Origin of the sequence: Anaerovirgula multivorans (assembly GCF_900188145.1) — a bacterium.
Taxonomy (GTDB): Bacteria; Bacillota; Clostridia; order Peptostreptococcales; family Natronincolaceae; genus Anaerovirgula; species Anaerovirgula multivorans.
This window is the reverse complement of sequence record NZ_FZOJ01000034.1, coordinates 1-49,664: the sequence shown is the minus strand read 5'-3', so window position 1 is coordinate 49,664 and position 49,664 is coordinate 1. Positions and strand designations below refer to the sequence as shown.

Annotated in this window: 59 protein-coding genes and 1 pseudogene; 16 read left to right on the top strand and 44 right to left on the bottom strand. The window is 33.4% G+C overall.

Annotation, left to right across the window (positions count from 1 at the left end; genetic code table 11):
- Positions 1–106: 106 nt before the first annotated feature.
- The 4 genes from CHB72_RS21565 to CHB72_RS21550 form a co-directional block, all read right to left on the bottom strand.
- The gene (locus CHB72_RS21565) at positions 107–286 is read right to left on the bottom strand and encodes a MarR family transcriptional regulator (RefSeq protein WP_089284949.1); all 180 of its coding nucleotides are present in this window, start codon (positions 284–286) and stop codon (positions 107–109) included.
- 90 nt (positions 287–376) lie between these two features.
- Positions 377–1,138, bottom strand: a complete 762-nt coding sequence (locus tag CHB72_RS21560) for an acyl-CoA dehydratase activase (protein WP_089284948.1) — start codon at positions 1,136–1,138, stop codon at positions 377–379.
- 113 nt (positions 1,139–1,251) lie between these two features.
- Positions 1,252–2,409 (bottom strand): double-cubane-cluster-containing anaerobic reductase, encoded by a 1,158-nt coding sequence (locus CHB72_RS21555; RefSeq protein ID WP_089284947.1) that lies wholly within the window; start codon positions 2,407–2,409, stop codon positions 1,252–1,254.
- 163 nt (positions 2,410–2,572) lie between these two features.
- Positions 2,573–3,952, bottom strand: coding sequence for an aminotransferase-like domain-containing protein (locus CHB72_RS21550; RefSeq protein ID WP_089284946.1), 1,380 nt, complete (start codon positions 3,950–3,952; stop codon positions 2,573–2,575).
- A gap of 126 nt (positions 3,953–4,078) precedes the next feature.
- On the opposite strand from CHB72_RS21550, the gene CHB72_RS21545 reads away from it, so the two are divergent.
- Entirely contained in the window at positions 4,079–4,489 is a 411-nt protein-coding gene (locus CHB72_RS21545) for a cupin domain-containing protein (RefSeq protein WP_089284945.1), read from the top strand.
- 23 nt (positions 4,490–4,512) lie between these two features.
- The gene (locus CHB72_RS21540) at positions 4,513–5,409 is read left to right on the top strand and encodes a PhzF family phenazine biosynthesis protein (RefSeq protein ID WP_089284944.1); all 897 of its coding nucleotides are present in this window, start codon (positions 4,513–4,515) and stop codon (positions 5,407–5,409) included.
- 184 nt (positions 5,410–5,593) lie between these two features.
- Here the strand turns inward: CHB72_RS21540 and CHB72_RS21535 are convergent, their stop codons facing one another.
- Together CHB72_RS21535 and CHB72_RS21530 are read right to left on the bottom strand one after the other, a co-directional pair.
- Positions 5,594–5,800, bottom strand: coding sequence for an SDR family oxidoreductase (locus CHB72_RS21535; RefSeq protein WP_089284943.1), 207 nt, complete (start codon positions 5,798–5,800; stop codon positions 5,594–5,596).
- A gap of 63 nt (positions 5,801–5,863) precedes the next feature.
- Positions 5,864–6,085, bottom strand: a complete 222-nt coding sequence (locus tag CHB72_RS21530; RefSeq protein WP_089284942.1) for a YdbC family protein — start codon at positions 6,083–6,085, stop codon at positions 5,864–5,866.
- A gap of 223 nt (positions 6,086–6,308) precedes the next feature.
- Between CHB72_RS21530 and CHB72_RS21525 the strand changes: the two genes are divergently transcribed.
- The 4 genes from CHB72_RS21525 to CHB72_RS21510 are packed head-to-tail and all read left to right on the top strand — an operon-like array spanning position 6,309 to position 8,904.
- Positions 6,309–6,689 carry a GntR family transcriptional regulator gene (locus CHB72_RS21525; RefSeq protein WP_089284941.1) on the top strand — a complete coding sequence of 127 codons (381 nt, stop codon included), beginning with the start codon at positions 6,309–6,311 and terminating at the stop codon, positions 6,687–6,689.
- 18 nt (positions 6,690–6,707) lie between these two features.
- Positions 6,708–7,565 carry an ABC transporter ATP-binding protein gene (locus CHB72_RS21520; RefSeq protein ID WP_089284940.1) on the top strand — a complete coding sequence of 286 codons (858 nt, stop codon included), beginning with the start codon at positions 6,708–6,710 and terminating at the stop codon, positions 7,563–7,565.
- Between the two features lie 2 nt (positions 7,566–7,567).
- Entirely contained in the window at positions 7,568–8,209 is a 642-nt protein-coding gene (locus CHB72_RS21515; protein WP_089284939.1) for an ABC-2 transporter permease, read from the top strand.
- Between the two features lie 35 nt (positions 8,210–8,244).
- The gene (locus tag CHB72_RS21510) at positions 8,245–8,904 is read left to right on the top strand and encodes an ABC-2 transporter permease (protein WP_089284938.1); all 660 of its coding nucleotides are present in this window, start codon (positions 8,245–8,247) and stop codon (positions 8,902–8,904) included.
- Positions 8,905–9,017: 113 nt separating this feature from the next.
- Here CHB72_RS21510 and aroF read toward each other — a convergent pair whose 3' ends face one another.
- The 13 genes from aroF to CHB72_RS21445 form a co-directional block, all read right to left on the bottom strand.
- Positions 9,018–9,794: a 3-deoxy-7-phosphoheptulonate synthase gene (gene aroF, locus CHB72_RS21505; RefSeq protein ID WP_089284937.1), complete on the bottom strand. Its 777-nt coding sequence runs from the start codon at positions 9,792–9,794 to the stop codon at positions 9,018–9,020.
- Positions 9,784–10,269 carry a 2-amino-4-hydroxy-6-hydroxymethyldihydropteridine diphosphokinase gene (gene folK, locus CHB72_RS21500; protein WP_089284936.1) on the bottom strand — a complete coding sequence of 162 codons (486 nt, stop codon included), beginning with the start codon at positions 10,267–10,269 and terminating at the stop codon, positions 9,784–9,786. The genes aroF and folK overlap by 11 nt, the downstream gene beginning before the upstream one ends.
- Entirely contained in the window at positions 10,262–10,627 is a 366-nt protein-coding gene (gene folB, locus CHB72_RS21495) for a dihydroneopterin aldolase (protein ID WP_089284935.1), read from the bottom strand. The genes folK and folB overlap by 8 nt, the downstream gene beginning before the upstream one ends.
- Complete coding sequence (gene folP / locus CHB72_RS21490; protein ID WP_089284934.1) at positions 10,620–11,477, bottom strand: dihydropteroate synthase; 858 nt, start codon at positions 11,475–11,477, stop codon at positions 10,620–10,622. Before folP ends, folB begins: the two co-directional genes overlap by 8 nt.
- A 15-nt stretch (positions 11,478–11,492) precedes the next feature.
- Positions 11,493–12,059, bottom strand: a complete 567-nt coding sequence (folE, locus tag CHB72_RS21485; protein ID WP_089284933.1) for a GTP cyclohydrolase I FolE — start codon at positions 12,057–12,059, stop codon at positions 11,493–11,495.
- Between the two features lie 21 nt (positions 12,060–12,080).
- A complete protein-coding gene (locus tag CHB72_RS21480) occupies positions 12,081–12,893 on the bottom strand; it encodes an aminotransferase class IV (RefSeq protein WP_089284932.1) in 813 nt (270 codons plus the stop codon).
- Between the two features lie 21 nt (positions 12,894–12,914).
- The gene (gene pabB / locus CHB72_RS21475; RefSeq protein WP_089284931.1) at positions 12,915–14,285 is read right to left on the bottom strand and encodes an aminodeoxychorismate synthase component I; all 1,371 of its coding nucleotides are present in this window, start codon (positions 14,283–14,285) and stop codon (positions 12,915–12,917) included.
- A gap of 17 nt (positions 14,286–14,302) precedes the next feature.
- Positions 14,303–14,875: an anthranilate synthase component II gene (locus tag CHB72_RS21470; RefSeq protein ID WP_176431528.1), complete on the bottom strand. Its 573-nt coding sequence runs from the start codon at positions 14,873–14,875 to the stop codon at positions 14,303–14,305.
- A 296-nt stretch (positions 14,876–15,171) separates the two neighbouring features.
- Positions 15,172–15,651, bottom strand: a complete 480-nt coding sequence (locus CHB72_RS21465; RefSeq protein WP_089284930.1) for an HD domain-containing protein — start codon at positions 15,649–15,651, stop codon at positions 15,172–15,174.
- A gap of 209 nt (positions 15,652–15,860) precedes the next feature.
- Positions 15,861–16,670 carry an adenosylmethionine decarboxylase gene (speD, locus tag CHB72_RS21460; protein ID WP_089284929.1) on the bottom strand — a complete coding sequence of 270 codons (810 nt, stop codon included), beginning with the start codon at positions 16,668–16,670 and terminating at the stop codon, positions 15,861–15,863.
- Between the two features lie 612 nt (positions 16,671–17,282).
- Entirely contained in the window at positions 17,283–17,387 is a 105-nt protein-coding gene (locus CHB72_RS28360) for a RidA family protein (RefSeq protein WP_408606584.1), read from the bottom strand.
- A gap of 4 nt (positions 17,388–17,391) precedes the next feature.
- Positions 17,392–17,928, bottom strand: coding sequence for a GNAT family N-acetyltransferase (locus tag CHB72_RS21450; RefSeq protein WP_089284928.1), 537 nt, complete (start codon positions 17,926–17,928; stop codon positions 17,392–17,394).
- 309 nt (positions 17,929–18,237) lie between these two features.
- Positions 18,238–18,480 (bottom strand): hypothetical protein, encoded by a 243-nt coding sequence (locus CHB72_RS21445; protein WP_089284927.1) that lies wholly within the window; start codon positions 18,478–18,480, stop codon positions 18,238–18,240.
- A 390-nt stretch (positions 18,481–18,870) separates the two neighbouring features.
- Here CHB72_RS21445 and CHB72_RS21440 point away from each other — a divergent pair, with 390 nt between their 5' ends.
- The 3 genes from CHB72_RS21440 to CHB72_RS21430 all read left to right on the top strand — a co-directional run bounded on the left by CHB72_RS21440 (position 18,871) and on the right by CHB72_RS21430 (position 20,063).
- A complete protein-coding gene (locus tag CHB72_RS21440; RefSeq protein ID WP_089284926.1) occupies positions 18,871–19,110 on the top strand; it encodes an HPr family phosphocarrier protein in 240 nt (79 codons plus the stop codon).
- A 149-nt stretch (positions 19,111–19,259) separates the two neighbouring features.
- Entirely contained in the window at positions 19,260–19,472 is a 213-nt protein-coding gene (locus CHB72_RS21435) for a hypothetical protein (protein ID WP_089284925.1), read from the top strand.
- Between the two features lie 210 nt (positions 19,473–19,682).
- Positions 19,683–20,063 (top strand): DUF4183 domain-containing protein, encoded by a 381-nt coding sequence (locus CHB72_RS21430; protein WP_089284924.1) that lies wholly within the window; start codon positions 19,683–19,685, stop codon positions 20,061–20,063.
- A 79-nt stretch (positions 20,064–20,142) separates the two neighbouring features.
- Here CHB72_RS21430 and CHB72_RS21425 read toward each other — a convergent pair whose 3' ends face one another.
- The 11 genes from CHB72_RS21425 to neuC all read right to left on the bottom strand — a co-directional run bounded on the left by CHB72_RS21425 (position 20,143) and on the right by neuC (position 31,151).
- Positions 20,143–22,680: a glycosyltransferase gene (locus tag CHB72_RS21425; protein ID WP_089284923.1), complete on the bottom strand. Its 2,538-nt coding sequence runs from the start codon at positions 22,678–22,680 to the stop codon at positions 20,143–20,145.
- A 19-nt stretch (positions 22,681–22,699) separates the two neighbouring features.
- Complete coding sequence (locus tag CHB72_RS21420) at positions 22,700–23,050, bottom strand: tetratricopeptide repeat protein (protein ID WP_242975227.1); 351 nt, start codon at positions 23,048–23,050, stop codon at positions 22,700–22,702.
- A gap of 10 nt (positions 23,051–23,060) precedes the next feature.
- Complete coding sequence (locus CHB72_RS21415; protein WP_089284921.1) at positions 23,061–24,995, bottom strand: motility associated factor glycosyltransferase family protein; 1,935 nt, start codon at positions 24,993–24,995, stop codon at positions 23,061–23,063.
- On the bottom strand, positions 24,992–25,309 hold the full coding sequence (locus tag CHB72_RS21410; protein ID WP_089284920.1) for a hypothetical protein: 318 nt from the start codon (positions 25,307–25,309) through the stop codon (positions 24,992–24,994). Before CHB72_RS21410 ends, CHB72_RS21415 begins: the two co-directional genes overlap by 4 nt.
- A complete protein-coding gene (locus tag CHB72_RS21405; protein ID WP_089284919.1) occupies positions 25,287–25,616 on the bottom strand; it encodes a hypothetical protein in 330 nt (109 codons plus the stop codon). The genes CHB72_RS21410 and CHB72_RS21405 overlap by 23 nt, the downstream gene beginning before the upstream one ends.
- Positions 25,617–25,633: 17 nt before the next feature.
- Positions 25,634–26,461 (bottom strand): SDR family oxidoreductase, encoded by an 828-nt coding sequence (locus CHB72_RS21400; protein ID WP_089284918.1) that lies wholly within the window; start codon positions 26,459–26,461, stop codon positions 25,634–25,636.
- Entirely contained in the window at positions 26,442–27,161 is a 720-nt protein-coding gene (locus tag CHB72_RS21395; protein WP_089284917.1) for an acylneuraminate cytidylyltransferase family protein, read from the bottom strand. Before CHB72_RS21395 ends, CHB72_RS21400 begins: the two co-directional genes overlap by 20 nt.
- Positions 27,158–28,069, bottom strand: a complete 912-nt coding sequence (locus tag CHB72_RS21390; RefSeq protein ID WP_089284916.1) for a Gfo/Idh/MocA family protein — start codon at positions 28,067–28,069, stop codon at positions 27,158–27,160. The genes CHB72_RS21395 and CHB72_RS21390 overlap by 4 nt, the downstream gene beginning before the upstream one ends.
- A gap of 50 nt (positions 28,070–28,119) precedes the next feature.
- The gene (locus CHB72_RS21385; protein ID WP_089284915.1) at positions 28,120–28,743 is read right to left on the bottom strand and encodes a PglD-related sugar-binding protein; all 624 of its coding nucleotides are present in this window, start codon (positions 28,741–28,743) and stop codon (positions 28,120–28,122) included.
- Entirely contained in the window at positions 28,740–29,825 is a 1,086-nt protein-coding gene (gene neuB / locus CHB72_RS21380; RefSeq protein WP_089284914.1) for an N-acetylneuraminate synthase, read from the bottom strand. Before neuB ends, CHB72_RS21385 begins: the two co-directional genes overlap by 4 nt.
- A gap of 177 nt (positions 29,826–30,002) precedes the next feature.
- Positions 30,003–31,151 (bottom strand): UDP-N-acetylglucosamine 2-epimerase, encoded by a 1,149-nt coding sequence (neuC, locus tag CHB72_RS21375; RefSeq protein ID WP_089284913.1) that lies wholly within the window; start codon positions 31,149–31,151, stop codon positions 30,003–30,005.
- Between the two features lie 231 nt (positions 31,152–31,382).
- On the opposite strand from neuC, the gene CHB72_RS21370 reads away from it, so the two are divergent.
- Entirely contained in the window at positions 31,383–33,710 is a 2,328-nt protein-coding gene (locus CHB72_RS21370) for a DUF4183 domain-containing protein (protein ID WP_089284912.1), read from the top strand.
- A gap of 326 nt (positions 33,711–34,036) precedes the next feature.
- Here the strand turns inward: CHB72_RS21370 and yeiL are convergent, their stop codons facing one another.
- Positions 34,037–34,732 (bottom strand): transcriptional regulator YeiL, encoded by a 696-nt coding sequence (gene yeiL, locus CHB72_RS21365; RefSeq protein ID WP_089284951.1) that lies wholly within the window; start codon positions 34,730–34,732, stop codon positions 34,037–34,039.
- A 129-nt stretch (positions 34,733–34,861) separates the two neighbouring features.
- On the opposite strand from yeiL, the gene CHB72_RS21360 reads away from it, so the two are divergent.
- Together CHB72_RS21360 and CHB72_RS21355 are read left to right on the top strand one after the other, a co-directional pair.
- The gene (locus tag CHB72_RS21360; RefSeq protein ID WP_089284911.1) at positions 34,862–35,284 is read left to right on the top strand and encodes a DMT family transporter; all 423 of its coding nucleotides are present in this window, start codon (positions 34,862–34,864) and stop codon (positions 35,282–35,284) included.
- Positions 35,285–35,295: 11 nt separating this feature from the next.
- The gene (locus CHB72_RS21355) at positions 35,296–35,754 is read left to right on the top strand and encodes a DMT family transporter (RefSeq protein WP_089284910.1); all 459 of its coding nucleotides are present in this window, start codon (positions 35,296–35,298) and stop codon (positions 35,752–35,754) included.
- 87 nt (positions 35,755–35,841) lie between these two features.
- On the opposite strand, the gene CHB72_RS21350 is transcribed toward CHB72_RS21355, so the two are convergent.
- The 3 genes from CHB72_RS21350 to CHB72_RS21340 form a co-directional block, all read right to left on the bottom strand.
- Positions 35,842–36,381, bottom strand: a complete 540-nt coding sequence (locus tag CHB72_RS21350; protein ID WP_089284909.1) for a DUF5698 domain-containing protein — start codon at positions 36,379–36,381, stop codon at positions 35,842–35,844.
- Positions 36,382–36,977: 596 nt separating this feature from the next.
- On the bottom strand, positions 36,978–37,169 hold the full coding sequence (locus CHB72_RS21345) for a YwbE family protein (protein ID WP_089284908.1): 192 nt from the start codon (positions 37,167–37,169) through the stop codon (positions 36,978–36,980).
- A 68-nt stretch (positions 37,170–37,237) separates the two neighbouring features.
- On the bottom strand, positions 37,238–37,627 hold the full coding sequence (locus CHB72_RS21340; RefSeq protein WP_089284907.1) for a hypothetical protein: 390 nt from the start codon (positions 37,625–37,627) through the stop codon (positions 37,238–37,240).
- 555 nt (positions 37,628–38,182) lie between these two features.
- Here CHB72_RS21340 and CHB72_RS21335 point away from each other — a divergent pair.
- From CHB72_RS21335 to CHB72_RS21325, 3 genes are all read left to right on the top strand, one after another.
- Positions 38,183–38,998: a MerR family transcriptional regulator gene (locus CHB72_RS21335; protein WP_089284906.1), complete on the top strand. Its 816-nt coding sequence runs from the start codon at positions 38,183–38,185 to the stop codon at positions 38,996–38,998.
- Positions 38,999–39,164: 166 nt separating this feature from the next.
- On the top strand, positions 39,165–39,347 hold the full coding sequence (locus tag CHB72_RS21330; RefSeq protein WP_089284905.1) for a hypothetical protein: 183 nt from the start codon (positions 39,165–39,167) through the stop codon (positions 39,345–39,347).
- Positions 39,348–39,470: 123 nt separating this feature from the next.
- Positions 39,471–40,172: a B3/B4 domain-containing protein gene (locus CHB72_RS21325; RefSeq protein ID WP_089284904.1), complete on the top strand. Its 702-nt coding sequence runs from the start codon at positions 39,471–39,473 to the stop codon at positions 40,170–40,172.
- Between the two features lie 141 nt (positions 40,173–40,313).
- Here CHB72_RS21325 and CHB72_RS21320 read toward each other — a convergent pair whose 3' ends face one another.
- The 10 genes and pseudogenes from CHB72_RS21320 to CHB72_RS21280 form a co-directional block, all read right to left on the bottom strand.
- Positions 40,314–42,233, bottom strand: a complete 1,920-nt coding sequence (locus tag CHB72_RS21320; RefSeq protein ID WP_089284903.1) for a sensor domain-containing diguanylate cyclase — start codon at positions 42,231–42,233, stop codon at positions 40,314–40,316.
- A gap of 481 nt (positions 42,234–42,714) precedes the next feature.
- Complete coding sequence (locus CHB72_RS26820) at positions 42,715–42,888, bottom strand: hypothetical protein (protein WP_176431526.1); 174 nt, start codon at positions 42,886–42,888, stop codon at positions 42,715–42,717.
- A 98-nt stretch (positions 42,889–42,986) separates the two neighbouring features.
- Complete coding sequence (locus CHB72_RS26815; protein WP_278277883.1) at positions 42,987–43,232, bottom strand: IS3 family transposase; 246 nt, start codon at positions 43,230–43,232, stop codon at positions 42,987–42,989.
- 52 nt (positions 43,233–43,284) lie between these two features.
- Positions 43,285–43,785: pseudogene (locus CHB72_RS21310) on the bottom strand (IS3 family transposase); the annotation flags it as partial.
- A 158-nt stretch (positions 43,786–43,943) separates the two neighbouring features.
- On the bottom strand, positions 43,944–44,819 hold the full coding sequence (locus CHB72_RS21305) for a formate/nitrite transporter family protein (protein WP_089284901.1): 876 nt from the start codon (positions 44,817–44,819) through the stop codon (positions 43,944–43,946).
- Positions 44,819–44,989, bottom strand: coding sequence for a BlaI/MecI/CopY family transcriptional regulator (locus CHB72_RS21300; protein WP_242975226.1), 171 nt, complete (start codon positions 44,987–44,989; stop codon positions 44,819–44,821). The genes CHB72_RS21305 and CHB72_RS21300 overlap by 1 nt, the downstream gene beginning before the upstream one ends.
- 222 nt (positions 44,990–45,211) lie before the next feature.
- Entirely contained in the window at positions 45,212–45,889 is a 678-nt protein-coding gene (locus CHB72_RS21295) for a DUF6033 family protein (protein WP_089284899.1), read from the bottom strand.
- A 103-nt stretch (positions 45,890–45,992) separates the two neighbouring features.
- Entirely contained in the window at positions 45,993–46,661 is a 669-nt protein-coding gene (locus CHB72_RS21290; RefSeq protein ID WP_089284898.1) for an SAM-dependent methyltransferase, read from the bottom strand.
- A 119-nt stretch (positions 46,662–46,780) separates the two neighbouring features.
- The gene (locus CHB72_RS21285) at positions 46,781–47,059 is read right to left on the bottom strand and encodes a CD3324 family protein (protein ID WP_089284897.1); all 279 of its coding nucleotides are present in this window, start codon (positions 47,057–47,059) and stop codon (positions 46,781–46,783) included.
- A 271-nt stretch (positions 47,060–47,330) separates the two neighbouring features.
- Positions 47,331–48,164 carry a class I SAM-dependent methyltransferase gene (locus tag CHB72_RS21280; protein WP_089284896.1) on the bottom strand — a complete coding sequence of 278 codons (834 nt, stop codon included), beginning with the start codon at positions 48,162–48,164 and terminating at the stop codon, positions 47,331–47,333.
- 544 nt (positions 48,165–48,708) lie between these two features.
- On the opposite strand from CHB72_RS21280, the gene CHB72_RS21275 reads away from it, so the two are divergent.
- Positions 48,709–49,664, top strand: a 956-nt coding sequence (locus CHB72_RS21275; RefSeq protein ID WP_207652621.1) for an IS1634 family transposase, incomplete at its 3' end; no start/stop codon positions are given.

Below are 49,664 nucleotides of genomic sequence, written 5' to 3'. Positions count from 1 at the left end.
TATTTTTAAAAAAATTTACAAGACAAAGTCGGTACAACTCTCATGAGTCATACCGACTTATTTTATTGGCTATCTATTTCCCGATATCCCCTTTTAAATTTTGATTCTATTTATTTATAGCATAAAAGCATCTTTTGGGCGATATGATCTTCTCTTCTTTTTTCAATTCTTTTATAGCCTTCTCAACATCTTTTTTGTCTACACCTGCAAGTTCTGCAATTTCTCCTGGCCTCAAAGGTTGATCTGTACCTGCCAAGGTTTTTAATACTATTTCATTTGCATTCATTTTAACGCCTCCTTCGTATCTTCTTTTTTTATAGTTAATAAATCACAATAAATATATACCACCATTTGCGATGTTAAAACAGTTGATTTGCTATTTATATCCGATAACAGCTGCTCCTATTGCACCAATAAACTGTGCTGCATCAGAAGAATTGATTTCTATCCCTAACCTTTTACCTAGATATTCCTTTAATAAGGAATTTTTAGACACTCCTCCAGAAAAGAAAACCTTGTTTTCCACCCCTACTTTACTTGCTAGTGAATAGGTTTTGTTGGCTACTGATTGTAATAATCCTGCTGCTATACTTTCCTTCGAGGCCCCTTCTGCCATCAGACTCACTACCTCTGATTCAGCAAAAACCGTACACATACTATTTATGTTTTCAGGAATAGCACCTTGTGCCACCTCTGATAACTCACTGATATCTATCTCTAGAGCATGAGCCATTACCTGTAAAAACCGCCCAGTTCCAGCAGCACATTTATCATTCATCAAAAAATCAATAACATTGCCTTTGTCATCTAGTTTAATTACTTTGCTATCCTGTCCACCTATGTCAATAACCGTTCTAACCTCGGAGTCTAAAAAATGTGCTCCTACGCCATGACAAGTAATTTCTGTAACCTTTTTATCAATAAAAGATAGGGCTACACGTCCATAGCCTGTTCCTATGATAGCTTTTACCTGATTTCTCTCAACTTTCTCTTCTTTTAGCAAATGTTCTAATATTTTTTCCCCTGTTTCCTTAGGACTCCATCCAGTAGGTAGTATGACTTTAGCAGTCACCTTCTTCCCATTAAAGACTACCGCCTTGCTGGCTACCGAACCAATGTCAATGCCTATACTATACATTCTCTCACTTCCTTGTTGGTATAATAAGTAAATGATTTTTAGCATAACAAATATCGCCTTGTTATGCTAGAAAAAAGAGCTTCTGCAATAGAAACTCTTTCAACGTATATCTGTTATTTTGCTATTTCAAGGAAAGATTCTAAGAAAGCTTCTACTCTAACCTTGATTTGCCCTACATCTGAATCAGAATAATCAGTTTCTATTTGTAAGAAAGGTAGATTTAATTGATCTTTTACAAAGTTTTTTACTGTAAAGGATTCAATGTTATAAGTATGACAGGCTTGCCATGTTAAATCTACTACTGCATCCACTTGGTATTCCTTTACTAATCTCTCAATCAAATCTAATCTTCTGGTATTATTGCTCATACAAGAACATGGAGTTGACAGGTATTTTTCTGCTATAGCTAAAATTGGCTCTTTTTCCTCATTCGCCATTACATCTAATCCCTTATACCCAGTACAGTTTTCTAGAGCTACTACACTAGCTCCCGCTTCTTCTAATATCTTCAACACCTTCTCAGAACCACTTCCGATAGGCACCCCAGTCAATAGTATTCTAGGAGCATTTTCATCAAAAGCAAATTTTCCTTCTGCCATTTGCTTTTCTATTTCAACAATTAAATCTTCAATCAACTGAATACCTGCCTCTTTATCTACATTAAATCCTTTTAACCATTGAGCCAACATCATATCCATTCCAGTAAGCGGCGCTGGTTTATGGGCATTTAATTGATGTAATTTTTTTAATGCTCTTCTTTCTCTATTAGCAAGCTTAACAGCATCTCTTAACTTTTCTTCTGTAATTTCAACACCAAATTTTTCTTCAAGAAAGCTTTTAAAACGTACCACTTCATTTTTCCAATAGGCTAAGGCTTCCTCTCCATCAGCTGTTTGAGGAAGATTCATTACATGCATCGGCTTAATTTTGCTCATTAATTCATACATTTTTTTCTTACCATCACATGTAGTTTCTGCCAATAGTACGTCAGAGAAATAGAAATATGGGCATTTATCAGTGATAGCAAAACCATAGCTGGATTTGATCAGGGGACATAGGTTTCTTGGTAATTCCTTTTCTGCATCCTCTATTGGTTCTTGCTTGGTACCACACAGGGTTACAGGAATAGCTCCAGCTGCTAATGCTATTTCCTGTGGTGAAAAGACACAATACATTCCCACTACCTTTTGTCCAGCTTCGCTAGCTTCTTTGATTTTAACAGCATTTAATCCCCTAAGCTCCTCTACTTTTTCCATAAGTGCTGGTCTCACATAAATTCCCCCTTATATTTATTAATTTAGTTATGTACGTTTGTCTACTAAGGCCCATTCATCTTCGAGTGTACCATACAATTTTTTAGGCTACCAATTGGATTTTTCTATTATATTTCTTATCATAATAAAAAAAGCTAATAAGAAAGTCTTCCTTCCTTCTCTATAAAATCGGGTCTAAAGTAATATATTCATTGGATAAAATCCTCTCAAGGATGTCTAATCCTTTGCTGAGCTCTTCAATCGTTTCTGTCCCCGATAAAGATATTCTAATGGCTGAAGGAGCAACTTCACCTCCTACAGCGAACTTATCTGCACTGAAGATATTTATTCCTCTCTCTCGTGCAGCAAGTTCAATCTCTTTACCTGACCAATAGTTTGGAAGCTTCAGCCAAATATAAAAATTATTGTTATTACCTGAAAAACAATAGTTTGACAGCTTTTCTTTAGCAACTTCAAACCGTTTTGATATTTCTTCTAACTTCCATGATATGATCTTGTCTGCAGTACCATCTCTTATACACTCCGATACAATAGCAGCATTTAGCGTTGGAGCCATCCAAATCGTATTTACTACAGCTTGGGCGACTTTATAACGAAACCTCTTTGGCACAACAACATAGGCTATTCTTAATCCTGCATAAAATGCCTTTGAAACGCCTGCTATATAGATACTATTTTCTGGTATCAAGGATGCTATCGCCTGCATGCTGCTTTGATTTGTAAAGCTATAGATGTCATCCTCCAAAAGCGTTAAGTTGTAACCTTCTACTATATTAGCAATTTCTTTTTTTCTTTTCATTGACATACTTGAGGTTGTAGGATTCTGCATGTTTGGCATTAAATAGAGTCCTTTTATTGGATTTCTATGACATGCAGCCTCAAGGCTTTCAGGAATCATACCTTCTTCATCCATTTGTATAGGCTCAAGCTTCATCCCAAGAGTTTTGGCAACAGTCTTTATGCCTGGATAAGTTAAAGAATCTGTTGCGATTCTATCTCCCACTTCAAAAATCGAGCTTAAGCAACAGGTTAACGCATGTTGAGCACCTGCACATATGACTATATTCTCCCATGAAACCTTAATATCAAAGCGTTTAACCCAATATGCACCAGTTTCTCGGTGGTCGGGTAATCCTAAAGGATCCGTATATCTTAAAAACCTGTCCATTTGATTACTTTTTAAAACATTCTCAATAACCCTAGATATATCTGGTTCTTTGCTATACAGCGGCAAAACCAGTCCCATTTCAATCATTTTGGAGACTTTTTCTTCTATTTTCATCATGGAAGAATCCATGCCTAAATCAGCCGTTACATAAGTGCCTCTCCCTACAATTCCAGATATCAAACCTCTTCGCTCAGCCTCCTTGTAGGCTCGAGACGCAGTAGTAACATTTACTCCAATAATATCAGCCAATTCACGATGTGTAGGCATTCGATAACCTGGTTTTAAGATGCCATTTCGTATGTCTCTCTCTAATGCCTCTGCAATTGCTATGTAAAGTGACTTATCAGTATCAATTGTTTTAGGATTCCACATATTGCATGCACCCCTCCATCATTGTATTACATACAATTTTAGTATTGACTGCATACAATGTCAAGTGTATAATGAATTTAATCCATTTTTAGCCATTTTTGTGGAATATATTGTAGGAGGGTTAGTATGAATTTAGAAAAAAGAGTTACCAATCTATATGACGCATTAACCTCTGCAGAGCTTGATCAAAAGGTAGGCATAAGGGTTACTCACTTAACAGGTACCGACAATTATTCATTCTTTGTAGCAGAAATAGCTCCTCATAAGAAAATACCAGCCCATTACCATAAAGCAGGAGTGGAAATATACCAGATTGTTGAGGGCAATGGTGTAATGTATACAGGAAATCGAAATCTCGATGAAAGTATTTCCTGGAATCCTCCATTACAATTACAGCAAGGTGATTGCTTTACTGTTCATGAAGGTGAAGTTCATCAATTCTTCAATGATTCTGGTAATAAGATCATTGTCATCTTTGGATGTTCAAAAAGCCATTTATCAAAGGATAGATTTTTTGTAGAAGGATTTTATAATTAAAGTATGAGGAGGTCAGAAAAGCCATGAAAGTATTTAAATTTAAAAAAATAGATGCTTTTGCTGTTGAAAACTCATCAGGAAACCCAGCTGGAGCAATCTATCTAAATTCTTTAGAAGATATTACTATTTCAGAAATGCAAAGAATTGCTAAGGAATTAAAAGGATTTGTTAATGAAGTTGGCTACCTTTGTCAGTTAGATAAAGATTTCTTCAATTTGAAATATTATTCTTCTGAAAGAGAAGTAGATTTCTGTGGTCATGCAACGATTGCTATAATGTATGACTTAATTAAAAATAGAGATGATTTGTTTTTAAAGGATGTTATTTATATTAACACAAGCAAAGGCAAACTTTCTGTTTTAAACAGAATAGATAGTGAAGATGCGGTTTTTATATCGGCACCAAAACCAATCTTTACAGATAAGATTATTCCAACCCTAGAAATCGCAAAAGCTCTTCATATTGATTGTAAAATTATTAATGAGAATAATCCGATTTCTATTGTGAATGCAGGCTTAGAAACATTAATACTTCCCATAAAAGGATTAGATGATCTACTCTCAATTGCTCCTGATTTAGAGACCTTAAAAGAATTTTGTATGAATCATTCTATCGATATTATAGAAGTCTACACAGAAGAAACCTCCAACGAAAAATCCTCTTTTAGAACGAGAGTCTTTGCCCCAACCTTTGGTTATTTAGAAGATCCTGCTACTGGTTCAGGAAACGCTGCCTTTGGTTATTACCTATATAAAAAAATGAACTATAAGGGCGCCACCATCACAATTGAACAAAACAGTTTTCTACATAATGCAAATATCGTAAAACTTGAATTCACCAAGGATAAAAATAATGAGATACATGTTTTATTTGGAGGAAGTGGAATTGTTCGAATAAATGGGGAGTATTATTTAAAATAGTAACCAGGTATTTGGATTAACTCGTCTTTTGTCTTTAACATAATAATCCCTCACTTTTCTTCAGTTTTTATGTAATCGATTAATAAGATATTGTTCAGCAAACGGTTTTTAGTAGTATATAGGACATGATATTCTTTTCTTTTACTGAAAAGCTAAGCATCTACTTTTTGTAGATGCTTAGCTTTTATTCTTCATAAATCATTTTTTTCGTCATGCCACCATCTATGATAATGTTTTCTCCATTGATAAAATCATTTTCTGCTCCTGTTAAAAACAAGCAGGCTCTAGCGACATTCTCTGGTTTTTCAACCCTTTGAAAGGGATGCTGTTGATGATCAATATCTCTTAAATTCTTATAATTTTTATATAGCAATTGTCCTTCCAATTCCATTGGCAGCTCCAGTTACTAATACTACTTTATCTTTGAAGGCCATGTTCCCATTCCTCCTATATTTTATAAATCCATATTATTTAGTATATCTCTCAATCCTTTTAACTCTTCCTTACTTAAAGTAATACCTTTCCCCATCTTTTCATGTGCTAAAGACCAGTCCCTAAGATCATACTTTGGTTCTCTATTATTCCAGCTAATATAGTTTAGTTCCTTTTTCCAACCCTTACTCGATTCTGATAGGGTACCTATCGTTTCAATGATTTCATATTTAATATCTGCCATCTTTTATTTCCTCCTTTATTATTTAGTAATCAATTTTTAAATTTTTTATAACTACCAATATTATACCATTTTAATTCTATTGATAGAAACTAGAATGAATATAAGTATACGCCCTTACATTTTAATTTTATTATTGACATTCTATTTCCATCAATATATACTGTATATACAATGTATATACAGTATGTGTAATAAGTACAGTTGCTGCAAAGGAGCATTTGCCATGAAAATTTTAATTTCAAACGCCTCGGAACAACCTATATATGAGCAGATCGTTGACCAAATAAAGGCTTTGATCCTTAGAAATGAGCTTCCAGAGGGAGAATCTTTACCCTCTATTCGCAAGCTTGCCCAAGAGCTCCAAATCAGTGTTATTACAACAAAACGGGCTTATGAGGAGCTGGAAAGAGAAGGCTTTATTGAAACAGTGAGAGGAAAAGGATCCTTTATTGCACCACAAAATAGAGAACTTCTGAAAGAGAAGAAACTCAAAATCATTGAAGAAAAACTCATAGAAGTTGTAGAGGAAAGTCGATTATTAGACTTAACCTTTGAAGAAATATTAGAAATGTTAAAAATTTTATATGATGAAGGTCATTTTTAGATGGGGAGGTTTATCAAAATGAATAATATATTAGAGGTTAGTAATCTTTCAAAGGAATATAAGGATTTCAAGCTAAAAAACATAAATTTTTCTTTAGAAAAAGGTTATATTATGGGGTTCATAGGTCCAAATGGTGCTGGCAAAAGTACAACAATAAAGCTTATGATGAACTTAGTCAATAAAGATGCGGGAGAAATCAAAGTTTTTGGCTTAGATTATCTGCAAGATGAGAAGAAAATTAAAAGCAGAATTGGATTTGTCTATGATGAAAGTCATTATTATGAGGAATTAACTGTAGAAAAAAACAAGAAAATCATTGCCCCTTTTTATAGGCATTGGGACGAAAATACTTTTCAAGAATATCTCAACCGATTTGATATCGATCCTAAAAAGAAGGTGAAACAGCTTTCTAAAGGAACAAAAATGAAATTTTCTCTTGCAGTGGCTCTCTCCCATAAGGCTGATCTCATTATCATGGATGAGCCTACATCAGGATTAGACCCAATATTTCGAAGAGAAATATTAGATATCCTTTATTCTATTATACAGGATGAAACCAAAAGTATTTTTTTCTCTACTCACATCACAACCGATTTGGATAAAGTAGCAGATTATATTACCTTCATTGACAATGGTTCTATTGTTTTTTCTAAATCGAAGGATGAGATTCTTGATAACTACGGCCTTGTAAAAGGTGGTTTAGATTTACTTAACGATAAAACTAAAGATTTTTTCCTAGGATTAAGGAAAAATGCCTTTGGATTTGAAGGCCTTGCAGGTAATATACATGAAGTACGGAAGGCTTTTAATAACAACATTATTATTGAAAAGCCGACATTAGAAGATATTATGGTCTATACAGTGAGGGGGCGATAGTGATGCTGCAGCTTATTCGCAAGGATCTAATGGTTTTATTCAATCGATGGAATGTAATTTTCCTTTTGTTATCTTCATCTTTTATGGTATTTGTCTCCAATACTACGATCCCTCAAGGACAATATCTTTTTATTGCATCTACCATCGCTTTTTTTGTGTCAACTTCGTCATTCGCTTATGACGAGCTTAGTCAGAGTGAATTTATTATTCAATCTCTTCCGGTAACAAGAAAAGAAATTGTGTTTGCAAAATATGTTGGGATCATCATAAATAATCTCATTGGAATTTTTTATACAACTTTAGTTTTTCTATCCTTAAGTCTATTGGGTTTAAGAGAAAAAGACTTTTTGCAAATGGATATTATTATATCAACTGTTTTTATTGTCATATTTATGACATCTATTTGCTTTCCTCTATATTTTAAGATCGGCTATAGAAAAGCAAAAATTGTTAATATCCTTGTTTTTATGTCATTTTTCATGGTCATGAATGCGCTTATTGATGATTTAGACAAAACAAAATCAATGTTGCTACTTTTATTTGAAATACCCTATTTGCATATCATTATACCATTAGCTATTCTTACCATGGCTATGCTATCCATGGTCCTATCCTTAAAGCTTTATACAAAGAAAGATTTATAACTTTCTTCTATTTTTAGAAAGGTTCGGTGAATAATATGTTTTATTTAGTATGGAAGGATTTATTGCTTACAAAAAAAATAAATGTTCTTCTCTTAGTGCTATATGCTCTGTTTATTTCCTTTGTTGCGGCTAAAATGCCCATTCTCCCAGAGATTCTCTATGGATTTTGCATTCTTATGTTTGTTTATATAACTACAATTTATTCTAATACTTATGATGAAAAAGGCAACAGTGAAATTGTGTTAAACAGCCTACCTATTAAAAGAAAAGAAATTGTTAAAGGAAAATATATCAGTGTTGTTATTAGTAATTTAATTAGTGGGTTTATTATTATAGCATCAACAAATATTTTTGCCTATGGGGGATTAGACTTTACAGTCAGGACTGCAGGATTTATAGATATCATTCTAAGCTTTAACCTTGTATCGATTATTTTTTCCCTCTATTACCCTATCTATTTTAAGCTTGGAGGAAGTAAAGCTAGACTATTGAATATGCTTTTATATTTCTTAGTATTTTTTACCCCTTCAGTCCTATCAAGATTTAGTGAAAAAATTGTAGCATTTATTCCTAGAGATGGATTATTTTTCTTAGGAAATCAGCTACTGCTATTGTTTCTATTTCTCCTATGTATGGTAATCTATTGCCTTTCCTACCATATATCAAAAGGTTTTTATCAGCAACGAGATTTCTAATTGTATTTATAAACACTTATCTATATGCAGAATAAAATAAAAGCCGTGTGTAGACTATAATCTCACATGGCTTTGTCTATGGTCAATATTGATGTTATAATTCTTTATCAGTATTATAATTGTTCTCGTATTTTTCTATATTCTTCAAAATTTAAAGATTGATGACCATCGCTTAAGGCACAGGAAGGGTCTGGATGCACCTCGATCATCAAACCATCTGCTCCACAAGCCAATGCTGCCTTTGACATAGGTTCAATCAATTCCTTTATGCCCGTCCCGTGGCTTGGGTCCACAATAATCGGTAACCCGGTTTCTTTTTGCATAATAGGTACCGCTGCTAAATCTAGCGTGTTCCTAGTATAAGTATCATAGCTTCGGATACCTCTTTCACATAATATAATATTTTTATTGCCATGTAGGGCAATATATTCTGCAGCCATCATCCATTCTTCAATGGTTGCACACATTCCTCTTTTTAGAAGTATAGGCTGTTTAAGACCACCGATTGCCTTTAACAGAGAATAATTGAACATATTTCTTGATCCGATTTGTATAATATCTGCATATTCTCCAACAATCTCCATATGACCTTCATCCATTAATTCTGTTACAATAGGTAATCCGGTGGCTTCCCCCGCCTCCTTTAGGTATTCTAAACCTTGTATTCCAAGACCTTGGAAAGCATAAGGGCTTGTTCGAGGTTTAAAAACACCACCTCTTAAAACATCTACTCCTATCTCCTTTAAAGCAAATGCTGCCTCATGGATTTGTTCTTTTGATTCTACGGAACAAGGCCCAGCAATAAAAATAGGAGGATTGGTTCCACCGATGTTTCTACTTCCAATCTTCACTATGACTTTTTCTCCATTTAAAATCTTTTTATTTGTCATAAGTAACCTTCCTAATTCCTTCTACATTAAGGTTTTTTATTATATCCTCTATTTTCACGTCATTGATTATAATATTCTGTACAATCTCATATAAAGGGACCATTACAAAGGCTCTTTCCATCATTCTAGGATGAGGTACCGTCAGCCTCTCGTCATTTGAGGAGAAACCTTCATACAATAATATATCGATATCTATGGTTCTTGGTCCCCAACGAATGATTCTTTTTCTTTTTAATGTTTCCTCAATCCCATTGCAATATGTTAACAATTCATATGGTTCTAATGTCGTGTCAATTTCAAGTGCTATATTCAAAAATATATCTTGATCTGTATAACCTACTGGTTCGGTTTCATAATAGGAGGAGGTTTTTTTTACACTTACTTTTTCCTGTTGGCTTAGAAGTGCAACTGCTTGATCAAGATATTCCTTTTTATCACCAATATTACTGCCTAAACCAAGATATGCTTTAGCCATTGTTCCTTCTCCTTATTTCCACACCAAAATAATCATATATTCCCCTTACAGGGGCTTCAGGTTTCCTAATGTTAATGACAATCTCTTCAATAACTGGAAATTCTTCAATAATGTGATCAGCTATATTTTCCGCTAACGCTTCTATTAATTTAAATCTTCTATTTTCAACGATATCCTTTACTATATTATATACTTCGGCATAATTAACAGTATCTGCAACATCATCACTAGCTCCTGCTGCTTTCAAATCTACATACATGTCGATATCTACAAAAAATTTTTGTCCTAGAGAATTCTCTTCGGGCAACACGCCATGATATCCATAAAACCCTAAGTTCTTTAATTTTATTTTATCCATTCTTAACCCTCACAATCGCATCGGCAACCTTGGTCGTTCTTAAATTTTCTTTGATATCATGAACCCGAAGAATATCTACTCCCTGTATAATTCCCATAACAGAGGTAACTAATGTACCCTCTACTCTTTCCTCTGGTGGCAAATCTAATATTTTACCAATCATGGATTTTCTAGATGTACCTAAAAGAATTGGATAGCCCAATTCATTAAGTTCTCCCAACCTAGCCATAACTTCAATGTTTTGGTCTAGATTTTTACCGAAGCCTATACCAGGATCTAAAATAATGTTTTCCTTTTCAATACCTGCCTCTAGGGCGATTCTTATAGACACCCTGAAAAAATCACTAATTGATTCTATAATGTCTTTATCATAATGGGTACCTAATTGATTATGCATCATAACAATAGGCATCTTATACTTAGCCAGGGTCCCTGCCATATTGAAGTCCCGCTGTAATCCCCATACATCATTAATCATATGGACTCCTGCTTTCAAAACAACCTCTGCTACCTCTGCTTTATAGGTATCCACAGATATTGGTGCATCTATCTCTTTAAGCAATCTTTCAACAACTGGTAGTACCCTATCGATTTCCTCTTCAGCAGTAACCTCTTGGGCTCCAGGTCTTGTGGATTCACCACCAATGTCTATAATATCTGCACCTTCATCAATCATTTTTTTTGCATGCAATACTGCTTTTTCAAGGTCTACAAAGTTCCCTCCATCTGAAAAAGAATCAGGTGTAACATTGAGAATACCCATAATATATGTTCTAGAGCCTAGATTAAGGGTGTATTTCCCACACTTCAATTCTACCTTTCGATTTGGATTGTATTGAACATTCTTCATCATCCAACCTCCCAATTAGCTTTTAAACTGTATCAATGACATGGCTTCTGCTCTAGCCTTTGCATCCTTTTTAAATATTCCTCGAACAACTGAAGTTACTGTTTGAGCACCAGATTTTTTTACTCCCCTCATAGTCATACACATATGCTCTGCCTCTACTACTACGATTACCCCATGGGGCTGCAGTTTCTCAACAATGGTATCTGCAATTGTTGAAGTTAAACGTTCTTGAAGCTGAGGACGTTTTGATATAGTTTCCACTACTCTAGCCAATTTGCTTAATCCTGTCAATTTCCCATTTTTAGGAATATAACCTACATGGGCCTTCCCATAAAAAGGTACTAGATGATGTTCACATACAGAATAAAAAGGAATATCCTTCACTAATACAAGCTCTTCATGCTTTTCATCTTGGAAATATATATCGAGATGCTGCTTAGGGTCCGCTTCTAATCCAGCAAATATTTCTTCATACATTCTTGCGATTCTTTTAGGTGTATCTTTTAAACCTTCTCTGTCAGGATTTTCTCCAATAGCCTCTAATATCTCCCTTACTGCTTTTTCTATCTTTGCTTTATCCATTTTTCTCCCTCTTCCTTATTATTATCTTCCTATACCCATTGAAAAATGTTTCATAACCCTTTGGGTAAAGGGGTTTTTCTTTATATCAAAAGCATAATCATCGATCTGAGAAACAGGCATAATTTCCATTAATGAATTGGTTAGAAAGACTTCTTCCGCCATTAACAAATCCTCTTTACTATATTTCCCTATTTCCACTGGTAACATGAATTTATTAACCAAATCTATAACCTTTTTCCTTATAATTCCTGGTAAGATGCCACACTCTATAGCGGGTGTATAAACTTTGTCGGTTTTTATAAAAAAGATATTTGCTATAGTGCCTTCACAAATTTCATCATAAACATTTGTAAAAATCACTTCATCGTACCCTCTTGACACCGCTTGCTGCCTCACCAAATAATTTTCCATATAGTTATGGGATTTAATATAGGCTCCTATAGAGTGAGGATTTCTTTTCACGTCAGTGGAGCAAAGCTTAAAACCTTTTACATAATCCTCTTTACTATATCTATTTTCTCTTGTAGATAAGATCAAGTCTTGTTTATCTTTATTTTTTGTACATGTTATTTTTAGCACTCCTGAAGGAATTTTGTTTACTTCTCTCAAATTATAAAATTGGTCCAGTATAAAAGCTTCATCTGCGTCTAAAAACAAATTGAGCTTTTCTAAACCATCTTTCATTCTTTCTAAATGTTCCTTCAAAAAGTAGACTTTCCTATTTTCAAACTTTATAGTTTCAAACACCCCATATCCATATAGGAAACCTTCACTTTCAAGAGATATAGTGGCCTTTTCTAATGAAATAAGTTTACCGTTTATAGAAACATACATCCTTCATCACCTTCATATATATTAACTGTTTAAAGCTTCAATCAAAGCTCTTGCTTTATGGAGGGTTTCCTGGTACTCCAGTTCAGCGTCAGAATCCCAAACAATACCTCCCCCTACTTGAAAGTAGGCTTTATTATCTTTGCATACTATCGTCCTAATAACAATATTCAAATCTATATCTCCGTTAAGTCCTATATATCCAATAGAACCAGTATATATATTTCTTTGGGTAGGCTCTAATTCATCAATAATTTCCATAGCACGAATTTTAGGAGCCCCGGTAATGGAACCTCCAGGAAAGGTGGCTTCAATGCAATCGATAGCATCACAATCTTCCTTCATTTCTGCTTTTACTGTTGAAACTAAGTGATAAACTGTAGCATATTCCTCTAGGTGAAAAAGCTCTGTTACCTTGACTGTTCCGGTTTTTGCAACCCTGCCTAAGTCATTTCTTTCTAAATCAACAATCATTAACAATTCAGCTTTATCCTTTTCACTAGTTATTAAATCATTCCTATTTGCTAAATCTTCCGCCGCAGTTTTACCTCTAGGTCTTGTCCCTTTAATAGGTCGAGCTTCCATAACTCTATCCTTAATCTGTATAAAACGCTCCGGTGAACTGCTGACAATATGTCCTTCTCCAAAGTTGATGAAGCTGGCAAAAGGAGCTGGATTAATAGTCCTCAGTTTTCCATATAATTCATATGGTGTTTCCTTCATTGTGCATTCAAATCGCTGTGTTAAATTTGCTTGATAGATATCTCCTGCTTTAATATAATCCTTTACTCTGTTAACAGCATCAATATATGCTTCTTTCGTAAAATTTGACTTTAGTTCTACTGGTTGATTTCCTAAGTTTATAGTTATTGTATCATTTTTTGCCTCTTCTTCATATACTGTATTTGATATTTTTTTAACAACTTTTACAGCTTCTTCTTTTATTCCTAATGCCGCCACATACGTAGCATTGTTTTTATGGTCAATAATAATTACTCCATCATAGAGCCCGAGAAAGCAATCTGGAATTTTCACATCATCTATCGCTGTCCTTGGTAGCTTTTCAATATGATGACATAAGTCATAGGAAAGATATCCAACGAATCCACCAATAAAAGGTAATTCACTTTTATATTCTATCTTATATTTTTTATAAATCTCTTTTAGGCTTTCAAAAGGATTTCCATAATAGGTTTTTTCAACACCATCCTCAATCATATCAATCCTATGATCTTTACTTTTAAACACCAAATGAGGATCAAAACCTATAAATGAGTATTTCCCTAGTTTTTCATGATCCATGCCACTATCTAGAAAAAAGCTATAGGGCTCCTCTTTAAAAATAGAATATAATTGAAAACTATTTAATTTAGTATTGATTTGTTCTATGTGCATTTTTCCACCCACTTTTTCTATTGTTTGGCTGTCATCAAAAAGTTATTTAGTAGCTCCATACCCATCTCAGTAAGTATAGCTTCTGGATGAAATTGAACCCCTTCGATCATGTATTCCTTATGTCTTAGCCCCATAATTTCTCCTTCAGTTGTTTCTGCTGTGATTTCAAAACAGTCTGGCAAGGAGTTTTTATCTACCACTAGAGAATGATATCGAGTCACATTCAATGGGTTTTTTAATCCTCTAAAAACCCCTTCATCCGTATGATGAATAGGATGTACCTTACCATGAACAGGTTCTAACGCTTTAATAACATTTCCTCCGAATACTTGTCCTATTGTTTGATGCCCTAAACATATGCCTAGGATGGGTATCTTGCCCTTAAATCTATGAACAACATCTATGCATATACCTGCTTCATTAGGTGTACAAGGACCAGGAGACAATACAATAATACTTGGATTTAATGCTTCGATTTCCTCTAAAGTAATAGCATCATTTCGATAAACCAACACCTCTTCTTTTAAGGAGGATAAGTATTGGGTTAAGTTATAAGTAAAGGAATCATAATTATCAATCATTAGAATCAAGTGTCTCACCCCTTTGTTTTATAGATTATATCTAAATCATATTTGTTTTCATACGTTAATAATATTTTCTTTTATTATTCCAACTAAATTATACACGTTATTAAGGTTTATCGTCAAACCATATTCCGTAGAATATTATCGAAAAATGCAGTCCAAAGATAAAAGACCCCTCAGCAGAAAGGCCTTCATCCTTGTAAATTCAACACTTTTTTTATGATGAAATAGTAATATTAATTAAAGATAAAATTTTAACAATCTTTCTCGCAAGATATAACTACTACTTTATAAATTTTTCATTAATACGCCACAATAGGTTGTTCTTTCCCCATGAATCGTTTGCAATCTTTTATACCCTTACATTGTATACATAATCGAGATTGCTTATCTCCTTCATAGAGTATCCAATCTAACTCAGTAACTAAATTTTTTCCTTTTCGATGTTTTTTAATAGCTTCTAAAATCATTTCTCTTTCCTCCTGTTGAAAACAACAGTCCTTCAATATGCCTTCAGCTATTTCAGCACTGACAAAAGCATGATCTATTCCTTCAGCATATTGTCTCCATTTCCCTATATCATGTAACAACGCGGCCGCATAGATCATTTCCTTCGATATTTGTAGCTTTTTCTCTAGAGCAATAATATAACCAACTCTTGCAACGTCAAAAAAGTGCTGTAGATTGTGGCAACAATAGACTCTATCTTTTTCCATTTCTATATTTTTTTCAAGATTTTTTTTATATTCAAAATGGTTTAGTATTCTATCAATTCTTTTCATTTCATCCCTCCTGATGACTTTGTTTTATCAATAAGTATAATTAATTAGGTTAGAAAAACCAGCCAAATTATCACTATCTGACTGGTTTAATTAGTAATTGTTATTGCACTCTGTATCAGTGATCAACACGAAAGTTACAAACCAAACTTTCGGTTGTCTACTTATGGTCATCTACTTTTTTTCCTTTAAAAGTCTCAAATCTTAAGTTATTAAATATTGATACCATAAAATATTTCAGTCATTTCTTTGTTTAACTTTTCGAAAATATCTCTTTTTTCTTCCTCACTAAGATCTTCTTTATTGATTTCAAATAAATAATTATCTAGGTCAATATCCTTTATCTTCATCTTAGTATGGAATATATTTGACTGGTATATGTTCATATCAATAAGACTATACCTGTCTATTGTTTTTATTTCAACAAAATCTTGTATTGAACTGATTTCGTGATCAATGAAATATTTCTCTCCCTTAACATCTCGAGTATAGCCTCTGACCCTATAGTCAATTGTAATGATATCGGAATCAAAACAACTAATAAGATAATTTAATGCTTTTAATGGAGAGATCGTACCACAGGTAGACACATCAATATCCACTCTAAAAGTACTTATATTATTTTCAGGGTGGCTTTCAGGATAAGTATGAACCGTTACATGACTTTTGTCTAGATGCCCTACTATACTTTCTCTACCAGGAGTCAATTCTCCACGATTACAAGAGGGATCTAGTACATATAAAGGCACCTCTTCTTCTGAAATTAATAAAGTTACGCTTGCACCCTGTGGATCATAATCCTGTTTTGCAATATTTAAAACGCTTGCGCCTATTCCCGCTGTAACATCCTTTAAAATCTTTGTCAATCTTTCAGAATTGTATTGTTCATCAATATATTCTATATATTTTTGTCGATCTTCCTTTGTTTTGGTATAGCAAATGTCATAAATATTGAAACTTAAGGATTTTGTTAAATTATTAAATCCATATAATTTTAATTTATTATTCTTTAACTTTGCCAACCTCATTCCCCATTTCTAACTATATTCTCTAAAGTATTATACATGTTCTATTTTTATTGTCAAGTCATATGATATATTTTCCAAAGTAAATATAACATGATGCTTAATTCATAAGTAGGCAACCGAAAGTTTGGTTTACAACTTTCGTGTTGGTCACTTAGTTTGTTTATCTATAAGTAGGCAACCGAAAGTTCGGTTTGTAACTTTCGTGTTGATCACTTAGTTTGTTTATCTAGAGGGAATTTTCACTTTCTCTGAATTGTGACCGAATTTATTTCGAGGATATAGCGCTTGATTTCTCACTTACAGAAGTGGCAGACTTAGTACTGCACCAAAGAGGAAATCATTCTTGATTAATATATTTTTTCTTCATATTCTCTATTATAATGTACATTTGAAAAGATATCTATTCTTGAAAAACTAATTTAGGAATAAAATGAGACTTAATTCAGAGGGAGTTTTTACTTCCACTGAATTGTAGCCGAATTTACTTCGAGGATGTAGTGCTTGATCTCCCGCTTGAAGAAGCGGGAGTCTTAGCAATACACCGAAGGATAAAAGAAAATCCCTTCCATAATAGAGGGGGTTTATCATAATAATATTTTTCTATTTTTATTGTTTTCCTTTTGCAATCATTTCAATTTCCACTTTGGCTCCTAGTGGTAGTTCAGCAACCCCTATGGTTGTTCTAGCAGGATATGGCTGTAATCCAACTATTCGATCATCTCTCTTCTTTTAATATACTCATTATAATAATGTCTGTATACTTTCCATTAAAATAATACTTCTGTCTCAATCTTCCTTCTAGTGTAAAGCCAGATTTTTCATAGCATTTTATTGCTCTAGCATTAAAATCATGCACTGTTAGCTCTAAGCGATTCAAATTCATTCTTTCAAAAGCAAACTGTTGAAGCAATCTCATGGCTTCAGTTCCTATTCCTTTTCCTAATAAATCCTTTTTACCAATTACTATTCCAACTTCTGCTGTTCTATTTTTCCAATCGATTTTCAATAGCCCCATTTGACCAATATAGTCACCTGAAACCTTCTCTGCAATAATAAAATGTTTTTCATCCGAGAATTTCCCCTCGAGAATACCATTTAGAAAAGTCTCTGTCTCATTAAGTGTGTGGGGATACATAAAAATATCCGACAAATTGTTTGCAATATCAGGATCATTCACCCATTCTCTGATATGAGGTAAATCCTCCTTCTGAAACTCCCTTAACATTAAATTTTTGCCAATAATCCTAGGCATAATATCACTTCCTTATCTTATTATTTAAAATAATGCCTACTATTAAATCTTATCTGTACATATATATGTATCAAATCCTTATTCTTCTTTTTCCCATATATTCCTTTAATTTGAAATCCTCTGATTTAGTTATTATACTATATATTTTTATTTGTTTGAATCCTAAAAATCTTTTAAAATAAGTTCATCAAAAAATAAGAAAACAGCAGGAGTACTTCTCATGCCGTTCTCATATCACTTTGTATTTTAAAAGCTCATCCTTGTTACATATAAAACCTGTTTCATCAGTCATAAAATTGCTAATTTTTATTATGCCTGCATATGATTAGCTTGAATTCCATCTAAACTCTCTAATTCTTCCATTATATTATTAATTCTTTCCATATCTGCACGAATGTTTAAAGTAATCAGCCCATGATCTACTTCACCAGGATCATGAATACCAAATCTTCCTATAATAATATCTCCATACTTTGTAAGAATTTCCTGCATTTTGGGTGCTGAATCCGTTCTTCTATCTACTCGAATACTCATAACACTTAATTTGTCCATACTATCCCTCCTCGTTTTTATATCTATTATTGTTGATAGAAAATAGACAAGATATACATACTTATAACACTTTATCTCTCTATAGATATGCAATCCTGAATTTTAATATACTAAGGGCTACATTTGCAGTCCTTGGCTATGATTTTGAGCCAAGGACGAAACCGTAGACCGTGTATATTAAAATTCAAGTATAGAATCACTTATCTATAAATATCCTAATATCAGTGTTGAATTTTAATATGTTCTTTTTAACAGAAATGAAGAATTTCTACCTTATTAAATAGGTCCTATTACAAAATAAATTGTGAAGGATTTGTTTAATTGCTGGAGAAAAGAGAACATATAGTATATAATTGAACTAATAAAATATTTTATGAAAGGTTGATTAACATGCTGAAAGTTACTTTTAAAGAAGTCAAAGACATTCAAGCCTTTGTAGATATGGCGAGCAAGTTAAATGGCAAGGTATATATTAAATCAGGAGAATACACAATGAATGCTAAATCCTTACTTGGTGTAATGGCTATCGTAGAGCAAAACCCTAATGATATTGTAATTGAAACTGAAAGTGAAGAAGATACTCAAACAATGTTTACCTTCTTGATGGAAGGAAGACATTTAAAAGATTAAAGGACATAAGCTAGGAGGTTATTTACTCTTAGCTTTTTTATGTATGTTACGCTTGATTATCCCATTGTTTAATTAATTTTTGTGTATTATAATAATAATTGACTCTCAGAAATACATCATTATTTTAAGTAAGAAGGAGAATTGTTAATATGACTAATTTAGGAAATGAAGAACAAAGCACAAAAACTAGTGAGAAAAAAAAGATTAGCCTTCAGGAGGCTATGAAGCAGATGCTTGCAACCAAAAACCAAGAAAAATCAAATGGAAAATCTCGGTCTAATTCCTTCAATGCTAACACAAGTAAGCAAAGTCAACTAGCAAAAAAAACAAATAACCAGCGTAGAAAGACAGGTGGTGCATAAGTAGTTTTGTTTGCTCCACTTATATATGTCGCCCCCTTTTCAGCGTTCTTTGGCAATTTATGCATTAATTTATCAAAAAAATACATATGCTATAAATCCTTATCAAAAAAAACAGTGTACTCAATTATTAGTGTCAAATCCACCCCTTGCCTAATATACTACAGTGTAAAGAAGATTAAAACATGCTAAGAAAAAAAGGGGGGATAAAGCATGGCTACAAAATTATTTAAGCTTGTTATGGATGCTGTTACAACAACAGATACCGACACGAACCCAGAAGTCGAGAAGTACTTTTATGATTTTGACGATGCGCATAGAACTAGTGGTACCATAACGATTCCATCTACAGCATTTTTTGATGATGCTGGTGATCCTGTAGCTTCAAACCTTGTAACTACAGCAGATGACAATGGATATTATTTGTTATTTATCAACGGTGTGTTACAGCAATCTAGTTTATTTACAGTTGCTGCAACTGGTTCTTCAGTAGTGATCACGCAAGCATCTACAGTTCCAGTTAGTGCACCAATCACCTTAGCTGTAAATAACTTTGCACCAACCTCTACTTCTACAACTACAGTAACAAGCTAATAGTAATTAAATATGAATAAAAAAAAGATGTGCAAAATTACAGCACATCTTTCTTTTTATGAACTTTCTTAAATAGTACTCATTCGTAGCTGCTGTCACGTATCCTTTGTTTTTCCAGCATGATTAACTCACTGTAGGGATATTGTCGATGCCCTTCATCTAATCGACCTAAGGCATAGTTTTTACAAATATAGAAAAACAGTGGAAAAACTTCAGATGTTTTGCTTTGCTCCTTCAACCGTCTCTTTGCTTCTGCTTCCTTTCCTGCAAGCCATAAACTACCGATCATGTAAGCAAAAGCTATGGGATAACTGCTTTTATCCTCTCCTATTTTGAGGAAGGCTGCTAATGCTTTTTCAAATAGTTGATTCTTAAAGTAAATGAGCCCTTGAACATAATGAATAAATTCCTGTTTGTGATGAAACCAACCGCCTTCTAAAATCCAACATTTTTCCTCTAAAAAAACATGAAATTGACTAGAATTCTTTTGAAACATCTTCACTATTTTTTCTTGTACCAGGTCATCCTGAGGATCCCATTGTAGTGCTCGAAAATATGCGGATAAAGCCTCTTCTCTTTGCTGTGCTTTTACATAAAATTTTCCTATTTCCTCATGTATTTTAGCACATGTCATCTCTTCAATAGTAAAATTTACATCATTTTTAGCTAAACCTAAACCTTGATAAAAGTCTACTAAAGCTTTACTTGGTTTAGTCGGTGTTTGAAGAGCTGGAGAGTGGATCTTCCCTATCCATTCCTTTATTTTTTTTATGAAGCCTTTTGACCACAGTACATATTCTAGTGCTCCCAACGACTGTGAATCTCCTAGTTTCACTAGTTTTTCAGCTGTTTCTATATATTCACTGCGCAGCAAAGACTCGATAATTTCTTGTTTAAATTCTAACTGTTTTTGCTCATTTGAAATACATAGGAAAATTTTTTTTATATTTTCGTAATGATTTCCTTCTATCCAAGGTTCAGCTAATTTAATATATTGATCTTCTTTCTCTCCTTGTAATAATAAAGATAAAAGAAGCTGTGCTTTTTCTATGTGTCCCAGCCATAAGAAATTTTCCATTAGTGTACTAACAATTTCATATTCCTGTTTTGCCAATAGAGTATAGCTTAGTTCTTTTTCGGTGAATAACCGATGAAGCAAATGATATGCAGCCTTGATAGAGTTTTCCATACTTTCTATTTCATTTATTTCTTCTAATAGTTCCCCAGCTTCTTTCCACTGATTATAGCACCAATAGTTTTCTATTCGTTGTAATAGCATATGATTATAGAAAGGACTTTCCTTATTTATAACTGAAAAACAAAGCCTTGCTTCCTCCACTTTTCCTAGCATCATGTAACAAGAAAACTTAATACTTTCTATTTGTTCCCCTTTGCCTATCAAAGATTCTAAATACTTTACATGAGCTAAAACTTGAACATATTTTCGTTGCTGAAAAAATATATCCATAAGTGTTATCAACTGTTGAAGATTTTTTTGCTCCATGGCTACCTTAAATAGCTTTTTTAGTATTTCAGTGGAATCTATTTTTTTGACTAGTTTCCCTATTTTATATAAAAGTTCTTGATTTCTCTTGTTTAGTTCATAGGCTTGGTGATAACATGCAAGCGCTTGCTGATGATTAAGTACCTTCTCATGGACCTCCCCCAATGTTTCTAAAATAATAGAAGTATTTATTTCTGGTCTAGGTACTATAGAATGAAGCTGTTCTCTTGTTTTTAAGCTCCTCTCCAAGTCTTGGATAGCTTCTTCATACTGTTGAGACTGCTTTCGTAACTCCCCTCGTAAAACAAGGAGATCGCTATAAAAAGGGAATACCTTGATTCCCTCATCCAACACATCTAAAGCCTCTGTGTGTCTTTGAAGGGAGATAAGAGCCCAACTTAAGCATTTATATAAGTGAGGAGCAAATAAATAATCGAAATTTACATTTTTACATGCTTGCTGAAAATATACTATACTTTCTTGGTACTTTTTTTGATTTAAAAGCTCTATTCCATACATATATTGCAGGTAACTATCCTCTGGATATTCTTTAATATCTTCTTCTAATAACAAGATAAGTGAATCGACCTCACTAGACAGAATAGGATCAGCTTGTTGAGTAATTCGAATTCCTGCGTCTAGGATGTTGCTTAAGCGTTCATCTGAGATTTGTTCAAATGCTTTGTATTGATAACGATATTCCCTACGGTTTCGAAGTAGACGTAGGGATTGTACAGGTGATGAGATACGATGGTTTTGTGCGGGACGATCAACATATAGTAAATATCCCTCTACATTGGGATTTTCTAAGAGATGATGCATCTCTTTTAATTGTTCCTTAGAAATCCTCTCATTTGCCTGAAGAAATAAAATCCATCTTCCTTTGGCTTGATCTAAGCAAAGGTTTTTAGCTTCACTATAATTGTTTTTCCATTCCATTCGATAAACATTTGCACCTGCCTGTTTTCCTATAGCAATGGTTAAATCCCTTGATCCTATATCTACGATGATTATTTCATCTACAAACTCTTTCATATTTTGCAAACAATTAGAAAGATATTTTTGATCATTTTTCGTTATTATACATAGACTTAAACGCTTTTTTCCAGTCATGGATCAAAGATTCTCCTCTCTATACTTTTTGAAGCTGTTCAACCATCTTTCCTGCTGACTCATATTCTCCCAACTGATAATAGCAATTTCTTACCTTTTGCATAACTTCCTTGTCATCTTTAAGAAGCTCTAAATAAGCTTCATAGAGAGGGATAGCCTTTTGGAATTGAGCCTGTTGATATAAAAGTGAAGCATAATTATATAAAATATCCTTATTTACTGGACTTAGTTGATAAGCTCTTTTAAAATACATTTCTGCATACTTCCAGTCCTTTACTTGATAAAGAAGTACTCCAATCTGGTTAAAGAGAAGGGGATTGTTAGGCTCTTTCATCAGTTGGTCTAACTTTCTTTCTAAACCTTCAATCACATTCAAAATTTCACCCCTTTGTCTCCATATATTCTAATTCCTCTAATAACTTCTCTAAGGGCTCTATAGCATCCTCTAAGTAAATGGATACACTTTGGCAAACAATATTTAAGTGATGAAAAAAGCTATGCTGAATTTCAAAAATCTCAGTAATCTTTTCTGACGTATCAATAAGCCCTAGACGATTCATTAGGTAAAAATAGACAAAGATCACCTGCTGTGAAAAACAGCGATACAAATCATTTCCTATAAAAAGTTGATAGGTTTTGATATGTTTTTGATAGGTTTCCTCTAAAACATTGCGGTATTTTCCACTATCCTTGTCTTGAGAGAATCGAATCATTTCCCTACAGGTCAACTTCCCTTTGACCGCCTCTCGACTTAAGCTACGAAATAAACTAGCATATTCTTCTACACTTTTTATAAAGCTTATCAAACCCTCTTTTCTCTCCATAATAGAGAGCCTCTTTTTATGATCAACAATCAACTCATGAACAGGATAGGGTATGGACTTGGTACAATAGGCCTCGATGACATGGGCTAATTGATCACATTTTGTCCCTTTAATTTTTGCTCCCCCTTCTGTTGCGTTGATCATTATTTTATGAGAATGACTAGCAATTTTTCCTTCTAATCCTTTCCTAAAATCGACCCACAACTGGTTAGAGGGAATCATTGTTCCGTCATTGCTTTCCACATAAACAATTGGTTTTGACTCTAAAACATCCCTGGCTCGCTTCCCCTTCTCTTGCAAATAAATTGCATCCTTACTATGGGTGATACCTTCAGGGCCGTAAGCATAATCCTGTCCTACAAAGATAATTGGATTTGCTCCTAAATATACAGCTAGCTCTAAAGCAAGATGAGAAACATTAGCACCTGCATCAAGAGCACTTCCATCTCCAACATGTTTATTGATCCATTGATTAATTGCCTCCATATTACGAAATATAGGAATTTTTTCTCCGGGAAAAGAAGGGTATACTTGTTTATCCACTAGTCCCAAGCAGAGCAAGGTTATATCCTCAGGATACTCTATATTTTCAAAATGATAGGTATAAGTGTATTTTGTACGCTCAATAATTGTTAAGATATCTGGTTTAATATGATGTTTCATTAAGGGGATAATGGCTGATTCTGTGGATATAATCAATCCTTTATCTTGGATTTTCTTTAACTGATGGATGTTTTTGTCCAATGAGGGCCCATTGGCAATAATAAATGCTGGCACATCCTTATATTTATCTTTTAAACAGCTGATATAAGGATTGAGTACAATTTCTTTCATGTTAGCCAACAGATTATGCAGGCCAATTAGATTATCTAAATGATCGTTTCCAATGTAAAATACAAATAATCCTAGTTGAGAGAAAATATATTGATGAATTTTCAAATATTGAGCTTTGAAATTTCGCTGTGCCATAGAGGTAAAAGCTAAAGTGGGAGAAGTACAATTAGCAAAAACAATACTAAAAAATAAATGGTCGAAGGCTTTAGCAAAGTGCTGGATATCACCAATAAGAAAAGCTATTTTTTGTGTTCTGATAATAGGTTCTACGTCAAAATAGTGAAGCATCGCTGCAAACAGATAAATATTCTGTTCAAAAAGAACCACCAAAGTATGGGGCTGTTTTTGAGTAAATACCTCAAATAAAGGATAACCAAAACCAGAGCCATACATAAAAATGGCCCCTGTTCCCTGTATAGAAAGGGTCTTACACCATTTCGCTGCTTCTTGAAGAGGCTCTACACTAGTAATTTGAAAGTTCCTACTCCCTTCATAGTACCTGCAAATAGGATAACCTTCATCATTATATCTAATCTGCACCTTCTCCCATAGTTCTCTTTCATTTATTTGTAGTACAGATTCCCTTAGCCACAGGGGCAGGAGCTGCAGGTTTTTGTAAAACATTTCTTTTGTTTCATTTTCCTTGGCTACAATCATTCCTCATCACACCCTTCAATCCATGCTTCTATTAGAGGATAAAGTGTAAATTCCAATAAATCTGTTATTCCGATTACATCTTGATTTTTTACATAATCATGGAGGGTTTGGAGTGTTGGTGGAATTCTGTCAATTTTTCTCCTTAGGTCTCCAACATATTGCTGGTACTCCAGTAGATTTTCCAGATCATCCATACTATTTAGGAAATTATCTAAAGCCAGATGGTCATTACCCTTTCTAAAATCTTCAATGGTACAGAGCAAAGCCTTCTGAAGTCTATCACTTCTTTTTTTAAATGAAGTTGATGCTTCCATCCCTGTCTTCTCCTTTATAAATCAATTCTTTCCAACCATGTTGTTGGTATCCTTCCATATTTCTTAAAGTATAATATACTGTTGCCTGCATTCTTGCATCAAAAAAACTTAATGCCTGTTTTTTTCCTTTTACCTCTTCCTCTGTCCAAAAAATTCCTCGTAGGTTGTGAGCTTCTCGTTTGATTTCAGTTAGCAATCTCTTGATTTCTAGGATTTGAGAGGTGTACTGAAATACCTCTATAACCCGCTCTTGTAGTTCACAAGAATAGGATTCGCAATCATCATGGATATTTTCTTTTATTCTCATTGATTTCCTCCTCGTCGCTACCAAGCACTTAATCCTCCATCTACAACTATATTTTGTCCTGTAACATAGCTAGATGCCTCCGACGCTAAAAAGATTAAGGCAGCCACCATTTCTTCTGGTTGACCCATTCTGCCCAAGGGGATTCTTGCAGAGTAGTTTTTCCGGAAAGTATCATTCTGACCACTTTCATTGCCTCCTAGGGTCAATGTATTTACCCGAATTTTTTTATCTGCCCAATAGGCTGCTAAATATTTGGTCAATCCCATCACTGCTGCTTTTGAAGCAGTATAAACAGCTGGCGTATTAATTTTTCTCCCTAAGTAGAAAGACTCCTCGTAAATTCGATGATCTGGTGCTAACATTCCATAGATTGACGAGGTTTGGATAATACTTCCACCTTTGCCTTGTTGAGTCATTTGAGCCCCAACAGCTTGAGCTACCAGAAACATTCCATCCAGATTAACAGACATAATCTTACGCCATTCCTTTAAGGAATATTCTTCAAAAGGAGCAAAAAAAGCACTTAGATCAGCCGACTTACTGGCGGCGTTATTATGTAAAATATTAATTTCTCCGAATTCTTCTATCACTTTAATAACCATGGTTTTTACATTTTGGGGAGAAGAAACATCACAAGCAATACCTAATGCTTTCCTTTGATAACCTTCCATTAATTCTTGGGCAAAAGCTTTTGCTTTTTCTCCATCTAAATCCACAATGACTACATTTGCCCCAAATTCCATTAACCCTGTACAAAAACGCTTCCCAAGGATTCCTAAGCCTCCAGTAACTACAGCTGTTTTATTTTCTAGGCTAAATAATTCTCTATAGGATGTTTTCGTCAATTTTCTTACCCCTTTTATTCATTAATAGTTCCACCAGCTGAAAATCCAACTCTGAATCAATATCAATTGAACGCTCCTTTGGCATGATATATAGTAGTGTATCTTGATTAAAAATTGTTTGATGTTTTAATAAGGCTTTTCTCTGCCAAGCATAAATGGAGGCGTTTAAATCATAGGCCTTTGGTGCATTTTGTCTGCAAAAAATTGGTTTCGATAAAGATTTAGACAATTGTACATTCCCCTCCTTATTTACTTCTACTAAATTAAAATAAGGAGAACGGTGGGCAGGTGTACCTGTAATTACATTGGATACTTGTTTTGTTTCAAGTAGGTTTACTACATCCTTGATATCAGATACATAACGTAAAGGAGAAGTTACATCTAAATCTACTATAGTATCAAAATATTGTTGCATCAATTCTTCTACTACCCGTAGAGCATGTTGAATGACAGGTATCTTAGGGGCTTGATCTGTAGCAAGGTGTAGAGGTCTCTCAATGAGATAATCTACGCCCCATCTATTTGCTACATCTAAAATTTCAGCACTATCACTACTTACTGCAATAGCTTGAAACAAGTTAGATGCCTTAGCTTGTAAAATGCTGTAGGCCAAAAGAGGTTTACCTGCAAGTTCACGAAGGTTTTTATTAGCAACGCCTTTTGAGCCAGACCGTGCACAAATTGTACATAACCTTTTCATTTACCCATCCATTTCCTTTCCTTCGCTGATTTCTCAGCAGTATTTATCATCTCTAACACCTTCAAACCTTCAGCTAACCTACATAAGAGAGGGTTTCCTCCATTGATGATTGCTTTATGCTGCATAGAATAGGTATCATCCCGATCAAGGTTGTACTTTATTAATTCCTCATTTATTTGCAGCGTTTGCTGTACTAAATCTGCCTTAATAGCGTAATTTTCAGTAATAACTGTAATCTCCCTTCTACTAATTTGATCAAGATAATTCATATGGACTTGCACCACAGGGCATTTTTCCATGGTAAGCATCAGACTATACATATCATCGCTATTTATTTGCAGGGAACTATACTTTCCGCCAATTGCCACGATACTATTCCAATCATCAAAAAACCATCTAAGATAGTCTAGTTCATGGCTAAGATCAAGTAAAACTCCTCCACCTTCAGTTTTTTTAGCTGAATAATTCCTTCGATAATCCTGATCTAGTCTCCAGTTGGGTAAGTATTGCCCTACATAAACCTGAGTATATAATGCGGGCTCTTTTTTAATAAGCTCCAATACTTTTTGAAGTATTGGGTGAAACCTTAGATTATATCCTACATACCCTTGTTTGAAGCTATTGTTAGGAATCTCTTGAATAATATGAAAAAGTGGTTTTTCTACAAGAACAATCCCTTTAAAACCATCACCAGCCAGTTCAGCTAAGGAATCATAATGTTGATTGGTTTGATTGGCAAGAACAATATAATCTGGCTCCTCTTGTATAAGAGCATCATATAAACTGGTGTATGTTAGAGGAAAATCAATCTTCCTTCGGCTAACAACCGCTACTCTACAACCAAGTTTCCTTAAAATTTGTACATGCCTTTGACCGATAGAACCATAACCTACAACAAGACAATTCATGCAAACACCTCATAAAAATTCAACTTCCCTTGATTTAAATCTTCTTTATATTATTTAGCTGGAATCCCCTTTACTATTGTATGATCCGGGACATTTTTGGTGACAACGGAGCCGGCACCCACAGTTGAGTTTTTACCAATGATCATCTTTTCAGTAATGGATTTTCCTTGAAGGATACATGTATTAGCGCCGATATAAGCTCCCATGGATAGCTTCACATTTCCTGATATATTAACTCCAGGAGAAATGGTAACAAAATCTTCGATAATGCAGTCGTGGGCAACAGTACAATTAAGATAATAAACGCCAAAGTTTCCCATTTCAATATTATTGGTCATCCGGGTTCCAGCACAAATAATATTACCCACCTTCTTTTCTAGCTCTACGAATTGTCTATAACCAAAGGTTGCTGTGGGATCAATCAGATTAACATAATTTAGATCAGGATATCTATCCCTTATTTCTTTACGAATCTTGGGATTACCAATGCCTATAGTAAATTTGTAATCAGCTTCAGCAAAGGTGTAAACCTGCTTTTCATTAACAATAGGAAAATCTTCTAAATCTCCTGTATTTGTTTTATCGATGAAAATTATTTCCTTGTAACCTAAAATAGAAGCTATATCTCGAACTTCACGAGAAAAACCTGAAGCCCCGAAAATGGCTATTTTCATATAATCACCTCATTCTCTAGATAGGATTTCGGTGCAATTTTCCCTATCAGATCCCAAAATTGTAAAGGTGATAATCCTTCTCCCGGTCTCTTTACCGTTAAATTTTCTTCTGTAAAAAGCTCGCCTTTCTGAATATTGCATGCTGCTACAATACTTTTACGTGCAACTTTTTGGTTTTTTAACTCAGAGGGGCCAGGCTTTTTATATGGATTACCAAGAGCCTCCTCTATCTGACGTATTCCCTGAACCATTTGAAGTAGCTCTCTAGGTTCTAAAGAAGCCCTATGATCCGGCCCTGGTAGATTCCGATCTAAAGTAATGTGTTTCTCTATAACAATAGCCCCCAAAGCTACTGCTGCCAGAGGTAAAGCTATTCCTAATGTATGATCTGAAAATCCAACAGGTAAACCGAAACATTGGCGTAAAGTTTTTAGTACGCGCAGATTACTTTCTTTAAAGGGTGCAGGGTACTCTGTGGTACAGTGAAGCAAAGTCATATTTTTATGTAAAAATTTTTGCCCAAGTTCAGAATAATAGGCTTTTTTAAAAGACTCTCGAGAGGGAATAGTATTTTTCTTTTTTCCCTCTATATAACCAAAGGCAAGAACGCCTAAGGCTTCTTCAATATCTCCCAAAGTAGACATTCCTGTAGACAGGATTATTTTTTTTCCACAACTCGCTGCCTTCAATAATAGGGGCGCATTCGTAATTTCACCAGAGGCCATTTTTATTATGGGTAGATGTAATATGTGTACTAAAAAATCGAGACTATCTAAATCAAAAGGTGTTGATAGAAACTGTATATGCTGTCTTAAGCAATATTCTTTTAAAATGAAGTGCATCTGATGACTTAATTCTAATTTTTTTACCATTTCATATTGAGTTTCTTTTATATCCGTATTCTTCGTTTGATAAACAGCTTTTGGTGTATGGGGAAGCATCACTTGATATGATTTAAAGGTTTGAAACTTTACTGCATCAACCCCCGCTTCACCAGCAATATCAATTAATTTCTTCGCCATTTCTAGAGACCCATTATGGTTTACTCCTACTTCAGCAATGATAAAAACGTTGCTATTCATATTTCACCTACTTTAGAATAAAATCTTTTTCAAAGGTTTTTAAAGGTTAATTACGCTCTGTATAAGTGAACAACAGAAAAGTTATCAGCCAAGTTTTTAATTATTTACCTATATTGAAAGACATTACACAAACTATAACTTATGTACATTTTATAAAAGTATATAAGTTCTTATGTATTATAGAAAATAGAAATGTTTTTTTAACAAAGCTTTATAGTCCCTAATAGATTTAATGATCTGATGAATTCTTATAGAACTATTTCCACCTCCATAGGGATTTACTGTGTTAGAGCAATCTTTGATGAAGGCCGCTCTTATTGCCTTTTCAATTTCTGCTTTCTCAGGAGCAGAACTAATTACTGAGGAAGCCAAAAGTCTTCCTTTTTGCCTATCTCCAATATTTACGGTAGGTTTCTTAAAAGAAGGAACCTCATATATAGCACTTGAAGAGTTGCCCACCACTGCATCTACTTGCGCAATGAGACTAAAATAAAGCAGCTGTCCTAGGGAAGTATAGCCAATAGCATTGGGATGTCTGGCAACAAAATCCTCTAGTAAACAAATAATCTCCCGTCCTTCTGGATCTGCATTGGGCTTAGTAAAGATCAGACCAACTTCAGGGCCAAGATTATGCAGCGCTTCTAATAGTTCACTGAACTGTTTGCCTGACGCTTGGTAATCTAATGTGACTGGGTGAAAGGTTATCAGTAAGTTTTTCTTTAAAAAGGTAAATTGAAGGGATTTTTCTAACTCAGTACGGCTTAATCGCCGTAAACTCATAATACGATCTATTCCAGGGCTTCCTACATTATACATATGGTTAGGATTCTCCCCTAGCTGTCTCACTATTTTCAAAGAACCTTCATTTGTTACAAAGTGAAGATGAGACATTTTCGTTATACTGTGTCTTATAGATTCATCAAAGACTCCTTCTGTTCTATCTCCTCCAGCAATATGCGCAATAGGAATTTTAGCTATTAATGCAGCTTGGGCTGCTGCTAAGATTTCATATCGATCTCCCAGTAAGATTAAAAGGTCAGGTTGTAATTGTCCAAAGGCTTCAGCAAAGCCAATTACCCCTAAACCGATTGACTTTGAAATTCCTATTGGGGTATCACTAGATAAAAGGATTTCCACCTTACTGTCAATGATAAATCCATCTCTTTCTATCTCTTGATAGGTTAATCCAAATTCAGGGGACAAGTGCATGCCTGTGGCAATTACTTGTAATTGCAAGTCCTGATCCTTCTCTATTTCTTTCATTAATGTGTAAAGTAATCCATATTCTGCTCGAGTCCCAGTAACCACACAAATTTTACGTTTCATCATGATTTTCTCCTTAACCAGCACTATTGAGAATATTAATAATACCACACTCCAAGCTTTGGAAATATATGTATAATATAACTTATTTCCTATTCCTATAAATAGAACATGAAATATTTACAATTACTCATTTCTGAATCAGGTCTTTTTCCTATTAATGAACATATCCTTTATTAGATACATAGAATGATGATAAGAACAGTGATATATAATTTTTCCGGAGTGATCGTTATGTCCAAAGACGCCCCCCCAAAATTGATTTCTCATCTAACAGATAAAAAAAGAGCCTTAAAGGCTGATAATTATCAATACAATACTTTATCTGATGGAAAAAAAAGAATTTACACTAATCAGGATGAATTAGTAGAGTATGGTAACGAAGGCATCCTCGATCCCAATGAAGTTTCTTATTATAACTTGTTCATTAATGGCGTGTTGCAACCGAAGATCAATTATAGCATTGAAAAAGGGCTGCTTTTACTAAAGACCAAAGATATTCCCTTAAAGGGATCTCCGATTATTATTTCTTTTATTACTTTTATAGGTGAAAATGTGACTAAGTTTAATACAGCTACAGTGGAAGGTACTGTACCTTCTGGACATATCTCTACCGAACCTGTAACAGATGTGAATATTATTGTTCACAATGCTATACAGCCTCTGCTGTCCTATTTAAAACTGGAAAAAGTTATTATCTCTGGCCCTACATTTATTGTCACAGGTCATATCTCCACTTGGGAGTTTACACTCATAGTAACCAATACAGGAACTGTATCAATTAGCAATATTCTTGTAACAGATACTATTCTTCTAGATAGTATCCTAAACACGATGAACTTTCCCATATCTCAAGGTAGTATCAGTATAAGTGATAAGGTGATCACTTGGAATGTGGGCACCTTGAATATAGGAGAATCTGCTACTGCAAGTTTTAAGGTGCAAGGCTTTTTCAAAGCTAAGGGCACTCGATCCCTCAATCGAGCTTTTTCAACTGGAGATAGTTCGTTGGGTCTCATGCTATCTTCTATTGTCTCTGGAACTCCTATCAAAGTTCTAGACTTTATCCCTAATTTTAAAAGCACCTGTATTATTGTGGATAAGGTTTACTCTCACTGTCAACAGCGAAACTGTTTTGAAAACATTACTATAGATATAAGTAGTAATAGCTTTAAAAGAATTGTATTTAAATCAGGTTTTATCATGGAAAATACTTTAATAATAAGCAATATAAAAAATAGATCAAATTTTAAACGAGTTCAATTCCTTTTAAGGATCCCCTTTGAGATAACTACTGGAAATCAAGATATCATTGAAGTTTATCTCCCAGATATATTTAAAGACATTATTTTATTTATGCCAGAGGCAAGAGATGAATTTTCCTTTAAGATTGTAGCAGAAACTAGTTCAAAACTTTTAAGAGACCCTACTATATTGAACAATCAATTAAGTTTAACAGCAGGTGTATTTATTATTATTAAAGTCGTAGGAAGAGTGCCGTTATTCATACCCGCCTTAGAATTCTGTCAAGAATTTCAGTCGATTAACGAAATCTATAATTCCTTGGCAGGTACTTATACCAAAAACAATGAAAACTTAGCCTGTGATCCTTTTCAATTTAGCAATTCCCCTAATTTTTTTCCAGTACAAACTCCGTGGCAAGATTACAGGGAAACATCAAAAAACAAGAAAGATAAGCAATGTCCTCCTATATTTGGGAATTTAACGATTGAAAAGTACATTACCTCAGGACCTTTAGAAGTCAATGCTAATGCCACCAATACATGGAGGGTAGAGATTCATATATCCAATAATGCTCATGGTCCAGTTAACAATGCTATCATGGTAGATATTTTGCATCTAGATCATTTAACTAATGTTAATATCCTCAGCCTTACCCAAGGGACTACAACGCAAGAAAACAATCAGATTATTTGGAACATAGGAACTTTAAATTCCACCACTATAGTAGTACTTGTGGCAGAAATTACTGGTTCCTTTGACGTTAAAGACGATAAGATGATTAACGTGGAAAATTATCAGTATACTACCTTTTCAGATGGAATAAAAAGAGAGTTTACAAATGATGATGAATTAAAACTGTATGGTAATAAAGGTATTCTTGATCCAAATAAAGTCTCTTATTTTAACCTTTATATAAATGGGGTCTTACAGCCAAGAATCAACTATATAGTGAAGCAAGGGCTTCTAATATTAACAACAGTAGATATTCCTCAAAAAGGAGTTCCAATTATTCTTGAATCTTTAATCATAAAAGGCAAAAATAATCAACTTCTAAAGGCAGCAAATTATCAATATAACACACTTGCAAGCAATAAAAAAATCTATACAAATCAAGATGAATTGACGATGTATGGTAATAAGGGAATTCCTAATCCTCAACAAGCTTCTTACCAAAACCTTTTTGTGAATGCAGTTCTCCAGCCAGGTATCAATTATATGGTACAAAAAGGTATTCTCACATTAAAAACAGAGGACACCCCGTTAGAAAAAACGCCTATTTCTCTCCAATCTATTACCATATTTCCTAAATGGGACTGACAATGATAAGTTAATCCCATTTTTAGTTTGAAATACTAATAAAGAAATAGAATAAGAAAAAAGTAAATCCTAGTTATTTTTGTCTTTACTATAGATAACCAACCTAAGAGCTTAAAATATACATTTTTTTATTTATCGTTATATTGATAGCTAGTGGTAAAGCATAATTTTGATGCACACAGGTCTACGGTTTCGCCCAAAACCATGGGCTGCAAATGTAGCCCTTAGTATATCAAATTTTTACCTTGTATAAGCGACTGACATGAAATCATAGATTTTAGTCATCTGCTTAAGTTCTGTAGTTGGTTACCTATATATAACGTTGTTTATTTATATAAATCTGCCGCAAGATTTGTTAAAGTTATTTTATCTATTATCTCAAAATGATTATTTTCCCTTTTTATAGCACCCTTTAAAGCTAGGGTTTTTAATGTTCTTAATAAATGTCTATAACTTGTGCCTAAAAGTTCCGCTATTTCAGTTAAATTTTCATGAAACTCTATTCTTCCGTCGCCTTCATTATCCATGCTTTTACCAGTGGCAAGGATGTAACTGGCTAGCCTATTTTCAAGAGGATAAAGTAAGTTTATGGAGCTATTTTTTGAACATCTGTTCAATTTTTCACCTAAAGAATTGCAAATAAATCTTAAAAATTTAGCATCATTAAGCAAATGAGTCTCTACCTTTTGCAAGGTAATTCCTATACAATAGCTATCATCTATAACCTGTACATTTGTAGAGGCAGTTTGAAATCCCATAAGCTCTAAGTCTCCTAATACTTTAAATCCTTGATAAAAACAAAGCAATAAAGACTTCCCATTACTGAGGGTTGTGTAGACCTTTGCTTTTCCTTCCACAAAGAAAAAAATATATTTAATATCTTCGGTTTCTTTGCAAATATGTTCATTCCTTTTAAACAAAAAAAGCTCCATAAAGGGTCTCATATCTTCAGTAAAAATCTTATCAATTTCGTACTTTGAAATATACTGATTCATTTTTCGCGAATCATTAATTTTCATCATATTTTTCACCTCAAACTCCTTATAAAATTCAGATTAAAATTTCTTTCTTCTAATATGACATATGTCATACCGACTTACAAGTATTTCGTGGTAAATTAGATTTAACGTTCTAAGGAGGAAATAAAGAATATGAACAATTTGATTTCAGCGTTTATAGGTGCTCTAATAGCTATCATGATTATGTTTAATGGAACTTTGTCTAATATTTTCGGAAACTACACATCCAGTATAATTATCCACATTGTTGGACTTTTTTCCATCGTACTAGTACTATTGATAAGTAAATCAAAGATTAAAATCCATAGGAAAATTCCTTTATATTGGTACAGTGCTGGTGCTATAGGGGTTTTTACTGTTCTTTTTAATAACTTAAGCTTTCCGATACTAGGGGTTTCTCTAACTCTTGCTTTAGGTTTACTTGGTCAATCTCTTGCCTCTATTCTCATAGATCATTTTGGCTTATTAGGGATGCAAGTCATTAAATTTGAGAAAAAGAAATGTATTGGATTACTATTTATTGCTTTAGGAATCCTTATGATGACTATTTTTTAGGGGGATGAATGATGTTCTATATATCTATATCAATCTTAGCTGGTATTTCCATTGTCTTAACAAGAATTATAAACGCTAACTTAGCAAAAACAATTGGGATTTTCCAAGGCACTTTTTTCAATTATGTCATTGGATTGTTTTTTTCACTTATATTTCTAGCTTTTAGCAAGGAATCTCTGTCTATCTCCAATTCAACATTGCAATCAGTACCTCTATGGGCCTATTTTGGGGGACTGGTGGGGGTTTTTGTAATTGTACTTTCTAGCTATATCACTCCCAAAATGTCTTCGCTATATTTGACTTTACTTATTTTTATGGGCCAATTATTTGTTGGTATTATCATTGATTATCTTACTTTAAATCACTTATCTTTAGGCAAAGTCATTGGAGGATTTTTAGTATTAATTGGACTAACATACAATTTAGTGTTAGATCAGAAGCAGGAAGTACTGTACTCCACAGAAATTTAGTACAGAATCGAAATTAGGGGTGGTTTGAAGTGGCGCCGCTTTAAAAGGAAAAGAACTGTGAAAAATTTCCACAGTTCTTACTTTAGATTAGATTGCCTTTACTCTTGTGGCAGTAATTTTACCTTCTACTTTATTTAGATTTTTAATCTTTAAAGTTGGATCTGTAACACCACATTCATCCATAATAACTTCAAGTACTTTGAATTCTTTTCTTCTGATAACAACTTCTACTTTGTATCTCCTATCTCCATTATTTCCTCGAGCTAAAAAGTTATTGACTGTGTAACCTTCTTCTCTAAGTCTTTCTGCTATTTGGATCATCTTGTTTTTATCATTTAAAAATATATCTACTTCTAAAATCCCTAAAGCAAGTCGATCTTCAATTTTACTACCGATAAAAACTCCTAGTGTTTTCCCTAACGCATATGCAACTGCAAAATGAAGTCCTTCTGAACTAGCCACCTTACCAACGACTGTTGCAAAAATAATAGCATCTGCAAATACTAAAAAATACACCGGGTTCATAATTTTTTTTGCCATCAATATGCTCTTTAGTGTTGCCAAAATATTCGTAATGGCGGTTATCAAAAACAAGCCGATAAGCGTTAATGCTATATGTTGTGTCATTAAGACACCTCCTTTTTAATTCCTAATTGTCCTTCAATATAATTGAACATGTTTACTAGTATATTATTTTTTCATGTAAGTATTACACAACAAAAAGCTAACATAGTAGCATGTTAGCAAATAATCAGTGTTTTCAAGAACCCCATCATCAAACCTAAAACCATCCACAGAATATGTAACTTCTATTACTAGGAAATAATAGCAACCATCCTATGAAAAATTCGTGAGTATTGATCATGCAACTATTTATTTTAATAATTCATATTGAAAATTCAAGAATAGGATAAATCTACTTTCACTATTAGATATTTTGAAAATCTCTAGCATGCACTAAGGAAGGCATCTAAGTTCTTATAAGCCTTAGAGATGAAATGAAAAGCATCTTCATATTAATTTTGAAACTAACGATAAGATTATTGCAAAAAATAATTTGGTTATACTTTAACCAACTTTATTTAACTAATAAACTAACTTATTGATTGTATCATATATTGAAAATATTTACAAATTATTTTTTAAAAGTATTCCAACTTAGCTTTTGTATGCAAATATCACGCTACCGAGCTTGATCTGCTTACCCTTTTATTTTTCGTATCTTACCTTATTTCTTTTACTCTACCAACGATCCCGCTTTCAAGCATAACCTTGATGCCATGATGATGCTCTGGTGAGTTGGTAAGAATCCTCTTAACTACGCCTTCTGTAAGCTTACCACTACGTTGATCTTGTTTTTGTACAATCATTACGGTAGTCCCTATTTTAATATCACTTCTTCTAGTTCCGTCCATTATTTTATCCTATTCCTTTCTTTTAAGGTAGCAATAAGCATCCTAAATTGCAGGATGCTCTTCTTTAGCTAAGGTTGTAATATATCATTCCATTCCATCAATTCTGCAGGATTTCCACTAACATCCTTAACTGTAACCGAACCTTTAAATTTATTTAATTCTTCTCTAACGATGTTTGCCATTTTTAGGACATCCTTATTTTTCGTTTTTGATGTCCCTCTAATTTGCTCATTCAAAGCTGCATCATTAATAACAATAGTTATCTCATATTCCGTATATTTTTCTAATTCCTTCAAAAGTGTTAGTAAAGCAACGTGACTTACAACCAATGGTTTCTTAAATTCCTGGAAAATTGATTTTTCACATACAAGTTCTTGATCTTTATAGATACGATATCTAATTTCTATATCTTCATTCTCATAATGTGTTGAGATTCCTACTACATATGCTTTAATCATCGTAGACCTCCATGCTTATTAATATTTTTAAGTTGTTTTTTAAAATTTAAGTCTAAAAACGTATATCTATAATATTTTGTAATTATCCCACTTTCTCTAAATTTTATACATTTTCACTACAATCTCGATGTGTGTTTTAATAGAACGATCGTGCTGATACTCAGAATATTGTTTTATGTAAAGACATATTTCCTAAAAGTTAGTATAAACCAAAGGGACATATAAATCAAGCCTATAACTATTCTCCTTTAACCACTTTATGTTAAATTTTTTCTAATAATACTATTTGACTTTATCAATTTAAAATCATTTTTGTTAATTGTCTTAAAGTTTACTCTCCCTTTTGTTTCTAAAACATTTTAAGTTGTGTAACAAATAATGTAAAATATTATGTATAATTAAAGAAAAATATTTTATTTATTTTATTATAGAAATATCTGAGCTCTACATAACAACGCCTGTTTGTTCTGATAATGCCCAAAATATTCCTCAGCAGCAATTATTCACAATGAAATGATACTTAAATAATTATTTTTTATTAAAGGTGGTACATGAATGGAAAACAAGTTTTCAATTGGTGAAATTTCAAAATTATTTAAAATCCCCATAAAAACACTTCGTTATTATGATGAAATCGGATTATTTAAACCAATGCATGTTAATAAAGATACTGGCTATAGATATTATTCTACTGAACAATTTGAACACTTACATACAATCATTTATTTGAAAATCTTAGGCATGCCATTAAAGCTAATCAAAAGTCATCTAAAATATCGAGATATTAATGTATTTTTAGAGCTATTAAAAAAACAACAAAAATTAACAGAAATTAAAATTGATGAGTTAGAAGAAATAAGAAAGAAATTTGAAGACAGGATTATAGAAATTGAAGAAGCTAAAAATGTTCAAAAACTAGAATGTGTCATGGTAAAATCAATACCTGAAAGAAATATTCTAAGACTAAAAGAAAAAATTTGTTCCGAAGCTGAATTAGAACTCTCACTGAAAAAACTAGATAGTAAGACAAATACAAATTTTGACATCATTATTGGTAAGGTTGGATTGACTATATCAATGGATCATATAAAGCAGATGCATTTCAATGAATATAATTCAATTTTTGTATTATTAGAAAAAGGTTTTGTTGATCATGAAAATGCAGAAAAAATACCACAAGGTGATTATGCTTGTATTTATTACAGAGGTGATCATCACGCTTCTCCCAAATATTATAAAATGATTCTAGCGTACCTGGAAAAGAATAGCTATGATATTATCGGCGATTCTATTGAGAGAACTATCATTAATCAATTTATTTCTATTGATAAAAAACACCATCTTACAGAAATCCAAATTCCAATAAAATAAATATTGACTCTCCAGTTACTGGATGGTTTAAAATAAGCATAATCATATTGTCATTGTGCTTATTTTTATCTTTAGAAAAAAAGGAGCGAATGGATAGACTTAAGAATTATTCAAATATTTAAAACCTAGTGGAAAAGTCATCGTCAATGAATTTGAGATTGACTCTATGCCTATTTTAAACGGAAGGTTTGATTATCCAGCAGGACTTGTAGAGGATCTTCATGCTCTTGTCAATACCAAGATTATTAATGCCGCTGATAAAGCAAAAGAGCTCGGTAATCCTAATGTGATGAACTTCATTCTCTTGGGAGCATTGATTAAATCAATGGGATTGGAGGAGATCGCTTGAGAGAAGATTATTCGTGCAAATGTAAAGGAAAGCTTCGTTGACCTCAATATTAAAGCCTTGAACTTAGGCATGCTTTTGATGGAAGAATAAGTTATAATCATAAACAAGTTAGGAGTGATTTATTTGTTATACACAGTAAATACATCAGTTTTTGAACTTAACCCCAATATCAAATTTGGTATTTTAATAGGTAAAAACTTAAAGAATTCACAAACACTGGAAACTGATAAAGAAAGACTAAGAAATGCTGAGAGTAAGCTGCGTGATACTATTCAGATTGAGCAATTGAAAAGTTGGCCTAACATTTCGTTTTATAGAGATGTAATGACTAAAGCAGGCATTAATCCAAACAAATATCCTACCTCTGTAGAAGCTATGTTGAAAAGGATACTTAAAGGTGGAGAATTACCCACAATTAATGCTTTAGTTGATCTATGTAATGCCGTGTCATTGGAACATATCATCACCCTTGGTGCCCACGATCTAAATGATATTCACCAAGATCTTGCTGTTCGCTTTAGTAAGGGAGATGAAATTTTCCTTCCCTTTGGTGCCAAGGATTATGAAAAGGTAGATGAGAGGGAATTAATTTTCACCAGTGGAAATATTGTTCAAACTAGAAAATGGATTTGGAGACAAAGTGATCTAGGAAAGATTACTAGTAAAAGTAAAGATATTTTCTTTCAGCTTGTTGGATTTGGAGATAACGAAGATTCTTCATTTTACAAGGCTATGGCTGATATAGAAGGTTTAGTTATCGAAAGATTTGAAGGTACTTGCGAGAAGTATATTGTAGATTCACATAATCCAAGTATTATTTTTTAACATTAATGATGATCCACCTGTTAAGTTGGTGGATCATCATTAATTAATAAGAAAAAATAAGGACAACGTAATGAGAGGATTCAGTAGCTTACACATCATAATTCACTTTGATATATTTTCATTTTTCCTTTGTAATACAATTTACTCAGTGTCTGGAATCCAACTAGTTACTTTATTTTTTCCATTTTGTTTCGATAGCAATGCTGCTTGATCAGCATATTTTATAAGCTCTGTTTTATCAAAATTCACATCAGTCAATGAGGAAATTCCTACACTGATTGTAATCTTAAAGGAATTACTTAAGAAATTTAATTTATTATATAACCCTTTATCAGAAAACCATTTTAAAATGTTTCTCTGAACTAAATTATGCTTTTTATATACTTCCTTATTTTTATCAACCTCTTTAATGATATCTTCACTATCATCATTTTCTTTATTATTCTGCATATAAAATTTATGTGTTGAAATTAAGTCTCTTACCCTCTCCATAATTATATATGCCTCTTGACTAGTAGTATCAGGTAATATAATGGTAAATTCATCACCACCATATCTTGATATAATATCCTGTTCCCGTAGATTATTTTTAAGTATCTCTGATATTTGCTTCAATACAACATCAGCAACTGGATGCCCGTACCTATTATTGTACTGTTTAAAATTATCAATATCTAACATAACTAAACTTAAATCCTGGTTATATTTTTCAGCGTACCGAATCTTTTGATCAAGAATTTCCTGAAAATAGCGATGATTATAAACTCCAGTTAACCCATCTGTTATGGCTAAATTTTCTACAGATTTATATAGAATTGAATTTTCTAAAGCATTGGATAATGGAGTTGCTACACTAGTGATCAGTTCAAATATATCCTTTGATAGGATATCGTTTGTTTGCATATGTAAAACTCCAATACAGTCATTCTCAGATAGCAATGGAACTGAATATAAATAACCAGAGTCTATTTCTTGCCCTGCTGGATGTTTCTTGTGGAAAGCTTGCCTAATAGTACCCTCAAATTGCAAAGTTTCTTTTGTTTCTCCAATTTCTCCATAGGAAGCAATTACATTTAAAGCGTGATTTTTCTTGTCATACACCGCTACAGTACACGACTCTGCTTCAACAACGCCAGTAATAGCCTTCACCCCTATTTCTGCTACTTCTTTCAAATCAACCGAGGAAGTTATCTCCTTCGTCATTTCAAACAGTATATGATTGTATTCATTTTCCTTTTTAAGTATTTCGGTAAGCTTGGCATTATTAATTGCTAGTCCAATTTCTCCGGATATTGTTTTTAACAACTTAAAATCCGCCTCATTTAAATGAGCGGATTTCTGACTCCCTAAAACCAGTACCCCTAGTATTCTTTCATATATTTTAACTGGTATTGTAATTTGTGATTTGGTATTAGCTACACAGTGTACATAACGATAGTCGGTTTCAACATTTGGCGAGAGAATCCCCTCCCCTTTATGCGCTACCCATCCCACAAGCCCTTCTCCTATTCTAAAGCTTCTTTTTTCAATCCTTTGCTCTGGAATACCGCACTGGGCTCTTAACTTAAGTTCATCTCCATCTAGTAAAAAAATCAACCCAAAGTCAGCCTTCATGTGAGTTGTTAATCTAGCCATTATTATGTCTAATAATTCTCCAAGAGAAGCAGATGTATGTATTGCCAAAGCTGTATCATACAGGATACGATTTTCAAACTGCAGAACCCTTACTTGACTATTTAAATCCTCTATGCTATTTAAAAAAGAAGTAAAGCTTGCTGACTTTGAATCATATATTCTTTTTCCTTCATTAATCGCCAGAGAATTACTTTTTATGTCTTCCATTCCTTGGTAAACCTTTATCATCTTATTCCGTACATATATCACGGGTATTATAGTAAGTAGTCCTATCAACATAATAAACAAGACGATACTACTTGAGCTCCAAGTTTCAAAGGATGGCATTTTCTTTTGCCATACTAAAATAATACATAAAATTGGTATTAATATAGTAAAAAGCATAAAGTTTAAATAAAGTTTGAGTATTAAGCTTACTCTCCTCATTTTTTCTTTCCCCTCTTCCCCATCTACTGCTGAAATAATTATGTTATCTCAAACAAATAGGAACCTAAATTTGTTTTGCTAAGAATACATTGTATACTAACATTCTAACCACAATTATCTCAACTTCTATTTATTATTGTGGCTTTCATTTGACACTTTGACTTTATCTTAATTGTCTCCCCTTATTCCATTTCAATAGAATAAGAATTGCTCTTATGAGTCTTTTGCCCTATCATAATAACATATTTCAACAGAAAATTACATATTTTTTATTAGTTGTGTAGTAGCATTCATACTTGTTTTAATCTAAGATAGCTTTTAGATGAATAAACAGAGTTGCGGTTTTGCATGTATTTTTATAGAAAGATGATATTATTTCGCAAAATAAATAGGGAGTATCCCCCTCTAAAGAAAAACCCCCTAATATAGTGAACGGTAGAGCTTTATCTCTACCGTTCAGTGAAAGTCATATTGATACTTCTTATTTTACAGTTTCCTTTGATACCTTTCCTACAGGAAGAATACCTTCAACCTCAACATGTGGACGTGGAATAACATGAACTGAAATTAATTCTCCAACTCTTTGTGCAGCTGCAGCTTCAACAGCTCCAACTAAACCTTTTGTTTCTATCATTCCTAATGCATCATATTTCATTTTTTATTCCTCCTAATTTTTTTATAACCAATAGGAAATTAAATCAATTTTTCAAATAAAAATTTAAAGGAAAAAATTGATAAAACTAGCGTTACAAATTAGGCTGCTAAATCCTTGCCTTGACTATGATGTAGCTCATATTCCATAGGAGACATATAGTCTAAGCTACTATGACTCCTTCTAGAGTTATACCATGTTTCTATATAGTTAATAATAGCTATTTTAGCTTCTTCACAGGTTTTGAAGCGTCTTCTATGAATTAAATCTTTTTTTAAGGTTGCAAAAAATGATTCCATACAAGCGTTATCATAGCAGTCCCCCTTGGTGCTCATACTCTGCCTTATTCCATTTTCTCTAAGTTTATCTTGATAATCGTAGGCTGCATACTGCGACCCTCTATCGCTGAAATATTAGTCCTTTGGCTGGTCTTTCGCGAGTAATAGCTTGGTTTAACGCATTAAGCGTTAACTGTTTAGTCATTCTGCTATCTAGTGCCCAGCCTACTATCTTTTTATGATACAGATCCTCAATAGCTGCTAGGTAAAGCCATCCTTCACTAGTGGCACCATAGGTAATATCCCCAACCCATTTTTGATTCTTTGCTTGAGCTGTAAAGTCTTTGTTTAATAGATTAGGAGCTACTGGATAGTTGTAATTTGAATTTGTGGTGGCTTTAAATTTAGTCTTCAATGCACTTATTAAGCCATTTTCTCTCATGAGCCTTCTAATACGATTGTTACTGGCTCTTATACCTTTTTTCTTTAACCTTCTTTTGATACGTCTATGACCATAGGTTCCATCAGATTCATCAAATATTTCTTTAATATCAGCTAATAGCTTGATATCTTCCTTCTTACTATGACTTATAGGGCGTTTCTGCCAGTCATAAAAGGCGCTCCTACTGACTTTAGTGTCGAGGGGACGGGGTTATAGACACCTTACCCTATATGGACTTTCCTCTAAACGCCAGACAATGCAACGGTGCTCACAGTTGTTATTTTTGTATAAAAAAAATGAGCCAAACCAATGATTTTAACTCATTTCATGTAATTTCATTATGTTGAAACTTTTTTGATGTCTGTTACTGCATCCTTCTTGTTCTTTAGATATACATACCAATAAATACCGCCTACAAACAGAACGCCACCAATAATATTCCCTAACGTTACGGGAATTAGATTGTTAACGAAAAAGGTTCCCCAATTTAGCTTAGATAACTGTTCAGCAGTCAATTGAGAAGCTTCTGTCCAAGTAGGATTCGTTTTTGCCAAAATTCCCGCAGGAATATAGTACATATTGGCAATGCTGTGCTCAAAGCCTGATGTTATGAACAGCCATATAGGAAAAAATATGGCGAAAATCTTACCCACTACATCTTTTGCACCATAAGACATCCATACCGCCAAGCAAACCAACCAGTTACACATGATGCCAAGATAAAAAGCTGGCATAAAAGATAGTCCTACCTTGTAGGATGCAATCTTAATGGTTATGGCACCTAAACCATTTGCTCCACTGTTGAATAATCCTGCTTGAACCATCATATAGGCAATGAATACTGATCCGATAAGGTTACCAAGATACACAAAAAACCAATTTCTTAACATTTTGCTAATTTTTATTTTACCTTGAAGTACACCAACTACAATCAACGTATTACCAGTAAAAAGTTCTCCTCCTGCCAATAATACCAGCATCAATCCGGTACCAAATATAGCCCCCGCTAAAGCCTTACCTAAACCATAGGTCTCTGCTTTAGCAAATAAATTAAAAGCTGCCATATTTGAGCCCTCCGCAGCAAAGGCAATGAAGGCACCGGCTAACATACCCAACAAAAGCATTTGGATCGTAGACAATTTTACCTTTTTCATGCTAACTTCTACTGTAGAGGATGCAATTTCAGCAGGTGTCAAGAAATTATTTGTGCTCATTAAACCAATCCTTTCACTATTTTCGAGTAAATCGTCCTAAGAAATTCTCCCTCTGCTAGGCGCAATAACAGCGTAATAATGGTTTGCGCTTTCCATTCCTTCTTTTGCTCTGACTGTTCCATAACAATGCTGGTTGTGATGAGTAGATCATTAGCCCATACTACCTTCATAACCTCAGACTCACCATTGGGAAGTTTTATCAATATATTTATAAATATGCTTCTATTTTTTACATTGACTTTTGTTAATATTTTACATCAGCACTTTTTTACTGTCAATATAATTTTTCAGTTTATAATGTCAAAGGGACTATATTATATGAACTTGTCAACAATCCCATCCCCTTGACATATTAACACGTCATTTAAAGTAAGCGTACACTATGTGAAAGATTATCCAATCTTATTAAAATCCCAATTATTTAGTGCAAAACTGGTCTGTCCATGATTATAGCTATAAAGATTGGTTATTGTGCTTGCTTCTATACGATTGATTTGTAGCATTTCTTCAAGTTGTTTTCTCTGCTCTGTATATTTTTCTGTCACTTTTTCAATTTTTCTTTGCTCTTGGGCAAGTTTTTCCTGTAACTCTTTCATCCGTTCCTTTTTTTCATCTTCTTCTGGGTTTCCAATCGTAGTTGAGCTTATGCTCCAGCTACTGACATTTCCATCCTCATCAACAAAACATCCTGAAGCAACCAGCTTTCTACCACCCGATTCTATCATGCTTTTTTTCCATGCTTCTCCCTGTGGTATATACTTGATATTATTCTCAACCTTAGATGCAAATTCGGGATCACCTGCCATCTTCTTTAATAGATTAGGGTGAATTACAACATTTCCAAGACCTGTACCGCTAGGTCCTTTGGTATTTAAGTAACCTGTAGAAAGTTTCAATGAGGGATATTTTTCCTGTAATTCTTTCAAATATTCCTGTTCACTCATTTGTTTATTTTTATTATATGTTGATTCAAGTTCTTTTGTTTGGCTAGTTTTAGCTGTCTGTGGCTGCGCTCCTGCTAAATTGCTACTGTAATAATTGCTGTAGTTCGTATTTATACCTATTGACATTCTTATCACTCCTCATATTTACATCTCCCATTTTTTCATCAATTCCCTGTAATATAATTATCGTCTTATAAAACAAACTCTTTAGTAAAAAATTACAGCTTTATTATGAGATACACTTGCTCTTTCGTTTAGTCAAGTTCATAGATCTTATCGCTTCATCATATACAGGAGAATTTGGATACTCTGTCATTATGCATTCCAGTAACTTTATTGCTTCGAGCCAAGGAACCAAGGGGAGCTTATGCCACCACTGGAAAGAATAAAAATTCATGTTTTCCTGCCAAAATGGGGTAAGTTCCTCTGGAACTATTCCATCAAATCCAATTTTTACTCCTGGCACACTCACACAAATCAATCCCTCTTTTTTAACGAGCGGCAACAAACATTTTTGTAGGTAGTCTGACTTACATCCAAAACAGTTATATGCCCCCACGCTAATAACTATATCAAAGAATTCATCTGCATATGGAAGGCTTAGCGCATTTGCATAAATCGGATAAACTTTATCTTCCAAATTAAATTGTTTAATGCGTTCATAATTTTCAGAAGGCTTTATCCACAAGTCTGTTGCAAAAACAGTAACGTCAAAGTTTTTAGCCAAATAGATCGATGTCAGTCCGGTTCCACAACCTAAATCTAAAATGCGCATATTAGGTTTAATTTCAATATCTTTGATAAGTTCTCTTAAAATTTTTAAACAATTAGGACCCATTAAATTTTTATAAATAAAATCCTGTGAAAACAAGCCCATATTTGTAGTTTTATCATTCATAAATATCACCTCTCCCTTTAATAACTCAAGTATAATTTATAAACAATGTAGATCTCAACCTCAAGCATTTTTCAGAAAAAAATATACGCCATACACTAAGCTGTATGGCGTAATATCTACTACTTTTTTTCCGATTGTATTGTCAATATAATTCTTTGTATACTCTTGGGCGATAAAAAATATTTCTCAGAAAGCTCGTCTACAGTAACACCATTTAAATAATCTGAATAAATTCCCATGTTTCTGATTAAATTCTCTGCTTTAGTATTTGTTTTTTCTCCCCAAGCTTTTCTATTTTCCGTTTTCCGTGGAATATAAATGTACTCACCATCTATATAATTTTGAATTCTATCAAGCAAATCCTGCGGCAATACATCGGTTGCTTTAACATAGCCCATATGCTCCTCCTAAAATCTTAATCATTAGGATTGAGCAAAAGCTATTCATATTTTTATGTGATTAACATACCTGATATGCAATAGCTTTTGCTAGGCATATAACCAAATCCAACAAACAACCCCTCCTTTTTATAAAATCTAATAATAACATACTATCATATAATAATTAAGTCAATAAGCATTTAATCTTAGGTTAGCAGGATATTATGTAAAAAAGACCAATACCCGCATAAATCAACCTTCCTGACAGATTCTCAAGACATTGTAAAAGTTATGGTTTTTTTAATAAAATAGCCATTATCATCCCATATTCTTTGAATCTCTCTCCATCAATGTTATTAAAAATTTCGTATACTTGAAACCCTGCCTTTTCTGCTTCAAAGATTAAATTTTCTTTTGTGAAATATTGATTCCATATAAGGTAGTTTCGAGTAACTTTTTTAGTGATAACAATTGTTTGCTCTAGTGATATATGATTTGGATATTTACAGTTTCTATCAAAAGACAGATACTCTTCAGAACTCCAAAACCCACCATTACAACAATATTCCCATGTTTGTTTTCCTAGAAAGTTGTTGTACTTTTTTATCGTAAAGACATCAAAAAGAAATAATCCTCCGGATTTTAGACTGTCATATACCTTTCTCATTAACAGTTCTCTTTTTTGATATGATAATGCTCCATAATCACAATAGATCATCGTAGCCAAATTGAATCTATTTTTTGTAATTAATTCTAAATAGTTTTGGTATAGATAAGTAATATTTAATTTCTTTTTTCTAGCTGATTCACGTGCATAAGAAATAGATCTTTCTGAAAAATCAATACCAGTCACTTTAAAACCAGCCCTTGTAAACCTTTCTGCATACAATCCCGGACCACACCCTATATCTAGTAATTCTGGATAGGATGTAGGAGGAATTGTCTTACTAATCCACAAAGAAGATTTATTAATGAATTCTTTTGTCCTGCTTGCACCTTCAAAATTAGGATTTAAATGTGCTTCCAAAAGCTGCATGGAGATATGTTTATCATTCCAGAAATTTGTATTGCTTGGTTCAAAAACATTGGGTAATAGTAAATATTGATCAATAAAATTATTCATAAGACACTCCTTTTCGTTTTTAGATAAAATTAAAAGCCGCAGATTTTACTCTACGGCTTAGACTTCTAAAAATGAAGATAAGTTAAGAGTAAAATAAAATCGAACATTTATAGGCATAACAACATAACTGTTTGCACAGTCAATACTTACCTATAAATTTGTTGATTTTATCTCCCCTTATCCAACGATACCTATGCTACTGATCTCCATAGCATCCGATATGTCGAAATATCATCACTCTTTTCTTTATTAGTTTTAGATTATTATATAATTATTTTTCTTTATTGTCAATGTTTATTATCTCCTATTTCTTCGTATTCGTCACGAAACAGCAGAACGCTTCAGTTTGCTCATACTAACTGTAAAATAGTATTGGAGATGAATTTTCAACGGAACATATTCCCGAGTTTTACACCAAATAATCAAATGATGAAACGCCAATCTTTGTAATACTAATGTGTACTGGGAATTTTTTATGTCAAATTTTATACTTTTTTATGTTATTCTATGTCATTCTATGGTATGATAGTATAGGGTGATGATTATGTTCTTGAAAAAAGATAAAAGACCAAACGGCCGTGTTTACCTTTCTATCGTTGAAGGGTTCAGAGAGCCTGGTACCGGTAAAACCAAACAAAGAAAAGTCAAAAGCTTAGGGTATTTGGATGATCTTGAAAGTGAATACGATGATCCCATTGCCTACTTTACTGAATTGGCAAAAGAAATGACTCGTGATGCTAGGGAAAAGGAATTGCCCATAAACTTTACCTTCTCTCCAAATGAGACCATTGATTCTTCTTCTGTCTTGAGAAAAAATCTTGGTTTCTCTGTTCTAAGCCATTTCTATCATAATCTTGAGCTTGACAAGTTTTTCATCAACAGACAGAGAAGCTTAAACATTGGGTATTCTCTTAACAATATTTATCAAATGCTTGTTTACTCGAGAGTTCTAATTCCTTGTTCTAAGAAGGCTTCTTTTGAGACCATGGATAATTATTTTCTCGACTTCAAGTTCAGTATGAATCATATTTACAAGGCCCTGGATTATTTTAATTCCCTCAAGGATGATTTGCTTCTCCATATTCATGAGATGGTTAGAATGAATTATGGCAGAGATACCAGCACTGTTTATTATGATGTTACCAACTACTACTTTGAAATTAAGGAACCTGATGAATTCCGTAAAAAAGGCGTTTCCAAGGAGCATAGAACCAACCCTATTATCCAGATGGGATTATTAATGGATAATTCTGGTCTGCCGATTACCTACAAGCTATTTGAGGGAAATACCAATGATTGCACTACTTTGATGCCTGTTCTAGATGATTTGAAAAATGACTACAATTTCGGCCGTGTGATTGTAGTTGCCGACAAAGGCATGAACACTGGAGAAAATATTGCTTATAACATCCTCCATAAGAATGGCTATATATATTCTCAGACAGTTCGAGGAGCCAGTGCTGACTTAAAGGAATATGTTTTGTCTGATGAAGGATATGA

Bases quoted from the DNA above. Each gene is read 5' to 3' on its own strand.
- CHB72_RS21565 (WP_089284949.1), bottom strand. From the start codon at position 286: ATGAATGCAAATGAAATAGTATTAAAAACCTTGGCAGGTACAGATCAA.
- CHB72_RS21560 (WP_089284948.1), bottom strand. From the start codon at position 1,138: ATGTATAGTATAGGCATTGACATTGGTTCGGTAGCCAGCAAGGCGGTA.
- CHB72_RS21550 (WP_089284946.1), bottom strand. From the start codon at position 3,952: ATGTGGAATCCTAAAACAATTGATACTGATAAGTCACTTTACATAGCA.
- CHB72_RS21545 (WP_089284945.1), top strand. From the start codon at position 4,079: ATGAATTTAGAAAAAAGAGTTACCAATCTATATGACGCATTAACCTCT.
- CHB72_RS21540 (WP_089284944.1), top strand. From the start codon at position 4,513: ATGAAAGTATTTAAATTTAAAAAAATAGATGCTTTTGCTGTTGAAAAC.
- CHB72_RS21535 (WP_089284943.1), bottom strand. From the start codon at position 5,800: ATGGAATTGGAAGGACAATTGCTATATAAAAATTATAAGAATTTAAGA.
- CHB72_RS21530 (WP_089284942.1), bottom strand. From the start codon at position 6,085: ATGGCAGATATTAAATATGAAATCATTGAAACGATAGGTACCCTATCA.
- CHB72_RS21525 (WP_089284941.1), top strand. From the start codon at position 6,309: ATGAAAATTTTAATTTCAAACGCCTCGGAACAACCTATATATGAGCAG.
- CHB72_RS21520 (WP_089284940.1), top strand. From the start codon at position 6,708: ATGAATAATATATTAGAGGTTAGTAATCTTTCAAAGGAATATAAGGAT.
- CHB72_RS21515 (WP_089284939.1), top strand. From the start codon at position 7,568: ATGCTGCAGCTTATTCGCAAGGATCTAATGGTTTTATTCAATCGATGG.
- CHB72_RS21510 (WP_089284938.1), top strand. From the start codon at position 8,245: ATGTTTTATTTAGTATGGAAGGATTTATTGCTTACAAAAAAAATAAAT.
- aroF (WP_089284937.1), bottom strand. From the start codon at position 9,794: ATGACAAATAAAAAGATTTTAAATGGAGAAAAAGTCATAGTGAAGATT.
- folK (WP_089284936.1), bottom strand. From the start codon at position 10,269: ATGGCTAAAGCATATCTTGGTTTAGGCAGTAATATTGGTGATAAAAAG.
- folB (WP_089284935.1), bottom strand. From the start codon at position 10,627: ATGGATAAAATAAAATTAAAGAACTTAGGGTTTTATGGATATCATGGC.
- folP (WP_089284934.1), bottom strand. From the start codon at position 11,477: ATGAAGAATGTTCAATACAATCCAAATCGAAAGGTAGAATTGAAGTGT.
- folE (WP_089284933.1), bottom strand. From the start codon at position 12,059: ATGGATAAAGCAAAGATAGAAAAAGCAGTAAGGGAGATATTAGAGGCT.
- CHB72_RS21480 (WP_089284932.1), bottom strand. From the start codon at position 12,893: ATGTATGTTTCTATAAACGGTAAACTTATTTCATTAGAAAAGGCCACT.
- pabB (WP_089284931.1), bottom strand. From the start codon at position 14,285: ATGCACATAGAACAAATCAATACTAAATTAAATAGTTTTCAATTATAT.
- CHB72_RS21465 (WP_089284930.1), bottom strand. From the start codon at position 15,651: ATGAAAAGAATTGATAGAATACTAAACCATTTTGAATATAAAAAAAAT.
- CHB72_RS21450 (WP_089284928.1), bottom strand. From the start codon at position 17,928: ATGCCTAGGATTATTGGCAAAAATTTAATGTTAAGGGAGTTTCAGAAG.
- CHB72_RS21445 (WP_089284927.1), bottom strand. From the start codon at position 18,480: ATGGACAAATTAAGTGTTATGAGTATTCGAGTAGATAGAAGAACGGAT.
- CHB72_RS21440 (WP_089284926.1), top strand. From the start codon at position 18,871: ATGCTGAAAGTTACTTTTAAAGAAGTCAAAGACATTCAAGCCTTTGTA.
- CHB72_RS21435 (WP_089284925.1), top strand. From the start codon at position 19,260: ATGACTAATTTAGGAAATGAAGAACAAAGCACAAAAACTAGTGAGAAA.
- CHB72_RS21430 (WP_089284924.1), top strand. From the start codon at position 19,683: ATGGCTACAAAATTATTTAAGCTTGTTATGGATGCTGTTACAACAACA.
- CHB72_RS21425 (WP_089284923.1), bottom strand. From the start codon at position 22,680: ATGACTGGAAAAAAGCGTTTAAGTCTATGTATAATAACGAAAAATGAT.
- CHB72_RS21415 (WP_089284921.1), bottom strand. From the start codon at position 24,995: ATGATTGTAGCCAAGGAAAATGAAACAAAAGAAATGTTTTACAAAAAC.
- CHB72_RS21410 (WP_089284920.1), bottom strand. From the start codon at position 25,309: ATGGAAGCATCAACTTCATTTAAAAAAAGAAGTGATAGACTTCAGAAG.
- CHB72_RS21405 (WP_089284919.1), bottom strand. From the start codon at position 25,616: ATGAGAATAAAAGAAAATATCCATGATGATTGCGAATCCTATTCTTGT.
- CHB72_RS21395 (WP_089284917.1), bottom strand. From the start codon at position 27,161: ATGAAAAGGTTATGTACAATTTGTGCACGGTCTGGCTCAAAAGGCGTT.
- CHB72_RS21390 (WP_089284916.1), bottom strand. From the start codon at position 28,069: ATGAATTGTCTTGTTGTAGGTTATGGTTCTATCGGTCAAAGGCATGTA.
- CHB72_RS21385 (WP_089284915.1), bottom strand. From the start codon at position 28,743: ATGAAAATAGCCATTTTCGGGGCTTCAGGTTTTTCTCGTGAAGTTCGA.
- neuB (WP_089284914.1), bottom strand. From the start codon at position 29,825: ATGAATAGCAACGTTTTTATCATTGCTGAAGTAGGAGTAAACCATAAT.
- neuC (WP_089284913.1), bottom strand. From the start codon at position 31,151: ATGAAACGTAAAATTTGTGTGGTTACTGGGACTCGAGCAGAATATGGA.
- CHB72_RS21370 (WP_089284912.1), top strand. From the start codon at position 31,383: ATGTCCAAAGACGCCCCCCCAAAATTGATTTCTCATCTAACAGATAAA.
- yeiL (WP_089284951.1), bottom strand. From the start codon at position 34,732: ATGATGAAAATTAATGATTCGCGAAAAATGAATCAGTATATTTCAAAG.
- CHB72_RS21360 (WP_089284911.1), top strand. From the start codon at position 34,862: ATGAACAATTTGATTTCAGCGTTTATAGGTGCTCTAATAGCTATCATG.
- CHB72_RS21355 (WP_089284910.1), top strand. From the start codon at position 35,296: ATGTTCTATATATCTATATCAATCTTAGCTGGTATTTCCATTGTCTTA.
- CHB72_RS21350 (WP_089284909.1), bottom strand. From the start codon at position 36,381: ATGACACAACATATAGCATTAACGCTTATCGGCTTGTTTTTGATAACC.
- CHB72_RS21345 (WP_089284908.1), bottom strand. From the start codon at position 37,169: ATGGACGGAACTAGAAGAAGTGATATTAAAATAGGGACTACCGTAATG.
- CHB72_RS21340 (WP_089284907.1), bottom strand. From the start codon at position 37,627: ATGATTAAAGCATATGTAGTAGGAATCTCAACACATTATGAGAATGAA.
- CHB72_RS21335 (WP_089284906.1), top strand. From the start codon at position 38,183: ATGGAAAACAAGTTTTCAATTGGTGAAATTTCAAAATTATTTAAAATC.
- CHB72_RS21330 (WP_089284905.1), top strand. From the start codon at position 39,165: ATGCCTATTTTAAACGGAAGGTTTGATTATCCAGCAGGACTTGTAGAG.
- CHB72_RS21320 (WP_089284903.1), bottom strand. From the start codon at position 42,233: ATGAGGAGAGTAAGCTTAATACTCAAACTTTATTTAAACTTTATGCTT.
- CHB72_RS26820 (WP_176431526.1), bottom strand. From the start codon at position 42,888: ATGAAATATGATGCATTAGGAATGATAGAAACAAAAGGTTTAGTTGGA.
- CHB72_RS21305 (WP_089284901.1), bottom strand. From the start codon at position 44,819: ATGAGCACAAATAATTTCTTGACACCTGCTGAAATTGCATCCTCTACA.
- CHB72_RS21300 (WP_242975226.1), bottom strand. From the start codon at position 44,989: ATGAAGGTAGTATGGGCTAATGATCTACTCATCACAACCAGCATTGTT.
- CHB72_RS21295 (WP_089284899.1), bottom strand. From the start codon at position 45,889: ATGTCAATAGGTATAAATACGAACTACAGCAATTATTACAGTAGCAAT.
- CHB72_RS21290 (WP_089284898.1), bottom strand. From the start codon at position 46,661: ATGAATGATAAAACTACAAATATGGGCTTGTTTTCACAGGATTTTATT.
- CHB72_RS21285 (WP_089284897.1), bottom strand. From the start codon at position 47,059: ATGGGCTATGTTAAAGCAACCGATGTATTGCCGCAGGATTTGCTTGAT.
- CHB72_RS21280 (WP_089284896.1), bottom strand. From the start codon at position 48,164: ATGAATAATTTTATTGATCAATATTTACTATTACCCAATGTTTTTGAA.